Source organism: Rodentibacter genomosp. 1 (assembly GCF_001999285.1).
GTDB lineage: Bacteria > Pseudomonadota > Gammaproteobacteria > Enterobacterales > Pasteurellaceae > Rodentibacter.
On record NZ_MLHN01000010.1, the window covers coordinates 1 to 54,129 of the forward strand.

Here is a 54,129-nt window from a genome sequence, read left to right on the forward strand (position 1 = left end):
TCTTGATTTTGCTTTAGGTTATAAAATCGCAAAATATTTTGCATAAAATCTAATTTTATTTTGCACAAGCAATTTCTAACTTTTATGCAAAATAAATCCTCATTTTAAGGAAACAAAAACGCCCTTTAAATCATCATTAAAGGGCGTTTAAATTTTAAAGACTAAAACTTATAAACCAAATTGTCCTCATATTTGCCGTTGTGGCTCGTTCTTGTCTGTAACGTTATTCGTTCATAATCTTCAAATGCCTGCCAGTTTTGCCATTTATCCTCAATCATTGCATCAATAAATCGGGTAAACTCGCTTTTCGTTGAGCTAAAAAAGAGATACGGTGGGCGGGTCAGATGTATTAACCACAAGAAGTCAATCAAGTCAAAATAAGCCGCTTGCTTATAGCTTTCTTGCTTTGTGCAAAGATACGGTGGATCTAACACAAACAGAGCTTTCGGATTATCTGAATACTTAGGAAGTAGTGTATGAAATGATTCTCTAATCACCTCCACGCCGTCTAAATAACCGTCAGCCTTTGGATAATCACTTTGCCGAATGCTGTGCCAAAAGTCTTTACTAAATAGCTCATCCAGTGTGCTGACTTGATTGCCGCTAAACAACAACCAACTTGATAGGCTATTTAAGTCTTTATAGCCCTCAAAATCTTGAATGATTTTGATGCATTCTGCTTTCACTTCCTTAGGCATTCGCTTATTTTTAGGCGTAACATTATCAACTGTGTCGAAAAGTTGGGCGCGCAAGGCGTTGATGTCATCAATATGCGCTAATCTTTCTGCATAGCCATCAAAGTCATTGTAAATCACCCTCGCTTTAGGTTTGAGGCATTTTGCGGTATGGCTAAGTAAACCACTGCCGCCGAACGTATCAATAATTGTCCAACCTTCTCCATCATCGGAGATATTTTCATTTAGGATTTGTTCAACATGTTTCAAAAACATCCGTTTTTGACCGACAAACGGGAGAGGGGCTTGTTTAAATAATTTCTTTTGTGTCATTTGTACTGTCCTGTAAATATTGAATAATCTGTGGATAGATTTCTTTTAATAGGGCAAGAGGGATGTTAGAACGCTCGTTATAATCCCCTCTAAACATTTCCCATGTCACTTTAGAAGGAAATCCCTGACGGCTTAATCGCAATGAAATGTTGCTTTTAAACTTGGTTGGCTTTTTCACAATGTAGCCATAGTCGCTGTAATAAGTCAGGTTATCAAAGGGGATACCAAAGCCTAGAATATGCTCAATGTAATCCCATATTCGACCGAAAGCGGGATTTTCGATAATATAAATCTTGGGTTGATAACGCTTGATAATTTCAATGGTGTTATAAATACACAGTTCACCATTTATCCGATTTAAAAAAGAGCGGTCGTAATTAAATCGGGCTTTGGTGTAATCGGCACGCTTTCTGATGCGAAAATGACTTGGTGTAGGTTTTATCTGTCGCCAACAGGCATTACCGTTTTTCATTCCGCTGGCAAGTGACCAACTCTCACAAGGCGGACTAGCTAGAATGACATCCGGTTTTGGTAGCCGGTCTAATGTTTTAAATAAGGTATGATTGCCGAATAAACGGGAATAATCACCTAAGTTAAGCGAGATAAAATGCTGATTTTTTCGCTTAATATCAATGCCAATGGGATAAATTTGCATTTGAGGGAAGGCTTTAGCCGCTTGGGTATAACACCCGTTACCACTATCAAACAAAGCCCAAACAATTATTTTTTTCTTTGCCATAGTTTTCTCCTATGGCATTCCGGCACTCAAGGTGCTCCGATACTCAAATTAGTTAAAATTGGTTTAATGTTTTACAACGAACACATTTAATTTCTAGGCGTTGTACATTTTCTGCTCGTGCTAGTAGTTTTTTACAGCACTTGCACCGGATTTCTTTTAATTTTTGCATATCAGCATTTCCCACTTTTCATGGTTTTGTTAAAATCCGCACGCCTCGCGAGGCAGGCGGCAGATGGCTATATGCAAGCGTGGATTGCGTAGCCGGCACAATGGGTGTTGCTGCACCCACTGTGTCGCCGTCTTCACTTTTTGAAAATAATTGCTAAGTCATTTGGGCTAAACCTCCATCCATTGTTACTGTTTTTAATCGCATTAAAACACCATTCCGAGCAAAAATATTTTGAGCGTTTTTGTTTAATCCCAAACACAATCCCCAACACGCCCCACCAATCGTATTTCGCCCCTAAAGTGCGGTTAAAATAGGCGTTGATTTGGGTTTCGGTGACATTTTCAAGCGGGATTAAATCCCACTTGGTGCTGTCGGCTACATTGATTCGCTTGCAACGCACACCGCCGTCTCTTGGGCTTGAGGAATAGCAGTCATAAACAGGGCGATAGTCATATTGTCCCCATTGCTCTAATCGCTCAATCGCAATTTCACAGTGGGAATATTGTCCTTTGGTAAAGAGGCAAATAATCTTATCTTGCAGGCGTTCAAAGCGGCTTTTAGCCTTGCCTTTGTAAAGTGCCAAATAAAGCTTAGCCATTATTTACCTCCGCTAAATGTTGTTGATAGGTTGTCGACCAACCGATAGACCAGTCATAATCCTCGGGATTTTCGGCTTGATCTAACAAAATCTTGTGCATATAGGCATTTTCAAACATTTGTTCCTTGAGCGTTTTTACGGCATCCCAAACAGCTTTGAATTGTTCAAAATCAATGTGTTGAGCCGTATTATCCGCACAAATCAGCGTGTAATGCCCGTCTTTGCCGTTTAAGTCAAAATCGGCTTTAATTTCAACCAATGTTGCGCGACCTTTTTCGTCACTATCTACCCATTTGTCGATAAGGGCGACATAAGCCCCACCGTTTACACATTCATCCCGTTTAGCGTTGATTTTTTCACGTACTGCCGCCCGTTGTTCGGTTAAAAGTGCGGTCAGTTTTTCCTGCACTTCTGCCCCTGTCAGTTTTAGCCATTTTTTCTTGTCACTGTCCCATTTGTGGTTATCTGACGGACATCTGCCCGAATAACATAATTGGCCGTTTTCTTCCCAGACTTCACCGCCACCGGTGATACTGGCTGAAATAGCGTTAATTTCTTCTTGGGTTTCGACTGCGAACCAACCCTCACCCGATGTTATGTATTGTAACTTGCCAGCAGTCGCTGACGGCGGTGAAGATAAAATCGGTTCACCTTTGTCATCAACTAATAAAATCGGGTCATCAAAAGCACTTGTTTCTAAATGATATTGTTTTAGCATGATTGTTCCCTATACATTCTTAAACCCAATGACTAATACATTACAGTGTGTATCGCCTCTACCACCGATATTGATTCGGTTTCCGCCTAAAAATTGTCCTCTAGCAACACCAACACCACCGTTGCCCCTATCAACGGCAAAGACCACTCCAAAGCCGTCATAAGATTCCGGCAAAATAAGTTCACGGTTAGCAAAAGTGGTTTGCATAATCGTAATCATCAACCCCAAATGGCGGATTTTATACACTTCTGCCCCTGCGTAATGTTGAGGGTAGTAGGTGCGGATAAAATCGGTGCGTTTGATGAAAAACTCATGCAACAAGCCATAATAGTGGCTCCAAAGTGTTCCATCTTGATTGACTCTAAAACCCGTAATGCGACGGTCTTGATTTTTGTCGCCATCCGGTGTCACTAAAATACTTGCTGTTGCCCCACCATTTGCTGTTGCATTAATGTGGATTCCACCTTTGTTAATTTTATTGGCTTGGAAACAAGCATCATAATGCACTGCGGTACCAATACGGCTACCTTTATTAATCAGGGCAATGCCGGCATTGCCATGATGCCCATCAGCCTCATCTTCAATGATGAGTTTCCCCGTCATCGTATCGCCACTTTTGTTGACGTTATCCAAGCCATCTACCCGTTGCCATGCTGTCCAACCGTTTTGTGTTTTGTTACGCACATATTTTCGGTGGCGGTTGTGCTGATACAGGGTATATTCTTGTTGCACCCCATAAGCAGATTTTGTGACCAACAAACTCCCCGCGATAGGTTCCGGATAATGTCGTTCCGGGGTTGCATTGCTGTTACCATTTTGCCCGTATGCGCCCGGCGTGGTGATATTATTTAAATCTTCATGGGTCAATAACTTATTCTCCCAATGGGATTTCACCCACTCTTTCGCCGCATTGACTGTATTACTTACAAAACGGCGTACCCAAAAGGTGTTGGGTACTTGGTCGTTGTTGGCATTGTCTGCCGGTGCAGTGGCTTTGATGGTGCCGCTGACTTGGAGCAAATCACGTGTGTTATCGGTTCCGCTACCGATGACAACATTATTGGTAGCCGTAAATCCTTTTAAAAAATACTTATATTGTTGTGCCGAATTCCAAGCGCCAATTTCAAAAGTGATATTTTTGTCTGCAAGTAATATCGTCTTGAGCATTGACTTAGGTACACTGTCGCCCTCTCCCGCTCGGGAGATGATTTCTGCGATGCCTTTTTGTTGGACACTATCTGCCGCCATATCGACAGATTGATCTATCATGTGCATATACGGCGTAAAGCGTGCCTCGTTACGACGGATAACGACACGATAATTACTTTCGAGACTACGGGCAAAGACGGTATCACGGGGGACTTTTCCCTCCGCATTCAATTTAACCTCTTCATACCACGACAGAGGGAAGGTGTCCCGATTCCAATCGGCCCTTGCTGTAAAGGTGCGGTTGAGATAAATATAATGACAGTGGATAAGGGAATAAGCCCCCATGACAGCAATGTCTAATTGCACAGGGCTTTTGTCATTAAGCGGTAAATTTGTGATTGTACTTATTGCATTGTTATGAAGACCCAACTGATAATACCCCGTCCCCTTGTAAACACTGCCTATCTCCGCAATCCAGTGTGCTTTTATTGATAAATCAAAGGTCACCGCTACACCACCGGCTTTTACATTGACTTTGTAAAAATTCAGTGGCGTGACTTTATCATTGACGGCTTTTACCGCAGCGGAAGTCGCCACCGTATCGCTACTTGCACTGTCCACCGCATTGGATTTTTTGCTGTTGGGGATGTAGTTCGCAAGGTTTCGGGTGAGGCTGTCAATCAAGGCTTTTAAAGCTTTCCCGGCTTTTTGAGTCAACCCCAAGACTTCACTCTCACCATTGTAATTATTGGTCAGCTGCACTTCACCTTTTTGGCTAATACCGGCAGAAAGGCGATTATCCTCAATAATCTTCAAAATCGCTTGATATAACTGTGTTTGTGTTTCAGCTTTTGGCTTAAATCCGGCTCGTTGCAGCACATAATGGGCTTCCGCTTGTACGTCACGCACTCTGTCTTGCACATCATTCAGCCATGTATCTGTAACACGAGTGCCCTGTTCGCCGGTTGCCGGATTGCCATTATGAAAACGCTTGTCGGCAGAATTAATTTCAGGTAATAAAGTTTTCATTTTAATTATCTCTATAAGCAAAATAGCAATAAGTGTGAGCCGGTTTTAAATCCTTGAAAAATTCCTCAATAATCGGATCACCAAACTCCACTAAATGATTACCGGCAAAGGACTGACCGGCACGAAAATACACGATATTGTCATCACCGTTTAACACATCCACCCGCCACATAAAAATAAGATTTTCATTCGGCTCATTGCGGAACTGAACAATATCACCGGGGTTAGGTAAATCATTTTTTAACGGAGAAAACTCCTTAATTTCAATCCGATAACCAATACTTTCCGCAATACGTGTAAAATAAGGGATAGACAAACCGCCCACGGCGTTAAGCTGAATGATGACCCGTTTAACCCGCTCTTGATAGCTTTTAGAAAAATCCGTTTTAATGCCGCATAACCGTTCCCAATCTGCAAGCATTGAATTTGATGTTGCAGGCTCAATCACGCCCAACATTTCAACCGCACTTTGTTGCAGACGGTCAAATGCGTTTCCATCCACTTCACATTGTGCTAAAAAACGTTCACCATTGACGTTATAAGAAACCGGCGGATAGAGCTGTGAAAGCACGTTTTTATGCTCAATTTGCATTATTCCATCTCCGTTACTGTCACCGTCCCTAACCGAAACCACTCAATTTTATTGATAACATCTGCCTTACGGTTCGTTGTCGGGGCGGTAAATTTACGGTCAACCACACCGATAAGATTGTTTACCACGGCTTCGCATTGCGACACGATTAAATCGTCACCGGGGATAAGCGTGTTAAAGTAATCGGAAAGCGCAGTCTGAATAGCCGTCCGAATTTCGGTAAGCGTCACCCCACTGATTTTCACTTTTATCGTAAAATTGACCTTCGTGACATCGGGTTTCACTACTTTGCTTTCTCTTGCCGTGACCGGGCGAACATCATCAATATAGGCTTGGCAACGGCGTACCGTTTCATCACTAGGTACGTTATTATTAGACGTAATGGCAATATCTACCGTGCCTAAGCCTCGGCGCAAGGGATAAACATAAGCGGCATCCACGCCATCAACAGACAATGCCCAAGTTCGGTAATCATAACGATTTCCACCGGCAGGCGGTCGGCGAATAATCTCAAGCAAACGTTCAAGCAAAGATGAATCGCTTTCGGCATCTGTTGCCCCAATCACCTCATTTAACGTCAAATCCGTTTGAACTCCCACGGGAGCGGCCATAAAACTAGCCGGCGTTGTGCGGTTAATATTTTGAGTTGCTCCCGTGGCAAGGCTACGCACCGATACCACAACCGAACCTGTGGCAGAAATCACCGCACTTTCGGTGGTTTCATAAAAGCGGTTATCTTCCGTTTTGATTTGTAACCCGGCTTTAATCACCGCATCAGGCTGACCGATGATGGTTGCCGCACGTCCGCTTGCGTAAGTCGCATTTCTGCGGCGAATCCCACGTAGACCTGCGTGTTTTTCAAGAAATGCCGTGTCTGCGGTATCTGGAAAGAATTGTTTGATTATCCATTTTTGATGCGCATAAAGACCTTCAGCGACAGCCGAAAGACTACTTGCACGGGCATAATAATCGCTATCTACGCTAATATCGGCTTGCGGCTCAAGGGATTGCACATCACGCAAAATGGCTTGGCGGATGTCTTCTAAACTCGGCACAATAAACATTATTTAAACCCCATTTAAATCAAGTTTACGGGGTGTTTAAAATGATAAATATCGCCCCGATTATCACGAATAGATATATCAAGAATCACTTTGCCATTATGAGGCTGGGTATGGTTGACAGTAATTTCTTCTGCACGTCCATCATCAATGAGCGGTTGCAAGGCTTCTTCAGCGTATTGCTGGGCAATCAATCCCACCCGTGACAAATCTTTTTCTTTTGGAATGAGATGGAGCAGAGAGCCTACACGCCCATCTGCCCACCAAGAGCCTAAAGGTGTGGTTAATCTGATATACGCGGCATTGGTAAGCGTACTGATTGGTTTATTGGTATAGTCCCCGGTAAGCGGGCTGATCTCTCTGTCCATAGTGACAGAATAAAGAAAAGAGAAGGAAGAAAGGAGATGCAGGGCTTCAGCATCTCCTATTAGATAAAATTATTCAGGTTTGCCGGTTTTACCGCCGCTATCACCGCGGTGAGTATGATTAACAAGGGATTTACCACTAGCTGTCACATCACCGTCTGTTGTAAAGTCACCACCACTTTGATTGACATTACCGGCAAAACTTGCACCATTGCCGCCTTGCACTGCCATACCACCGTTGCCGTTGATTTGCCCTTGTGCGGTGAATACTTGATCGGTTTCGACTAGAGGGCTTGAAATCGCCACTTTTGTTGCGGCTTTAATCTTTAACACGTCACAATCAATTTCAATCAACCGCCCCTTTTTTAACACAATACTGGAGCCGCTTTCATCATAAACCGCCACTTCACCGCCTTGTAGATTTTTCACCCTAAAAGAGCCATTTTCGGTCGCAATGACAATACCATGACTGGTTTGCCCGCCAATCGGTAAAATCACGGCTTGCGTATCGGCAGGTGGTACAGACGTGAAACCAAAGTGCTGCATTAACTCCACGTCCTGAAGTGTTTCGTCCGCAAGCCCTGATGCCTGCACTTTCTGAATATTGTCCGCACTTTTCACCAAGTGCAGCACTCCGCGAAATGCTTGGCGGATTTCTTCCACTGCGACTTGCGCTTTTTGTTGAATAGCTTGGCTTAATCGTCTCATTTTGTCCAACCGCCTATACCGTTTGTTGCCATTAAATCGCCTTGTTTTTTCTTGCGCTTTTTGCCTTTACGTTTCCGCGCTTTTTCCGCTTTCGCAGTGTAAGCGTCCGGCGTCCACACACCGTCTTGCTTAAAGCGAAGTTCCGTTTGCGTGCCGCTATTGCGACTTAGTGTAAAACGTCGCCCCATCAAAAAGAAAATGGCATCAATATCATATTCTTCGCAGATAATATGCACCCGTTGCCCCGGTTGCCACAATGTCCCGTCTTGGGTTTTATGGTCAGGCACGATAATAGTCAGTGTAAAGCCCTCTAACTGACTGTCCGAAATGTATTTCTTCGCCCATTTTTGTAATGCCTCCAAATTATCCACATCTGACACGACAACAGTCTTTGGCTTGTAGGCAGTCATTTCAGGATCGTTGTAAACCCATTTCAAATCGTTTTTGTTATCTTGCCCTTGCTTGCCGTGACTTTGAGCCAAAAACGTTACCTCACTAAAACGATTCGACACATCAAAGGTCAACTCCGCCTGTTCAAAATTATTGTGCTTGCCGTCTTTCATACAACACAAGGTTGCCACAGGCGGTGTGCTATAATCCGCCCCGCCCACAATCAACACGCCACTTGGTTCAAACCACAAGTGCAACCCGGCTGAATTGGCACAACGCATTGCCGCATTCCACGCCGTTTCGCCCACATCGATATCCACTTTGTCTAAAGTAGGATTATTTTCAGCCCGTAATGCCACCTGTTTAATGCCTAACGGTTCAACAATTTTTTTCACTGCGTCCAGTACAGTTAAACCTTTTACGTTAGTGATAGGCGCAGAGCAATCCACCAAAATAGACGCACGGTCGCGCCCATTTAAGCGATAAGTGCGGTTATTTTTACTAATGGAATGTTGCGTGGTATCCACAATGCCCGTCATCACCAACTCACCATTAATTCGCACTTTCACTTCGCTCCCCGAAAAATCCGGCAATACCGTGCTATTTGACGGCATGCCCAAATCAAACCGAAAGGCATCCGCAGGGATCAAAAAGTCGCTATCAATATCATAGCTTTTCCAACTGTTATGGACTTTGCCATCTACTTCAACGACCACTTCATTTTTATAAGGGTAATTATTTGACATAACTATTCAGCCACTCCCCACGGGAAATATAATTCGGATAACGGATCTGCGGATTAAGCCGAAGCAATTCTCCGGCACGTTTATAGTCACCATAAAAGGCGTGTGCAATCTGTTGCACCGTGCCGCTAAACGGCACTTCGCGTACCATTAAAGGCGGTTTGCGATTAATTGCGGCAAGCGCAAGCCGGGTAAATTTATGCGCTTTATTGCGTAATTGTTCAGCCGTCTTATGCGCAGCCGCATAAAAGCCGGTGTTGGGCGTAGTTAATACTGTAATATTTGCTCCACTGTGTTCTTTATCGGTTTGCTCGCGTAACAACTGTAAATTATCGACAATTTGCGACCGCACTTTGGTAGTGATGTAATCTATATCCTGTGGCAGTAACGCCTCATCTTCCACCAGTTCTGTGGCAATGCGTAATAACGCCACACTGGCAGCGAGTTGCATCATCAAATGCACCGATTCAGTATCCTCCTTACTAAAAGACGTGGTTAACGATTTCAAGGTGGCTTGCTCTTTGGCGGATTTAATATTTTTGCCACTCACTAAATCTGCCGGCATAGTTTTAATCCGAATAATGGTGCGCAACACCTCATCGAATTTTGCACGAGTAGTTAAATCTTTCCGTGCAGCAATTTGACGCAAGCCTGAATCAATCATGGTCACCAAATCACGCACCGCCCGTCTGGATTTAGTTTTAAAGTTATCTTGTGTCACCGCCGGTGAGACGCCGTACTGCGTTTTGTCAAAATCAAATAAACTGCGTACTTGCTCAAAACAGCCAAATAGCGCACCATATACACTGAGTAAGCGTGATTTAACATTGGCGGCAAAGGCAACAATCTCCATAAACTCGCCATACAACGCCATCACATCATCAATAAAATCTTCCAGTTCGGACAGTAAAGCATCAATTTTTGCCAACAGGGAATAATTAAACACAAAAATCGGTTTGGCGGGTGTGGATTCAATAAAGGTTAAATCCAACGCCACATAATCAATCATATCCGCTTCGTGGTGAAAACTTGCACCGGAGCAAATCATATTTTGCAACCGCCCGCGAATTGGATGCACTAAAGTCGCTGCCCCTGATTTTTGCAGCACGCTTAAAAACTTTTTAAAGTCCGTGTAATAGCCTGCACCATAAAACACCGCTTGCATACGCACCGTTAAAGGATTTAACCCCAAATCTTCCACGTCTGCGCCATTTACAAAAGGGTAGGCGTGCTCAATAGTGGCGCGATATAAATCATCATCTACCGAAAGCACATCAAAACGCGCACCACGAAAACTCGCATGCTGCACCGGCATAGTCCAACCTGCCATTAGTTACCCCCTTTTCAAGTCTTGATATTGATATTGCGACGTTTGCTCCGCCACAATGCGCCCATCCAAATCCACTTTAATTTCATTTTGAATAATGAAGTTTTGGCTCTCAATGGCAGTTTTAAGCCCATCACTAATAGTTTTTCCAAAATGTTGAAAATCTGCCTGATAGTTTGCCAAGCCCGAAAGATTGCCGAGCGTGCGCGAAAGCGCAGAATCGGTATCATCAGCAGCTACGCGCAAACCGGAATAACCTTGCCCTTGATTGCGAATTTCCGCAATTTTGACTGCACTTTGGCGGGTTCGCTCGTTGTATTCTGCTTGCGTTAAAGTACCACGCTCAACACGCAATGCGGCAATTTCCTCTTTGCGTGCAAGTTCCGCCACTTCACCGGCACGTGATGCCGTTCCCCATACAGAGCTTTTGTTATAATCCGTGGTAGGCGGATTGTATTGAGAGGTTGGTTTTTTATCACCGCCATAGGCTTTGGCGTAAAATTGATTTTCTAAGGCTTTTTCTTGTGCGGTTTTCTTTTCGGCTTTTTCTTCAGCTTTTGCTTCTTCTGTGGTTCGTTGTTCTGCCGCAATCATCAAACCGGTTGCAACGGTGGCACCGGTTGAAATAAAATTTTTGGCGAGGTTTCCTAAAGCAGGTTTACCTCTTAAACCGCTCGTACCTTTCCGACTAATGCCTTTGCTTTTCCCGCCTTTACTCAAATCACCGGCAATATCCGCTACATCACCAAGCCCAAATCCACCACGTTTCATCCCTAATAATGCCAATGCGCCGCTCGCTGCAATCGCCGCCGTACTTAATGCGGTGATCACAGTTCCGGCAGTGGTCAAGGTTGCCGTTAAATCCGGGTAGGTTTTGGCATACTCGGCGATTTTAGTCGCCGCCTCTCCCAACGCATTGTTAAAGCCTTTCATGCTTTCCATTTGTGCAAACTCTAAGGCGTTTTTCGCGTTTTCTACTTTTGCGCTATTAGTATCTTGTACAACCGCATGGGATTTATCTACTGCGCCTTGTGCATTGCCAACTTCTTCCTTCACCTCTTTGCCAAGTTGTACGTTGTTGCGAATCCCAAGCAACGCCATTAGAGCTTGCCGGTCGGAAATAATTTGCCCAATCGCCGTACCTTCCACCAAGTTTGTCATTTGCTCCAATAAGGCTTGCTGTTCGTCTTTTTTTGCGGTTTTGAGCTTGGCTTTTAATTCTTTGTAACGATCATCTTCACCTACTACCATATCCATAATTGAACTAAAGGCTTCAATGGAGTTTTTGCCCTGTTTTTTCTCATTCTCCATGGATTTAATAAAATCAATGCCGTGGGTTTTACCGTCCTTACCTTTAATTTCTAGCTTTGCGAACCGTTCATTCGTTTCTTTTGAAGTAATTTTTGCAAGTAAATTAACGAGATTATTTCCCGCCTCGTCACTCGTTCCGGCAGTCACACGTGCTTGTTGGTTGGCAACCAGTAATGCCTCAAAACCCTCCATCCCCGAAAGTCCGGCAGATTTAGCCGCAGCCATTTGTTGTGGCAACCAACGCGCCATATCAGATAACTCAAAGTTACCGGCTTGTCCTGCCGCCACCGCTTTATCTAATACAGAACCAATTTGATCTTCGCTGATTCCGAACTGTTGCATAGAGGATATTGCGATTTTTGCCAAATCATTGGTATCTGCTCCGGTCGCTACGGCAGCTTTTTGCAACGTAGGCAAAAGTTTCATAGCGGTATCAGCTTTCACAGTACCGGAGGCAAGCATAGTATCTAATGCGCCAAGTGCTTCTTCTTTTGTACCGCCACCAGTTTCAACCGCACTTTTCACCGCTTCGTTCAGTTGTTTTTTGCCTGCGATACGTCCTGCAACATCACGATCCGAAAAGGCGGTATTGGATACCATTGCCAATCGGCGGTCGTAATCCATTTCCTTTTTCATCGGTTGTGCCATCACCATCGCACCAGCCATAGCACCCGCTCCGATACTTGCTATGCTGCGTCCAATATTGCCTAAGCGTTGTCCCGTAGTGGTTTTGCCCATCTCTGCATTTAATGACGCAATTTTGCGTTTGGTCGCTTCCGCTTCACGGGCAAGGGCTTGCGCTGAAAGCACACCACTGGCTTTAAGTTTGTGATAACTGGCAATGGTTTGTGCAATTTCCGCTTGAATCGCATTCTCGCTACGGATTCCTAATCGTTCGCGCATGCGCATGGCGTCTTGCACACTTTGATAACTTTTTTGAGTAACTTGCGCAGTGCGTTGGGCATGACGTTGTTGTTCATCTGCCACTTTACTCACGTTGCCGCGCATTTGATTAATTACACGGCTGGCATAATCCTGTGCCTTTAATGCCAACGCCAATGTCATTTGAGCCATGTTTAAACCCTTTTTAAACTTGTTTTAAATCCACAAAAAAGGGGGCTTATGCCCCCTTAGTTTTACGACGCATAAGGTTGTAATGCACCGTGTCGCCTTGTTCCGCTTGCGCTTTAATTCCTTGCGACTTCTGCCAACTAGCTACCCATGCGGCAACTTCCGCATGACACATAGCCCTAACATCGTGGGCGGTAAAACCCAATTTAGCCAACAAAACTACCGCACTTCGGTAATTACGCTCCGCTTCAAACACGCCATAGCGTTTTTTTATTCGGTTTCCGGATTGTGCAGGCTTTCCCCAGCGTCGATATGCTTTTTTCGTAACTCCGCAATGGCTTCGTTAATTAAGGTATAATCGTCCGTGGCAAGGTTATCAAGCAAAAATTCAGGTGTAATCTTGGCTTTGGCAATGCCTTTCACCTCAATTTGCTCGCACAAATATGCCAAATCAACCAACATACGCTCGGCGGTGTTTAAGGTCTCTTTCTCCGCCAAACCCAGCTCCGCAACAGTATCAAGGGCGGCACATTCACCGCCCAAGGTGAGCAAACGCACCTCCACATCAAAATAACGGTTGCCTAGGTAAGGGATACCTAACAATAAACGCATTATTCTTTCACCTCTTTAAGTGCATTCATCTGGATATCAATCACCGCTTCATTATCCACCGTGTATTCTTCGCCCGTTTCCACGGTAAAACACTCAAGGTAAGAGGTGCGCTTATCATCCTGATTAAGCGGATAAATGGTGATTTTGGCGTCATTAATCTCAGCCCAATCAATTTCCGAGCCGTCTATCGGCATTGCCGCAGTAAGCGAAATTTCCCACGTCGCAATACCTTTGGCAAAACCACGCGCACGCCCTTCGGAGTTCATAGTTTTCACCAATTTGCGCCCGGTAAGCTTTTTCACGCTTATTTTGGTAATTTCGACTTCTACGCCGTCCACTTCCAACACGGCAGAGCCTGCATATTTTTCAGCCATCTAAGCCCCCTATAAAATTAAATCAATACGGTTTGCCACTACGTGCAAGCCATTTACTACATCAGCCGGAATCGCCGTATCTAAACGATTCGGGTCTTGATCATCACGCACCACTATCAATTTGTCTTTATTCGCGTCCACGTTTTCTAAAATCTCTTGGCTTTCTAAGCGATAAAGCACATCTAGAATTTCTGACCGCACTCTTGGTGGGGTACGCTTTGATAACTTCGCACGAGGGAAACGCAATGCAATGCGCTGCTCAATCGCTTTGCGCGTAAAATCAAGTGTTCGGATAGTGGTTAAGTCCAACCAAGCCGGATCATCCACATTCGCAGGAGATTTTGTGTAAGTGGTAATCGCCCGTACAATTTGCACCCGGTTATTAACAACCATAATCGGCGTTAAACCGTGAAACAATGCCTGATTTACCTCGGTTTTTAATGGTGTTTCGGTCGCATCCACCGGGGTTAAACCCTTAACTTCAAGGGTATTGAGCGGTTTTGCCGGGTCTTCTTCGCCTGCAATAATCGCACCGTAACCGGCGGCAATTAACGCATTAGACTCTACCGCGCCCTTATACCAACCTACCGTCACACGTTCGTGGTTAATTTTTCCGGTATAAGTTGTCCCGCTTGCCATTGACCCACGCCAACCTAATACGCCCACCCCCGGCTTTTTCTCCATTGGGCTTGCCACCGATTCCAAATGCTCGCGCAAGGCTTTGGCATTTTTGTCATCGGCAAACGGCGAAATAATCACGTGATAATGTTCCCCTGCAACGCTTGCAAGGGCGGCGGATAAATCCGCATTTTTTGCCCCATTAGCAAGGGTCGTCACATTCACATTCATATCAGAGGCGGTTATTTCTGCACTGACCTCAATTTCATTACCGATTTCCCCTTTGCATTTTGCCGTCAGATTGACTGTTCCTATGTTCACCACAGCCGTTACCGGGCAATATTCCCCGGCATTTATCACCGCATTCAAACGCGTTGCAATATTGGCTGCCGTTTCTGCTTTCGCAATCGCTACGGAATAATCCACACCACTAATCATCACTTTTAGCACACCGGCAGAGGTTGCCGTACCGCTTAATGAGATAGAACCGGTTGCAGCAACCCCGGCTGCATTATCCTTCAAACCGATTGCCGTCAAACGAATCATCGCATTGTTTTGAATAGCGACACGTGCCATTAAATGCACCCAAGACCCGGCACCAAAGGCATTTTTTGCGTCTAAATCCGAATAAATAGGGACGGGTTGACTAAAGGCGATATTTCCTCCTTGCATCGGTGCAACAATCAACACATTTTGCTCGTTAGTAGGTAATGTGCTCACGGCATTGCGCGAGTTATATTCCGTATAAACACCCGGCTGACGAATACTAGACGGGATATTGTCAAATTCAATATTAGTTTCAGCCATTGTTTCTCTCCTGTTTACGTGGGCGAGATTCACTCACCACAATTAAATCACCATCCTGAATGCGACGTTGGTAATACACCGTCGGCTCAACTTCAACGACCGCCTGTTCAATATAGACATAGGGTTGATTTTCCATCGGCACTTTAATGCCGGTTTTTGCTTTAACTTTCATTTTTACTCCTTGCTCACATCAAGGGCTAACCAAGTATTGTCATAAAAGGGGAGCAACGTGATGCGATGTACTTTGTTGTACCCCTGTGCCTTGGCAAATTCTTCCGGGCTTACCGATACATCTTTGTAGCGCGGAAACCAACCATCATTGAGTACTCTCTTTTGACAGAGTCCGCCTTTTACCCATACACAACGGATAATCACGTGTCCGCTACCTGCCTCAACAGTTAATCCTCCTTGTTGTGCAATCTGCGTCACTACTTGCGCTTGCTGTTCAGTGTGTTTTCTTGTTTCAGCCTGCTTCCGAGCATTGTTATTGGCTGCTATTCCGGCGGTTGTAGCGGCAGTGGTTGCTGCAATAGGGACAACCGCCGTATTTGCAGAGATTGCAACAGCAGCACATAAAATTGCAGTTAAATAATGTTTTTTCATTCTTTTGTCTCCACTTCAAACGACACACTTGCGCCATTTGTCGGATCATAAATATTGCCACCAATGCGTTCTAACATCAGGGCGGGTTCTGAATGTTCCCCTTGATAACGGGTAAATACATAATCAGGATTTTCAACATCACGGGTTTCTTCCGGAAATAAGCCGTCTTCAAGTGGGGCTAAATCGTCATACACCGCATCATATTCAATGGCATAAGCCGTAATCGCGCCCCCTTTAAAGGTGGCATTGTTGAAAATCGTCCGCACCTTGGTTGGCTTTAACGGCTTCACTAATCGCCCTAAAGTTTGCGAATCCAGCAAACGGCGCACTGCGGTAATTAACTGATTAACGCCCACCTCACGCTTATCCACGCCCCCTTGACGGGCGGCGAGGTTACTTCGCAAGGAATTGACGGCAACGATAATCACAAAATTCGCCGTAGATTGATGTCGCTTAGCATTCGTCCCCATTCGTTCAATATGTGACCCGCCAAAGGTGACTAAACAAATGGGTAAACGCGAGGTGCTAAGACTTTCATCGTCCAGTTCACCCCCGTAGCTTTTTACCGTATTGACTAAGCGTCCCAATCCCCGCTGTAAACGCTCAACCAAGGCTTGCTCAATTTGTGTTATCACGGCTAAAAATCCTGTTTTTCGGATTCGTAAAAATCACGCCATTGTCTTGACTGTCCGCCCCTTCGTCTGCCAATGGCAAACCGAGAGAAACTTTGCCTGCACTAATATCCTGCAGCTCTTTCAGACTTAATTTATAGCGTTCAATAATCTCATCGGTAATGGCCACACCGGACATGCTGGCTAAACGATAACGCGCTAAATCACAACAAAGTCGCACAAGATTTTGTGGCACACTTGCAAGGGGCAAGGTATAACGCGCTGCAAGATAACCATCAATTTGACTGGCACTATCGGACAACGCAATATTCAACACGCTTTCATTCACTGTGCCTTCTAAATCACGGTCAGTCAATTCAATGGTTTGTACCTCACCGACTCGTAACACAAAGTCTGTCACACTGGCGTAATTCACGTTTTATTCCTCACAAATCGGCACGAGTTCCAGCCAAGGATCCTCTGCCAATAAAATCACGTCATCAGGTTCAATTTCCGTCACCTGAATTACGGTTTCTTCTGTCTTCGTAAAACGGAAACCGGCACGTCCGTAACTGGCTTGAGGATGAATCGCACGCAATTTCACCGCATAGGCGACAGGCTCAATAACATGCCCTTCAGGTTTTGGCGGTGCAGTATCGTTTTCTTCAGCCGGTTCTGCCACTTCATCCGATTCTGCCTCTTTGTGAGAGGTTTCATCCGTTAAAGTGCGGTCGGATTCTTCCTTATTTTGCAACGTCTCATCCTTTACCGAATCGACGGCTTTCACCTCACCTGTTTTATTTTTTTGGTTTTGTCTAGCCATATTTACTCCTAAAGGGCGGAATCCCGCCCGATGTCGTTATGTTTAAATGATTTGTGGTGAAACCAACACTTTCAAACGACCTTTTAAGATATTGGTCGTACCGTCAATCATCTCACCCTCACAAATCTGACGGGCTTTAAACTCAAGAGCAGGCGGCACTAAAATCACATTCGGACGAATGTTTAGTAATTTACCGCCATCACCTTTTAAGGATTGCATTTGAGCAATTACCGCCATAATGTTCTCCGCAGTTAGTTCGGTTTGCTCGACACAGTGAGCCAACTGCCAAAAACCAAAACCTGCCGCACCACGGGCACGCACACCCCATTCATAAATATCTTCATTGAAGACCGTATCGGATTTTGACGGATCAAATTTGGTCTCAATTTCCGGGGCGGTACGTTCTTGCCAAATTAATGGCTTAACCGCATTCGTGGTGTCAAAAATATAAAAGGTTGGCGCATCGGCTTTAGAGCCGGTGGTAATATTGCTTTGTTGTTTACTATTGCCCGTGCCGTCCACATTTTCATAGACAGGATGGTCGGTGTCAAAGTAGTTTTGCCCATCATAACAAAGGGTTGTTTTCCCTTCTTTTAACAAACCAAATACCAAATCATCCGGCAATTCTGCCGCACTTTGTGCCGCTTGTTGCACCATCGGGCGGAATAAGCCCACTTGGTCATCTTCAATATCCACACGAGGCACGCCCACCGTGCTTTCAAACAATTTATTTTCAATGCTGGTACCTTGAGCTTGCATTGCTTTACGCTGACGTTTTCCCACCCATTCCTGCATTTTCGGGAATTGCCCTAAAAAGCCGTAGGTATTGACTTTAGTGTTAGATGAAATTTTCATCGCCACCATATCCCATTGTGGTTTAATTAACGCCAAACCCGCCACAAATTCTTTTTTAAACTGGCTTTCAATCGCCCTTAAAACCTCGGATTTTTTAAAGCTCATTATTTTTGCTCCTTATGCTCTTTCATAAATTCCGCTTCGGTCATACCGAGCGCACGTGCCGCCGCTTGCTCTGCTGCACTTAACGCCACCACTTTCTGATTCGGATCTTCTTTCGCTTGACTTTCACCGCCTAAAGCCTGATTAGGTGTCGCAATGGTGAGATAATCGGATAATGCCGTCACATCCGCTTTACCTAACTTTTCTGCCCAATCTTTTTGTGACGGCAATAAACGTCCGTCCGAAAGTGCGGTTTGAATTAAATCTTCCACCTTGTCGTGTTGTACTTGTGCAGTTAATGCAGCTAATTTGTCTTGCACGTCTTTCATCATAGACAATGGCACATATTTAGTCGGGTCAGGTTCTGCCCCCACTTTTGCACTTAATGCTACGACTTCGTTGTCTTTTTCTTTTAACTTTTCATACACATCACTTAATGCCACCAGGCTATCGCCTTTTGCTGCAGAAAGTGCGGTCAGTTTTTGTTTCATTTCGTCTTCGGTTGCTTGTGGCGTACCGAATAATTGACGTAATAACTCCAACATAGAATTATCCTTTTTTTGCTGTTGATGAAATTGGGATGAAAAGGCAATCGCTTCTGCCAAATCGTGACAAGCCGGACGATTGGTGAGGGCGGCATTTAGCACCTTTGTGACTTTGCCGTCTTTAGCACTAAAGAACATCGGTGAAATGTAACGATATTCCCCGTCTTGAATTTGTTGATGGGCTTTTTTTGTCCAATCGACATCGACAAAAATCCCTTCGCCGGAAATATATTCCGCCTTTTCCATCCACCCTGCGGCAGGATTGGGTTTGCCGTTTGTTTCGATAAAGAGTGTTTGATGTTCGTAGTCAATCATCAGCTTAATCTTTAACTGATTAATTTGTTCAGCCAAAGCATAGCCGTTACTGTCATCTACATACCAACCTCCTGCACCTTCGGTGCGTCCATCTTGCGAATAAAAACGACCAAAGGGGAACAACTGAATACGCCCATTTGTTTTTTTATCTAGCTCGAAACTTAATGCAATCGGCTTAATATTCATCGTTTGTTATCCTCGTTCTTTGATAGCGGATAACAGAATAACGGAAAGGATAAAATGAAAAGAGAGGAGGGACTTCAGCACACCCTCACAATTTCAAAATGTTTGAGAGGTAGGTTTAAGCCCCATTGAGATTTTAAACAAGCTATTATAAAAAATAACTTAAACCCATTTTAAAACGTTTTAAAACCGCTTTAAATTGTTTTAAAAATTTAAACCCGAAAAATGATACCCATAAAAAAGAAAATCGCCCTGTGTGCGATTGAGGGCGATTTTTCAATTTATTTCATCAGGCTTTGAAAATAGCGTTGTACATCATCTAAAATATCTTCCTCATCTTGTGGGGTTAAAACAAGGAACGGACGAGCCTGAATTTGACTTCCGGGGTGATTCACCGACTTACGCACAATACCGCCAAATGCCAAGGCTTTTTTGGTGACCGGTTTGATTTTGTGTGGTTTGGTTTTACCGCCAAAATGATGAATAGTGGCATAGACTAAATTTGTGCCAACTTGTGCTTCATCATTATCCCAACTCGCATGAATACTATTACGCAATGCACCGCTATCAATCAACGGCGAACCACCGGGACGGCTTTTCACCCCCAACCATTTCGGGCGACCGCCTGCCTCAAAATTCTGCTCGACCGCACTTTGCATGGTACCGGCAATCGTGCGCATTAGCGGCACATTATAACGAATGCCTTCTGCCACCCGTTCTAACAGTTCTACCACTTCTTTTTCATTGTTGATTTTTATTTCAATCATCGTTATATTGTCCCTTGCCACTAGAAAAGCGATGAATCTCGAGGATCGCGGACGATAGGTTGAAAGAGTACCTTGGATTGTGTGTAGGTGTTTCGAGCCCTACCTAGTGGCATTATTTAAATGCTTTTTTCCATTGTTTTTCACTTACAAAACGAACTGATTGCATAAATATTTCGTTTTCTTTTCTAAGCACTTTCAATACCGCAACTATTTTTTTACCCTCAATTTGTTTATAAAACTGATACCCAAATTCATCCGGTATGACTTTGTCAGGTTTATTAATAACATCAGGCAATAGCGCATATTCTTCAAAACCAAATCCCTGTCCATCACGGCTATTAAATTGTTTAATAAGCGTATCATCCGACAGCCACACCGTTGCCGTTTCACTCATTAATGTCGTTTTATCCGCCGCATTTAACACACCAGCTGTAAACTTATATTCACGACGTAGTTGATTGCGCACCGTCGTTAAATCATCAGAAGTGAGTTTTGCATTTAAATTGAGCCGCTGTTTAGCTTGTTTAAATTCATCTTCAAGCTGTTTAAAATCAAATTTAAACCCCTCGCCCCCCATTTCACGTTTGGCAAATTGATGTGCCAAGCTTTCCGGATAATGATCCAAATTCGGCTTATACGTGGTGCGCCCCACGTTATAATCAAACCCTCGGTCGGTCACCACCCATTTGTCATCAGAAACCTTAAATGCGGTGGTTTTTTCTGTTTGGGTCGCATTGATTTTACGGTTGTATTCAATCAAGCGTTCTTGACTTTCCCCCACAACCAAGTTCCGTCGTTCAATATCCCGTTCAGCCAAAGCAATCACCGAGCAACGACAATTAAAGCCATTGGGCGGATAAAACACGTTCCAAAAAGGATCATCATAGCGATAAACCAACCCATTCATGGCGGAATGACTTGGGCGTGTCCGATCATCATTGACTGCCGAATATTGCCAATAAGGACGACTGTCCGCATTATCCCGCATTTGTTGATAACGCTCGCTTGAATAAGCCGCCTGCATATTGGTGCGATAAATGGTCTTTAACCGTCGTGGCGTACCAAAATATTCACCGGTTTTTGGATCAGCCAATAAATAGCCTTTATCGTAACCGGCAATCCAGCCTTTCTTTTTAAAATGCTCAAAAATCCCTTTTTTCCACTCGCCGAAAGATTGTCCCTGTTGCTGTGCCTCAATGAGCGACTGATAAATATCTTTTGTCATCTCAAGGCTGGAAAGGTTAGCAATACGTGCCGCTTTCGCCCTTGCGCTGTCCATCAACCCTTTTTCGTCAATATGATCTAAAAAGGCTTTTTTACTTTTTAAAAATTCAATGGCTTTTTTCGGTGGCAAGCCTAACGCAAAACTAAGGTTTGGCATGGCTTGCTCCTAGAAGTTCTGACAAAAACATCGCACGGGTTAAATACTCATGGTGGGCTTTTGTCGTCAGTTCCGGATAAAGCGTGGCGAGTTTTTCTTGCGCCTCTTCATAAGAATGGCAAGATAACATCACCTGCACCGCTTTCTGCACCATGGGACCAAGTTGTTGATTAAAATCCACCTGTTCTAATGCCTCATCTAAGGTTTCATCTAACAACGCCTGCTCATCTTTTTTCTCTGATGTTTTTGACAATGCCACAACCTTTCCCAAGCACCCATCACACTGACACCCTATGACATGGGCAGAAAGTGCGGTTGTTTTTTTCGCGGTTTTATCCTCGTTTAAATCCGTTTTAAATTCGCTTTGAAGGGGTTTTAACAACTCGTCATCTTCTTGGGCTTCCGGAATCCCTAACTTATCTCTTGCCCATGATTCCGGCACTTTCACCCCAATTTCGACCAGTTTCGGCAGTGCCTCGGCAAAAATGGATAAATCTTCGTATTCCTTGGTGTCAAATTCAAAATACGGCACACGATGGGGCGCAATATTCGGATCAACATTAATTTGTAAATACGGCAAAATAATTTGCTTGGTGATAGTTTGTGCAATCTGCTTGGCATCACTTATCATCAAATCACGACGCACTTCATTATGCACATTACCGAGTGCATTGGTGGAACTTTTCCCATCTGCACCACTGGTTAAAGTTTGCCCTAAAATCAAACGGGCGATAGATTTCTCACACCAATCGACCATCTTAAGAAAAGGGTTGCTGCCCGATGCAGCACCGGCATTGGCGACATTATGCAGTTCAATTTGCATCGATTCCGGCATAATCCCTGCCGCATTATGACCGATTTCGGCAAGGGCACGAAGTAAGGTGCGTTTTTCCATAGGTGTTGCCCCCGCACCATATTTCCCGATGCGAATCGGCATCCCGTAAAGCTCTAAAAACTCCGCAAAATCCCGCACGGAGTAGTGCTTATACATATAAAGCCACGCCAACGTGCGGTATAAACCATCACGTGCTAATTGGGTCGAGCGGGATTTATGACGATGTACCACCCAACCGAATGGGCGCAAGGGTTCACCCATCGGATTATCCGGTGTGCGGAGTAAAAGATTATCGTGCTTATCAAGGTTAAACCAAGATTGCGGGCAAGGTTTAAACCCTTTCGGCACCCACTTGCCGTCCACTTGCGCCCATTGAATTTCAAGGGCAGCAAAGCCATGTCCTACGGCATCCATTAAATCCACAAACAAATCTTCAAGGTTTGGATATTGATAAAATAACTCATCAATTTCCGCCTGCAGTTTTTCTTCTGCCGGTGTCGCATTACGCGGTTCAACAATACGCCAATCAAGCGTAAGAACAGACCGCTTACGGGTCATCATATTGGCGGCAATACTTGAATCTTGCTCCTCAATATCCATAAAGAGTTGATGTTGCGCCTGAATATCCCCGTTTTCCGCCTCTTCTAAAATACTTTTCAGTTTACCCGGTGTAATCTTGGCGGAAGGATGATCATCAAGTACCCGTCCTGTTGCCGTCACATTCGCTTCATCGGTTTGCGTATCCTCGGTATTGTCTATTTTAAACAACCCTTTCACTTTATCTAAAAATCCCATTTATCCCACCTTAACTGCGCCAAATGTTATATAAATCCTCGTCTTCCCCATCCAACGCTTCATCATACTGATCTAACTCACTCAAACTCATCCATTCAATCGGTGCAGAGTTAGTCACCGCATTACGCCATAACATCTCCAAGGCATCCGGGCCATCATCATGGTCGGCTTTGGGAAAATGCCGTAACTGGGCAATGAGCGTGGCTTGCGAGGCGTGCAACAAAATCAACCCGTTTGCCATATGTGGTTGTAGGCTTTCAATGCGTAACATTTTGTCCGTGTTGGGTTTTGTTGCCGTAGCTGGCACAGGACAACCCCGTTGCGCAGAACGCTTAACTAATTCGTCTTTTAAAAATTCCTGAAACTGTACAGTTTCCACAAACCAACGCTGACAGCGATATTGCCGTTGCAAACGGATCACATCTTCAATAATTAAATCCGGCAAACGCTTTTTCACCTGCGCTTCGACCACATATAATTTGCCCGTGGAGCGTTGATACCCACCCACTAAAATCGCTGAAGGGTCACGACTTGCCCCGGCTTTTCCAAGTGATGGATCAAGTGCGCCAAAATAAATCAAGTCTTTCGGCAAGTCCGTCCAGTAAACAAGACTATTGGCAAACATTGCATCATCACTGCTTAACGGGTCGTTTTGATATTCGGAGTCAAAAGTGGCGTGTCCGTCACGCGCCCGAATTTTCATCAAGGTTAAAATTGGACGAGCTGCCCAACTGACTACCGCGCCTTTATCCATCTCTGCTTGATGTTGCTGATAAAAGGCATCGGCAACCGCTTCACCTTCGTTTAAGTAAAAATCTTCCCACTTATCCCAAAGGCTCATATCATCCGGCTGTTTAATTAAGGCTTTAAATTTCGCAGTTTTCCACGCCTTACTTGCTAAAGTGCGGTTTAATACGCTGTCGTAATGCAAGATTGTGCCGATATACACGACATCTAACTTATCACCTGCTGCCCCAAGTGGGAGCACGGTTTTCTTTAACCAGTTATGCAATTTATCCCGCTGTTCCGGACTTCTAACTTGTTCGTCATTTTCAATATCGTCCAACACCACAAGATCAGGACGATATGCGCCATGGCGTAATCCCCGTAATTTTTTACCGGAACCTGCCACTTGCACTTTCTGATTGGCTTTGGTGACAATGGTTGCCGCTTGCCACACCCGTCCTTGCCCGGCAATTTCCGGAAAGTCAATTTTGAGCCGTTGATTAAATTCCAACTCTACTTTGATTGCTTCAAGCATTGGGTAGGCTTGGTCGATACTGTCCATCACAATTAAGGCATAGCGTTTTTGTTGGGTGACGAGGCAATAAAGGGTAAATAACTGCGATACTAAAGTGGATTTAGCCTCACCACGGGGCGCAGCTATCGCTAAATGCACTGATGTGGGTTGCTGAAGAGTAAGGGGTAATTGCTCAAAAAGATAATTGTGCAACTGCGAACGACTACTTGAGCGCACATAATGCGGAAAATAATTCGACACAAAAAAGTCATAGCCCGAAACCGGATCAAAGACTTTTTTGCGCCGCTCAACCACCGCTTCCGGTGTATCATTCCAACCGTCAAATTGCGCTTCGACTTTTTGACGCAGGCTGTCCGCATAGGCTGCCAATTCTTTTAAAAAATCTTTGCTTTTCATTTTAGTCACTCGCTAACATTGCAAAAAATACCCACCAGCCCCAATCCCCACCATCACGGGCAGAAAGACAGGCAGCGATGATAAAAATAAAGGACACTAAATTCATACTTTAAACGCCTTATCAAGGACAGAGGCAAACCCCTTTAACAAATCCGCAAACGTGGCTCGCACCTGTTTATCTTGAGTATGTGCTTCTAGATAATCACCAAATAATTTTATTGTCTTAATTGCCGTAGCAAGTTCTGATACTTCCGGCAATAACCGCTTACTGCTTGCAATCATTTTTGAATACGAATCACCAAGTCCCTGCATTAATTTGGCTTTTTCGCTCACGGGTAAATCTTCCGTCTTGCGTAGCTCGTCTAGCGTATTTTCAAAATAAAGCACAAACGAGGTAAGCATACCGCGTGCCACATCTTCCACTTTACCGCTTGCCATGGTGTTTGCATCGCGCACTTTATCCCAGTTATCGCCACGTCCTTCCGCTTCACGCTTCCAACGGCGAGCCGTGTTATAAGAGACTTTGGCTTTCTCTGCGGCGGTTTCTAGGGTTAAGCAATCAAACACGTAATAACGGCGTACATCCGCTTTCGTTTTCTCATCGTGTGCCATCTTAGCCCCCAAACTTGGCTTTAATTAATTCAAACCCCACCGATACCACCAACCCGCCTAAACCGCCCATAATGGCAGCACGCACGCCAAGTTTCGCAAGGTTTTGTTCGACTTTTGCCAAACGGACATCAATATCATCGACACGCCCGTCTAAACGGTCGATTTTATGGTTGACTTGCCGTGTAAGACTCAAGATTTCATCTAGCTTGGCATTGGTTTGTTCTTTTTCTGCTAATTGTTCCAAGCGTTTTCGTTCTCTTGCCAACATCATTTATCCGCCTTTCTATCTAGCTTGTGATTAATTTCTTTTAACTGGTCACGGACTTCCTTCAAAATGCTTTCCATGTGTTTATCTTTTACTTCCGCCATCTCTTTGCGCTGATAATCACGTTCAACGGATTTTTCCAACTCACGAATTGCTTTTTCATTATTTGCGACCTTGTCATTGACCGATTTCCACACCCAACCCACAAGGCTGATAATTAGGGTCGTGCCAATCCCAATAAACACTTTATCGTCAATCATTCTGCCCCCTTGTTATCAGTACAAATTGCCCGATAGGTGTCGTTATGCACTTTAATCTGGCGTAGAGTTTCGGTGGTATCTTGCCGGCTTGCCGAAATGGTTGAAAAGCCGGCACAACTTGGATTAATCACGGAGGTCACCGGACTTGTGCAAGCTGTCAATAAGAGAAGTGCGGTCAGCATGGCGACTGTTTTCTTCATGATTTTTCCTTGTTTCATAATGTTTGACTTTCGTCTCGGAGACGGCTTTTTCTTGTTCAAGTGTTGCATTGGTTTTTAATAAGCGGTCAATTTCACGGCTTGCCCGGTGAAATTTATGCCAAATATAGCCAACTACCATCAGTCCCCCGATAATGGCTAATAACATCATCTGTAAATTCATCAAATCCCCCTTGGCTTCTCTTCAAATTCGGCTTGAGGTGTCGTGTCTGCCTTTGCCCGTTCACGTGCCTGATAAGCCGTCACTGCGCCTTTCGTTGCGGCAGAACCGCCACAAAAACAGGCAAAATAAAAATACAAATCCGTGGTGATGGCTCGATCTAAATACACCGAATAAACCAACACGCCCGCCATCACTAAAAAACCAAAGAACTGGATAAAACCCGTGGTACTGGCTCGCCCGTCGTTATTGGTGAATAGCTCAACAAACTTGTTGGTCATTGGCTCAATCTCCACATAATCACTTCCGCCGGCGTAGGTTTACCTCGGCGGACATAGCTCCACGCATTTTTGCTGAAAAAGTGCGGTCGATAAGCCAAAGTTTTTTGATGACGACGTTGAAAAAATCGGTTAAAAACCCGTTTAAATATACCCAGAAATCTAAACTTCATTGTCCATTGCTCCATATTTCAAATTGCCTGCTACACGACGTACCCAACCTTTTCCAAAGGTTGCAAAAGTAGATAATTTGCAATAAAACTCCAAACGCTCCGCATTCAAACGCATAATCACATCAGAGACTGCCATTTTCTTAATGGCTGCAAGGGTGAAAGCGCCAATCACACCGTCATCCGCCACATTGACCGCCCGTTGCAACATCCGGCTTGCATTGCCTAAACCGTGATTGACGGCCGCATCGAAAAATTGATACGCCACCGCAGACGGCATTTTTTCGCACTGATAGCGCACCCAAAATGCAGAATGATAAATTTTAAAGGCTTGTTCACGGGTCATTGCACGCATAGCACCTACATAGCCATTTTCCCGTGCTGTGTGTTTTGTGATCCCCCAGTTCGTTTCACCACCGGGGTCGCGTGGATCATTGACATAACCGCCCTCGTGTCCGATAAGGCGGTCAAAAATTTGCTGAAAAGTTAAAGACATAAAAAATACCCTCATTCATTGATAGATTGAGGGTATTGTGTAAAAAAGAGAGCAAAGGGAAGAGTCAACCGACTTCAGCACTAAAACAAAGCCAGATTGCTTATTGCCTCGGGATGACGCACTTTTGCTAAAATCTCCCAACCTTTGCGATCAGAAATCTGATATTTCGGGCAGAGTTCCAACATTGCCATACGCCCCGATGTTTTTTTCGTTTGTGTAAGATGGTCATAGTCTGCTTTAAAATGATAATTACGCAACACCCGAAGAGCCGTCTGACAACGGGGAATATAAAGCCATTCCCCACGAAATACTTCACGTAATTTCATTGCATTTTCTAGTCCAATCAGCTCTTTCAGTTTTGGAAAATAGTGTACGCCATCAGTAAACCGAAACGTTGCGCCACCAAAATGCGTAATAATTTTTTCAACCGTAGGAAATCCCACCAAATCAACCATTTGCTGTACTGATTCAGGTAACAATTCCGCCACATCTTCTAATTTCATTACCATCACGACCTCCGCATTATTTTTATATATTTTCACACGGGATTTTTAAAAATTAGGAATTTTGGGAAGAAAAAATGAAAAAAAATCCCGCACGAGGCGGGACTTAGTGACTTTCTATTCTTTATCTACTGCGCTTTTTAAAATCTTATAAAGAGAATTTATGGATGCCAATGCTTCCGCTGGTGTTGGCGTTTGGTTCATTGTGCTTGCATAATGGGTTAAAATATAGTCACAATCTACACCGTCTGGTGCTTGTCTCTTTAATGTTCCCAAAGCTTCAACAATTTCAACCGGCGTAACATAATAACCGTTTTTAACAAGAGCTTCGTGTATTGCAACAGATTTATCTACAACCTTGTTCAAATTGTCCGAGCATAATCCATTTACATTATCTAACGCTCTTGCTGCTCTTTTTTCTTCAACAGATCCTATTTTATAAAAATCAGTATTAGGAAAACTTAAAATAGCTAAGGCTTGAGAGGGAGTTGGCTTTTCTTCAGCAAACACAGAGGCGGATAACAACGCAACTACTAGAATGGCAAGTTTTTTCATATATGCTCCAATAAAAAAGGCTCCAAAGAGCCTTTAATTTACACCGACTAACCATTTCTTACAACGCCTTTTTATTCCGATCATACACCGCCAACATCTGTACCACTTTTTTCAACTGCCACGGTGTAAGCCAATGCACAACATCCACTTTAAAAGAGCGTTTCGCGATACCGTCTGCATATTCCTTCGGGAGGTTGTGTTTGGCTAAAAGTGCGGTAATTTTTGCCAGATAAATTTTCTTATCATCTCTCGGGGCGGCACGGTTGCCCCAAAATGCCGACCGCACGTTAAAGCCTTTTTTCACCATCTCACCCAATACCTTGTGCAATTCCTCTTCCGTCATTGCCGCACAACTGGTTTTGCCGGTGAGATTGGCAAGGAATTGACGATAGGTTTCCTCATCCAGCCCCAACTGTTTTTTACCGATATGGATTTTAGTGATTAATCTTTTCCGATTATCCATTGATTTTGACCCCCGTTAAGATTTCTCGTAATTTTTGACACATTTCACCGGTACGTTTGCGCTCTTCTTCAGTAATTTTTCGCTCAATCATTAATGTTTCAGGGTAATCTCTCGGTAAGCGGTCAATCAACATTTTCGGGTTGGGGAATCTGTCACACTCCGCATAAAGTCGCATAAAGGCTTTCTCAATGCGAGGTTTATCCCGCTCTTTTTCCCATTTAGTGCCTAGTCCCTTGGTGAGAGCCAATACCCACACTTGAGCCGTTTTTACAATGATTTCTTCCGGTGGCGTATTGGGTAATCTTAATGTCACAAGCCCCATTAACCCTTTTGCAATGACGGCATTCAACCAATCATCTTTTTCCATTTGCAAACTCCGCTAAATTTGCCAATGCTTGACCGGTTTTACTGTTTAATGGCGGGTACTGATGAGTTTTTACCGTCATGTTTGTTGCCGGCTCAAGGGATTGCCCTTGCCATTTACTCATCACTTCCAACAAATAACCATGCCCGACTAATGGGCGTTTAATATTATGGCGACCATTGAGCACTGTGTTAAACCCATAAATCCACGCCTCTAGAGGTGCAGCATAAATCTGTCCATTACGGGAAAATTCGCCCTGTTGGACTAAAGTCATTAATTCCCCCAATAACTTTGCGACACGATTCATCGCAAGGGCTGACGTTCCCGGACGAAATAGTGCCAAATACTGCACAGCTAACCGCCCAAACTCCCCATTAAATTGCATTGCCGTCATCACTGCCTGTGTTGCTTGTTCATGCTGTAGCAACACATCAAGCGATAGCACCGCACCACAAGCAGGGCATTTACACTTCATTTTTAAACCTCGTTTAAATCGTATTTAAAACACATTATCCAGCCCACTTTACGTGGAAAATGGGCTGTAAATGGGTTTTACATATAACTCGGGTACTCTTTTCTCAAAATTTGATAAAAACCCTGCGAAAGAGCAAATAAATCCAATCCCTCCGCCGGTATTGTTTTACAACTCTTAATATAACCTTCACCTTCATATCCAAAAGGTAAGCCTGCTTCTTGCCATAATTTAACAGCCTTCAACACAGCTGGTGCTAAGTGAATAGAGTTAATAACAAAACTACGCCCGTCATAACCCAACCTTGGTAATAAATCACCTTGAGAAATCAGTTTTTTTATGCGGGTTCTAAATCGACTTTGGCTTAAGGGTGCCCCTGCATAAAGATTAATTCGGTGTAAAACTGCAAATCCGCTAGGTTCACTCGTCGCAACGTCCAAAGAGTAAGTGCCTAATTCGTTCCCAATATAACGGACGAACGTGTTTCTTACTATGGCAGAGAGTGTTTCATCCCAAATATAATCCAGTAGTTGTTGATCGGTAATTTTCATTTTTTCTCCTGTCGTAAAACTCATTATTCAGCCCACTTTACGTGACAAAATGAGCTGTAAATAGGTTTTAATCTTTCTTTGATTTTTGCAGATCGATTGTGATAATTCCCACCCCAACCGCATTGTCGTCTTTCCAACGAATGAAATCTGCAAGCGTTATATGAATCCCGCTCTTTTTCAGCTCCTCTACCTCTGCTCTGGCTTGTTTTTGGAATTTAAACCATTCTTTAAAATCTTCTAAAAATCGGTCAAATTGTTCATCATTAAGAACTAAAATATCCGTTACTTGCTTAAATTCATAAACTTGGTCAGCCATTTTCTCGCCCTTCTTGTCTAGCCCATCTCCATCTACTTTTCGGCATTAATTCCGTGACATCTTCTTTCGCCCATTTCAAAAATTTTTGTGCAGTGATTTTGGGATAATTCCTTCCGTTTCTTACTGATGGGCTGTCATACCGCACAAAGATGGTTAATTCTCCCTTTTCATCATAACCTGTGCCAATCCATTTAATTTGTCTATCGCCTAATAATGGTGGAAAACCATATTCTTTAGGTCGTTTTGCCGAATAAACCCGTCCGACTTCTAAATCATCAATGGTAAGTTCTGTTTTCATATTCATTCCCCCAACACCGGCACTATTCGCCACGCCACTGTTTTCATCTCCCGACTTGCCTGATGCAATAATTTCAACGCATCATCATTTTTCTCTTCCAACACATTATCTTTGGCGATTTCCAATAAAGTCTGAATATCGACAATTTGCTGGGCGACATCTGTTTTTGTCATACTTCCTCCACCTCAACCACATCATCAATTTCAACAATCTTGTGTGGTAAATTGTTTATATCAAAAGTGTTCAAATCACATTTTTCTAACACTTGTTCATTGCTTTCAGCCTCGACCACAGCCTCAACTAAGCAATAAAAACGGGCTATATATTTCGCCATTATTTCCTCCTAATTCGGCACATCATTGTTATTACAGGTGTAGGGATAAAAATCCGCATTCACTTTTGGCGTAATTCCCCCTTTGCTATAATCTTTGTAAACCAAATATACAACGCCACTAATACAAGTTTCGTGTATGCTTGCTTCAATCGAAGCTTGTGTGATTTGTTGTTGTGTTGGTCTATCACAGGCAGTTAATGCACAAAGTGCGGTTAAAATAAAGAGTGCTTTTTTCATTCTTCACTCCCGAAATCATCTTCATTTTCTATTACGTAATTAATTCTAAATTTAAAATCAACGCCGTATTGTTCTGCCATTTCGTTTAATATTTCGATGGCGTAGGCTTTGGCGTCTTCTTCACTTTCTGCCTCTGTATCAAAGTCACAAATGGCATTAATATTCACGTTGTAGATCATCATTTTCTCCTATGGGTTAAAACACTTTATAAACGCCCCTTAAAACGGGTTTAAAGAGCGTTGAAAAGGGTTTTAATGTTTAATTAAGGTCACGATGACCCACGCTAAACACACATAAAATACGCAAAGCGGAATTATTGCCCAATCCATCCCTATACCCCCGCCACATCTAACGCAATCGGCACATACTGTTCGCTTTCACCCACGCGTTCATAAAGTCGCACATAGGCTTTGGAACTTACCACTTGCACACTCTCGCTAATCGCCTGCATAGCGTTTTGCCAGCGTTCGTCTTGAATATCCACCCGTCGTAAGCCTAAAATGCGGGAGGTATTCAAATTGCCTTCTTTATCCACATTAAACGCCCGTTCAATTAAGGCTTTTAATTCAGGGCGAGAGCCTTCCGACCATTCACTCAAACATTCATCAATCAGCACTTTTGCCGCTTGAATACGCTCATCAAATTGCAGATGGTCGTTAATGGCACGTTGAATTTTGTATTTGCCGTCATAACTAAATAACGTGATATTGCCTTTTTTGCCGCCCACTTTGGCTTGATATTTTTCCGCAGAGAGTTCAATAAACGCCTGAATATCATCAAAAACCCCGCCTTTAAACTCGCCAATGGCTTGACTGACTTTTTTGCCTTTTTCAATCCATTCCTGTACCAAGGCATCACGCTCTTTATCAATCTCTTTTACTAATTCATCCGGGGTTAAATTGCCCTTGGCATCACGCCAATAGGTTTTGCCCTCAATCACGACTTTTGCCATTTTTACACCTCTTCTTTACCTAATTTGATTACAATTAATCGTTTATTTGATTTCTCTCGCCACGCACCTTTTTGTGCGCTCATGCTTTGTATCGTTTTTGGGCATTTGCCCAGTTTTTTTGCTAATTCATCTGCCGTGCCGTCGCCCAAGTTCTCTTCCCCTCGATAGACGGCATAGATTTGACGACGTGCCATTGTTCCCCTCCTTATTGCAGATACTTACGCCAAATAACACGGATACCTTCCACGCTAAATTGCGCTTCTTGGTATCGCCCGTTATCCCGTCCAACGTGGTAAACATAGGCTTTTTGTTCGCGTTCAAGACGGTCGGTAATCGAATTCGTCATCACACGCACGGTGGGCTTAATCTTTTCAAAATGCACATTAATCACCGTCAACCCCATTTCGTTTAAGCGTTTCACCGCTTTTTCTACTTGTTCAAGATAACGCAACATCAAATAGTTATTTTTGTTAAGCGGTTTGGCTTGGTTTGTTTGTGTCATTGTTACCTCCCTAACTAATCAACATTTTGCTGTATTGTTCAATCATTGCTGCGCTGATTTGGGTGTCGTTTATTTCTGCCGACCGCACCACTCCGCGCATTAATTTGCTTAATCGGCGTGCATTGCCCTTACAGGCTTTAATCAGAGGTTCATTAAACTCACTGGTGTTTAATGCACTTTCCGCTAACATCGCTAAATCTTCATCGGGTAGGGCGTTACCTAAATCACAGGCAAATCCCACTCGGCTATAAAGTTGTGCCAGTTCGTTGTTTTTCCCTTTTAAATTCACTAAGAGGCGTGGCATTCCGGCTAAAATCACGCCACATTGGGTCAAGTCGTGAATGCGACGGATAAACTCCAAAGCTCGGGTAGAAAGCAATTCTGCTTCATCAATCATTAGCAAACGCTCTGAGCCTTTCAGTTTTTCCACAATGCTGGAGAGTACATCATTATTAATTCCCCGACTGTTTGCCCCCACTGCTTCGGCAATCTTGCGGAGCAATACTTTCGGATTGCAACTTGGATCGGTTTCAATCAATACTGCAGAGCTGTGTTCTTTGGCATATTGTTTCAACATCTGCGTTTTGCCTAAGCCTGCCGCACCATAAATCACGTTAATTTCACCTTCTGCTTGAGCAAACTGCATGATTTCCATTCCTTGTTTTGCCGTCATCGTTGGGACAAAAGCGTTGTTGTATTTCGCTTCTACCACTTTTGCTTTTTGGCGGGCTAAAAGCTCATCAACTTTTTCATCCAGCCACTTTGTATCAGTTGGATATTTGTCGTTCAGGTATTGGCTTATCGTGGTACCTGATGTATCAAACAAGGTTGCCACCTGTTTTTGGGTCATTTTGTTTGCCTTCATAAAGGCGTGTAATTCTTGGTTTTTCATTGTCTCCCCCTTACTCATTCACTAACTTTTTTCTTGCTTCCCACGCCTCTTTTTGTACTCGGGTTAAGAAAATCGGCGTAGGCTCTTCTTTCGGTTTGGCTTTGGTGCGTAGCAACTCAAAGCTAGGTTGATGTTCAATGGTGATAACAGGGTTCAATTCTGCCTCTGCCAGAGCGATTTTGTTTGCCGCCCGTTTTTTCATTCCCTCGGCACGTTGCTGTTGTTTTTGTTCAACAAACGGAATCGGGAACGCATTGCGTTTATGGGCTTCAAATTCGGCATTACAGATAAAACTGCCTTCTTTCGTGCGCACCTGTACCCAATTAGGGTTATGAATATCGACACAAACCATCACTTCTTGTCCTTGGTAATTCAACAAATCAAGATGGAAATATTTGTGCTTATTCCATTCAATTAAGCCTCGTTGTGTGGTACGAATAAAGGCTGGGCGTTGAATGTCCCGAAGTTCGTTTTCACTTAAATAAATCATCAAATCAGGATTGCACACCCGTTGATATTTTTCTGCCGGCGTACAGCCGATTTTGCGGTGAATATGTTCGTGGTTATACCAATGGATCACTTCTGCAATCACCGCTTTTAGCTCCTCCCAAGTGGGTAATTCCCGTCGGGCTTTTTGCTGTTTCGCGGTAAGCTGTGTACCTTTCCCGTTGCTGTATGCCAATTGGCGGGCAAGCATTTTACGGGTTGCTTCAGGATCGGCATTTTTGCCATAATAGGTTTCAAATTGTTCCGCAATGCGTAATCCCACGGTTTTATTAAGTCTTTCAATAATGCCTCGTCCTTGTGGATTTCCGGCAATCCCCGTGGCGTGATGAATCGAAAAGCGGGGCAAAATACCCGTGATTTCAGCATCTAATAGCTTGTTCTTTTCCCCACCACCGTTATCAGAGTAATAAATGGCGGGTACGCCGTGTGTCTGAATGCTGTGTCGTAAGGCATCAAGGACAGCAAAACCATTTTCCGCTAAGGCAAGCGACCAACCGACTATCTTACGACTCGCCCCATCCACAATCATGGTAAGCTCCGGTGTAAACGGTCTCCCATGTATCGGATGTGCCACTTTCATTTTCAGACTATGCCCGTCACCAATCCAAATATCATTGGCAGCAAAAGGTGACCAATCACGCTCAACATAAGGCAATAACTGCTTATATTTTGAGCCGCTCAAACGTCCTTTTTGTAAAATATGCTTAGGCAATTTATTCAATGCATGCCGCACTTGGTCTAAACTGGGTAAGGCATCCAACATATCGGGCTGCTCGTGATAGCGTTCCTGCCACTCTGCACAAAAATAACGGTAGCTTTCAGCCACACTTAAGGCATTTTTCTGCCTAAAAATCCCCAAGAACCAAGACAGATACCACACATCTTCTGCCTTTTTCGCCATCCTTTTCATCGGGGCAAGGGCTTTCAAACGTGCTTCCGGCGTATCCGCTTTCTCATAATCCAACACCCACTGATTTAAAGTGCGGTCGGAAAGCGTTCTGTTTTTCCCTTTCTTGTTATTGGCAAGCTCCACCAACCTCATCAATTCTGCGGAAACCTCACCATGCTTAATTTGTTCACATAAAAACTTAACGGCTTTGTAACGGGGCTGTGCTTGTTCAAGTTCTAACACTTTCACCACCAACGCCATCCTTGCGTCTGCGGCATCACGCTGTTTTGCCGTCAAGGTTTTTAGATCAACTTGGCGGAGAGCGAGTGGGGCTTTGGGTTTGGATTTCACAACTGTCACTGCAAATTTGCGGTAAATTTCATCTTGTACCGCCTGTGGCAGGGACGATAGAGCATATTCAACACCACCGCCTTTAACCCCCTTTAATGGTTGAGATTGCCATTTTTCTTTTCTAGCTTGTCTATTTACATTGCTTGGATGTTTAGATAATCCTCCAATGCCAACTAATTCTTTTGCACTAAACCATAATTTCATAACAGCTCATCCTTATTTAATCTAGATATCTGCTAGGCCATATATCTTTTGGTTCTTTTCCTAGTGCATCAGCAATAATTTTCTCGCCTTTTGGATAACGTTTATCAAAAGCATTTCTCAATGTTGTTTTTGCTAATCCATGCTTAATCCCTAATTGAGCTAATGAAATCCCTTTTTTAATCAATTCAGCTCTAATGTCTGCTCTATGCATATCATTAGATCTTCCTTTTTCTTTCATTTTGTGCGATCCTTAAAAACTAGTCGTTTAACTACTTGATTAAGTACTTAATCACCTACGATTTGAAATATATATCAAATCATTTTCTTAATCAATAGGTGATTTAATAAATTTTTTCAAAATCTTTTTAGTGATTATTTAAATCATTGATTTTGCTTAACTTAATCATTTGAATATTTTAATCCCATTTTGATTAAGAAAGGTGCTTTATGAAATCATCTGATAAAGTCTGGTTTACTGCCAAAGAATTAGAGGGGCTAAATGGTCTTCCTTCTCATGCGACAAACATTACAAGGAAAGCTAAAAATGAAAATTGGATAACTAGGGAGGCTAAAGGTGTAAAAGGGGGAGGGTTTGAATATCATATATCAAGTCTACCAAAGCTGACCCAAATGTCTTTAGGATTTAGAGATGGAATACAAGCGATAATAAGTAATTTACATGATTCAGCCGAAAAACATGCAATAAAAGAAAATGGCTTTGCTGATTTCAATCAAGTTAATCCCGATTATTATGAACCTATTGATGACTTTAGAGACGTTAGAGTTTCTGCTGGGTTGGGTTCTGAAAACGAAGAACAATATGAACCCGCTTACATAATGGTTGAAAGCTCTTGGTTTCAAAGAACTGGGATTAAATCTAAAGACTGTGCAATGTTTACAGTCAAGGGTGAAAGCATGGAACCAACTTTAAGGGATGGCGAAGAGATTATTGTAGACCGCTCAAAACGCCAATTACAAGAGGGTAAAATTTTTGTCCTAAATCACGGTGGTGCAATGTTAGTGAAAAAAGTGCAATTTACCTATGAGGGGATTGAGTTGTTAAGTGATAACACCGCATACCGCCCCATAAAAATTACCAATGAAGAAGCCGACAGATTACGTGTTATCGGACAACTTGTGAGAGGATATCGTAATTTTTAGCTATTACAGCAATTTAAAACCAATAAAAAAGGCTGGATAACCCAGCCTGCCATTCATAATTTAAAGCCCCTTAAAACGCATTTTAAAAACTGTTTAAAAACCACCTAAACACCGCCAATTTTTATGCAAATAAAAACCCAATTTTCGCCCATTTTCAACCAATTCCCACCATTTTTATTTTTTGCATAAAATTCCCCACCAAAACCGCCCAAGCCCCACCACACAAGCCTCAAGCCAATTTTTTCGACCCAAATTTTTTCTTTTTCTCTATGCAAATATTGTCACTACCCCATAAGGTGTTCTTGTTTATTTATGGACAAGCAACGCAACTGAGGAAATTGGTAAACTTATGGGAATAGCCAGAAACCTTGCCTGCCATTACAAGTAATTGATTGAATTTTATAGCTTTTTTAGCATTAGTTTATTAATGCCAATAACTAGTAAATATCTTTTTCAGTTTTGGTGATCCGATTATAAAAGAAACTTGATCTATTAAAACAAGTACACCGAATTCTCTTCCCTATAAGGCTTTAACCCTATTTTGATCAACTATCTCTACTACACCAGATTTTTTTATCCTTCTAACAATATAGGAAATATTCTACAAGATGAGCTCATCTTGTCTGTGTAAAAATTTCTTCTTTGTGAGACTAGAATAAATTTAATAAATCCTAAAGGCTCGCAGAATAAATTGAACTTTTAGTCTATTTCAGTCTTTGTCAGGGCTTTCTGGTGTGTTTTAATCAAATTTATAAAAGGTTGGGCAAATCGTTCTAATTTTATTGTGCCCACGCCGTTAATTTGCAGCATTTCAATATTAGAGGTCGGCATATATTGTGCCATTTCTTGTAGTGTTGCATCATTGAACACGATATAAGGGGGGATATTTTCCTTGTCGGCAATTTGTTTACGTAAAAAACGCAGGCGGGAAAAGAGATCTTTGTCGTAATTAACTATCGTGCTTCGTTGTGGGCTGTGAGCAATTTTACTGATTGCGGAAATACGTGGCATGGCAAGCTCCAGAGGTACTTCTCCTTTTAGCACAGGTTTGGCATTTTCTGTGAGTTGTAGGGTGGTATTAAACTCTCCGATCACCTGCTGTATAAAGCCTAAGTGAATCAATTGGCGAATCACCGATTGCCAATGTTCCTTACTTTTATCTTTCCCAATACCATAAACGCTCAGTTTATCGTGTTGACGTTCGAGGAGTTTTTGATTTTGCATTCCTCGTAATACGCCAATCACATATTGTGCCCCGAAACATTGCCCTACTCGGTAAATAGTGGACATCACTTTTTGCGCATCCACTAAACCGTCATATTTTTTCGGTGGATCTAAACAAATATCGCAGTTATTGCAGGGTGTTTGGCGATGTTCACCGAAATAATTAAGTAACACCAAACGACGGCAAGTTTGGCTTTCGGCAAATTCGCCGATGGCTTCTAGTTTGTGCTGTTCGATTTTCCGTTGAGATGTTTCCGGTTTCTCCAGTAAGATCTTTTGTAACCAAGCATAATCTGCCGGTTCATAAAATAATACAGCTTCGGCAGGTAAGTCATCCCGTCCCGCACGACCGGTTTCTTGATAGTAAGATTCAATGCTGCGCGGTAAATCAAAATGTGCCACGAAACGGACATTGGATTTATTGATTCCCATACCAAAAGCAATGGTTGCGACTACCACTTGCACATTATCGCGTTGAAAATCCTGCTGTACACGTTCACGTTGTGCCGCTTCCATGCCTGCATGGTAAGCCGCAGCGGATATACCTTTATTACGTAAACTTTCCGCTATCCGTTCGACCTTATTACGGCTGTTACAATAAACAATGCCACTTTTGCCTTTTTGAGCCAACACGAAACGGGCAAGTTGCTCCATGGGTTTAAATTTTTCTTCCAGTGTATAGCGAATATTCGGGCGATCGAAGCTACCCACATATTTATACGGATTTTGCAGTTTAAGGTGGGTAAGAATATCTTGCTGTGTTGTGTAATCTGCCGTTGCTGTGAGCGCCATAATAGGAGCATTCGGAAAGCTGGATTTTAACCCGCCGAGTTGGGTATATTCGGGGCGAAAATCATGTCCCCATTGGGAAATGCAATGTGCCTCATCAATGGCGATAAAACTGACTTGGCAATAGGAAATCAGCTGGAAAAAGCTGTTCGTCATCACCTTTTCCGGTGAGATATAAAGGAGTTTAAGCGTCCCAGAAATCAGCTTATTCTGTACTTGTTGCTGCTGTTCTAATGTTTGGCTGGAATTGAGAAAATCGGCCTCAATACCATTGGCCTGTAACTGATCTACCTGATCTTTCATTAAGGATATGAGAGGGGAGATCACCAGCGTAATCCCATTAAAACAGAGTGCCGGAATTTGATAACAGAGCGATTTACCATTCCCCGTTGCCATCACTACCAGTGAATCTTGTCCATTCAATGCAGCATTGATCACTTCTTCCTGCCCTTTGCGGAAAGATTGATAACCAAATACCGAATTTAGCACGGAAAGTGCGGTCGGTTTTTCCTGTGTTTTTGGGGAAGGGCGCGCGTGGGACATATTAGAATTGGATAGCTTCACCGTGTGCAGCACAAGCTTCCGTTAAACTCACCCAAAAATTTTTACCGTCATTGGAGATCCATTCACCATTTTTGCAGGCAAAATGAAAACCACCTAGTTTGCTGGCAAGCCAAAGTTCAAACAAAGGCTCTTGTTTGTTGATAACAATTTGTGTGCGATTACCAAAGGTCATAGTAAACACAGCACCTTGAGTTTCACAATCCACATCGGCACCTTGCTCTTCTAATTCTTCTTCAATTTTTTGCCAAATTTGTTCAATGTTTTGATGAAATTCTGCAACATTCATAAAGTTTTTCCTTTCAAATCTGATAGAATGCGGCAGATTATAAAGCCTTTTGCCCCCTTGTGAAAGGCGGATTTAACGATGAGTGGGAGAGAAAAAATGAAACAATTATTGTCAATTTTAGTATTAAGTGCAGTTTGTACCTTAGCGACAGGTTGTGGTGTAAAAGGCCCATTGTATTTTCCGGAAAAAGAGCAAACCCAACAAAATCCATAATTGGTGAGACATAATATGAATTTTTTTCAATATCAAAATAATCAACTCTATGCCGAGCAACTGCCGGTACAACAACTTGCCGAACAGTTCGGTACGCCCCTTTATATCTATTCCCGTGCGACCCTGGAACGTCATTGGCATGCGTTTAATGAGGCGTTAGGCTCACATCCCCATTTAATTTGTTTTGCCGTGAAATCTTGCTCTAACATTGGGGTATTAAGTGTTATGGCAAAATTAGGTTCAGGTTTTGATATTGTTTCGCAAGGTGAATTGGAACGCGTATTGGTGGCTGGGGGGGATGCTTCGAAGGTCGTTTTTTCCGGTGTCGCAAAATCCCGAGAAGAGATTATGCGTGCTTTAGAAGTGGGGATTCGTTGTTTCAATGTGGAATCAGTGTCTGAACTTCACCACATCAACCTCATTGCCGGCGAAATGGGAAAAATTGCACCGATTTCTTTGCGTGTAAACCCTGATGTAGATGCGCACACGCACCCCTATATTTCCACAGGTTTAAAAGAAAATAAATTTGGTGTCAGCGTGGACGAAGCCCGTGAAGTCTATAAGCTGGCAGCAAGCCTACCGAATGTGAAGATCACGGGGATGGATTGTCATATCGGATCGCAACTCACAGAATTACAACCCTTTTTAGATGCGACAGATCGTCTAATTGTGTTAATGGAACAACTCAAACAAGATGGCATTGCCTTGAAACATTTAGACTTAGGCGGCGGTTTAGGGGTGACTTATACCAATGAAACCCCACCTCATCCCAGCGAGTATGCCAAAGCCTTGTTGGAAAAATTAAAAGATTATCCGGATCTTGAAATTATTCTTGAACCGGGACGGGCAATCACCGCCAATGCAGGCATTTTGGTGGCAAAAGTCCAATATTTGAAAAGTAACGAAAGCCGAAATTTTGCCATCACAGATACCGGTATGAACGATATGATTCGCCCTGCATTGTATGAGGCTTATATGGATATTGTGGAAATTGACCGCACTTTAGTACGTGAAAAAGCAGTTTACGATGTGGTCGGGCCGGTGTGCGAAACCTCGGATTTTTTAGGCAAACAGCGTGAACTTGCCATTGCCGAGGGGGATTATATCGCACTATGTTCTGCTGGCGCTTATGGGGCGAGTATGTCCTCCAACTACAATTCCCGTCCACGTACAGCCGAAGTGTTAGTGGATGGAGACAAAGCGCATTTAATCCGCCGCCGTGAAAGTTTGCAAGAACTTTGGGCGTTGGAATCCATCATTTAATATTCTCTTAAAAAAGAAAGTACGGTTGAAAAATAACTAGATTTTCAACCGCACTTTTTTATACCTGATGCTTAAACTTCAACAAATCCCGACGCTCTTTTTTATTCGGGCGGCGGTCGGGGTGGGGCATTGAAAGGGCGTTATTTTTTCTTGCCCATGTCATTTCTTCCCGTTTTTTCAAACTTTGATCCGTTTCACGATAAAGCCGCTGTGCTTCGGGCGCGCCACGGCGTTGGTCGCTTAATGCCAGTATCTCTACTTCTTTCTCTTCATTGCCTTGGCGTAATTTTAAGATTGCCCCGATTTCCACAATTTTGCTCACTTTTGCGCGTTGTCCGTTGTAATGTACCTTGCCTCCCTCAATCATTGCTTTGGCAATACTGCGGGTTTTATAGAAACGGGCTGCCCATAACCATTTATCGAGGCGAACGTCTTTTTCTTCCATTTACGATCTCTCTTTGCTTAATTTGTGATACAGTTTGCGCCCATGGTATCACAAAATAAAGGAAAACCTATGATGTCGGATGATCAAACATCGTTGCCGAAAATTTTATCTGCGCATACAGTGGCGAAATCCCGTTTATTTGAAATTCAGGCGGTTGATTTAGAATTTAGTAACGGTGAAAAGCGAACCTACGAACGTTTTAAACCCGGGTCACATCAGGCTGTGATGATTGTGCCGATTGATGGAAATGATCTTTTACTGATTAGAGAATACGCCGTAGGGACGGAACGTTACGAGCTTGGTTTTCCCAAAGGTGGCGTAGATATGGGGGAAATCCCGCAAGAGGCGGCAAATCGTGAGCTAAAAGAAGAAATTGGCTTGGGTGCAAAACAATTTCATTTTTTGCGTACAGTCATAACCAGTCCGAGTTATATGCGTAATCCAATGCATATTTTTGTCGCGCAGGATTTTTACCCCTGTAAACTTGAAGGGGATGAGCCCGAACCGTTGGAATTGGTTCGTTTTCCGCTCTCTAACTTAGATGAATTGATTCGCGATCCTAATTTTAATGAAGCCCGAAATTTGACCGCACTTTATACTTTAAGAGATTATTTGAACTGCCGAGGAGAATAAATATTAATAATTTTTCTGATAAAGATATAATTTATTAAATATTTTCTACTTTAATTGAGGAAATATTAAAATAATTCTTGAGTTTTTTAGCATTTCTTGGGAAAGTGAACGCCTTGTTATTTAACCCAAGGAAACATTATGCCTCATTCAAATTTAAAAGAACTCACGTTTCGTGGGATGATTCTCGGGGCGTTAATTACGGTGATTTTCACTGCATCTAACGTCTATTTAGGATTAAAAGTCGGGATGACTTTTGCTTCTTCCATTCCTGCCGCAGTTATTTCTATGGCGGTGTTAAAATTCTTTAAAGATTCCAGTATTTTAGAAAATAACATGGTTCAAACTCAGGCTTCCGCAGCCGGTACTTTATCTTCCGTTATTTTCGTTTTGCCGGGTTTATTAATGATGGGATACTGGAACGATTTTCCATTTTGGCAAACCATGTTGATTTGTGCTTCCGGCGGAACATTAGGAGTATTGTTTACTATTCCATTACGCCGTGCGATGGTGGTGAATAGTGATTTACCTTATCCGGAAGGGGTTGCCGCCGCTGAGATTTTAAAGGCGGGAAATCATGATAAAGGTGATACAGGGGTAAAAGACATTGCGTATGGCGGTGTATTAGCCGGTGTAGTGGCATTTTTAACAAATGGCTTACGTGTGATGGCGGATGGTGCGAGTGCATGGATTCAAACCGGTAAAGCCGCTTTCCAATTACCAATGGGCTTCTCTCTTGCGTTGTTAGGTGCCGGTTATTTAATTGGTATCGTCGGCGGGATTGCCATGTTAGTCGGGTTGGTGCTGACTTGGGGCGTTGCTGTTCCATTCTTTACCATGTCCGGTGATATGCCGACAGATATGAGCTTAATCGATTTTGCCATGAGTACATGGAAAACCAAAGTTCGCTTTATTGGTGTGGGCACGATCGGGATTGCCGCAATCTGGACATTATTAGTTTTAATGAAACCTATGGTAGAAGGCATGGCGCATTCATTCCGTATGCTGAAAAATGGTCAATCGGAATCGGCTCATCGCATTGATATTGATCTCTCACCAAGAACCATGATTTATATCCTTATTGCAACCGTTGCGTTGATCGTGATTTCACTCCATCACTTTATTGCAGCTGCGCCTATTTCACCGGAACTTTCTATTTTATTAGTGGTAGTTTGTACCTTCTTAGCGGTATTTATCGGCTTTTTTGTGGCAGCGGCTTCCGGTTATATGGCGGGATTAGTGGGTTCATCATCTAGTCCGATTTCCGGCATCGGGATTATTTCGGTGATTGTGATTTCTCTCGTATTGGTTTCTATCGGTAATGCTACGGGGCTATTTGAAACGACAGATGGTCAGAAATTTTTAACCGCACTTACGTTGTTTACTGCGTCCATTGTATTAACCACCGCAACGATTTCTAACGATAACTTACAAGATTTAAAAACAGGTCTATTGGTTGAAGCCACACCGTGGCGTCAGCAAGTGGCTTTGATTATCGGTTGTTTTGTCGGCGCACTGGTGATTGCACCGGTATTGGAAATTTTATATCACGCTTATGGTTTCAGCGGTGCGTTGCCACGTCCGGATATGGATCCAACTCAAGCACTTTCCGCACCGCAAGCCACGATTATGACGACCATCTCGCAAGGTATCTTTACTAACCAATTAGAATGGACATACATTTTAACCGGCGTAGGTTTAGGTGCGGTATTAATTATTATTGATGCCTTCTTGAAAAAGGTGAGTAATAAAACCTTTGCATTACCGGTATTAGCGGTGGGGATTGGTATTTATTTACCGCCGTCTATTAATACACCGGTTGTGGTGGGCGCTTTCTTAGCTTGGTTGATTAACCGCCATATTACAAATTATGCGGCACGTACCGGCAATAAACAAATCTCAGCTAAAGCGGAACGTTTTGGTACGCTTTTCTCTGCAGGATTAATTGTGGGGGAAAGTTTAATGGGGGTGATTCTTGCCTTTATTATTGCGGCTTCCGTTACATCCGGCGGTTCTGAAGCTCCACTGGCACTGAACCTTGAAAATTGGGGAAGTATCGGTGAATTGTTAGGCTTAACCGTATTTATTGCCGGAATCATCATTTTTGCTTCTCGTGTATTACGTGCGAAAAAATCTGATTAATCCCTAAAATTCCTTTAAAATAGGCTATCTCTTCCGATAGCCTATTTTTTTATGAAACCTTATCTTAAAGCATTAATTTTATTTCCTCTTATCTTGCAAGGGTTAGCGACCGCTCTTGTAGAGTTTTTGAATGCGAATGCGGATCCATATTACCAAACGCCTTTTATCCAAAATTTTCTTGTCGTTTTTATTCTCGTGGCGATTCCCGCTTTTTTGATTAGCCTGATCACCACTAAATTCCGTTATATGCGCTATAACATTGCCGCTATTGTACTATGCTCAGCATTAGTGAGTTTTTTTTATTATCTCACCATCATCTCTCTTATTGAGTTTACTATTTCATTCTGGGGAGCTTTATTGGGTATGTGCTTTATGACATTTTGCACTTTATTTATACTGCCTTGGCTTTTGCCAAAAACAAAATCGTTGTAACGGGATTTATTCAAAATGTTGGAGATTTTATGAAACCTTATCGCAAAGCATTAATTTTGTTTCCTCTCATTTCACAAGGATTGGTGACTGCGCTGTTTTGGTTGTTAGGTACGGATTTAGAGCCGACACCATTTAGTCGATATTTTACGGTTGCGTTTTTCCTTGCGACTATTCCAGCTTTTCTGATTGCCCTAGTTGCCGCAAGGTTTCGCTATATTCGTCATAATATTGCAGCTATCGTGTTATGTTCATCATTGATTAGCTTTTTTTATTGTAATATCGCCTCCTATTTCTATTCATTGTTTATGAGCGAGCAGGTCGTTTCATTTTGGCAATGGATTACTGACGGTGGTTTAACATTAGGGATATTAAGTGCTTGCGGTATGGTATTTTATGCCTTATTTGTATTGCCATGGCTATTGCCTAAAACAAAATCATCATGATGATAACCAAAAACTTTGTAGGGGGATTTTATGTTGCCACTCAACGAACATTTACTGAATCAAGTTCTACTGATTGCTTATCAAGCAGGGAATCATCTGCAAGGTTTTTATCAACAGCATATTGATGTAAAAATTAAGGAAGATAATACGCCGGTCACCGAAGCGGATCTTTTCGTCAGTCAATTTTTAACTGAAAAATTGACCGCACTTTTTCCTCAAACGCCGGTACTTTCTGAAGAAAATTGCCATGTTCCTCTTGAAGAACGACAAGCATGGAAAGAATATTGGCTCATCGATCCCCTTGATGGTACGCAACAATTTATTAATCACACTGATCAATTTTCCGTTCTAATCACCCTCGTACGTAAAAATAAACCGGTGTTAAGCGTTATCCATGCACCGATTTTATCTCTCACTTATTATGCGATGGAGGATTTTGGTGCGTTTAAAAAACAGGGTGAACAAGTCAAAAAATTGGCTAAAAACACCACAGATTTTAACCGCACTTCTTGTTCCCCAATATTACGCATTGCAGTGGGAGCAACGACCTCGCAGGAAAAAGTGCGGTCAATTTTACCGAAAGATTTGCCTTGTGAATTTGTTGTGATGGGGTCGAGCAGTTTAAAAAGTGGTTTAGTGGCAGAGGGCATTGTAGATTGCTATATCCGTTTGGGGCAAACCGGCGAATGGGATACGGCAGGGGCGGAAGTGTTATTGGGGGAAACGAACGGGCAAATTTTTGATCCGCAATTTGCACCGTTGACATACAACCAACGTGAAACCTTAATTAATCCCGCTTTTGTGATGGTGGCGGATAAATCTATAGATTGGACATCTATCTTTCGATTTAATTGATTGGTTAGAGGAGGAATTTTCGTTAGAATAGCCCGTCATTTCACTCGGTATTTTTATAAGGATAATTATGCAAACTGAGAACAGCTGTATCGTCATTTTTGGCGCATCCGGTGATTTAACCCACCGAAAACTCATTCCGGCTCTTTATAATCTTTTCAAAATCGGAAGATTGGGTGAGAACTTTTCTGTGCTTGGGGTGGCGCGTTCGGAACTTAATGATGAAACTTTCCGTACAAAAATGCGTGAAGCTTTAATCAAGAATGAAGATACCACACCTGAAACCCTTGATGAATTTTGCCATCATCTTTATTACCAAGCCGTCAATACGGCAGATGCCGATGATTATGGCAAATTAGTCCCTCGTTTGGACGAATTACACGATAAATATCAAACCTGTGGCAACACTCTCTATTATATGTCCACGCCGCCAAGTCTTTATGGTGTGATTCCCGAATGTTTGGCGGCACATGGCTTAAATACAGAAGAATATGGCTGGAAACGTATTATCGTAGAAAAGCCTTTTGGTTACGATGAAAAAACCGCACAAGTGTTAGATGTGCAAATTCACCGTTTCTTTGAAGAACATCAAATCTATCGTATTGATCACTATCTTGGTAAAGAAACCGTGCAAAACTTGCTCGTGTTGCGTTTTTCTAACGGTTGGTTTGAACCCCTTTGGAATCGTAATTTTATTGATTACGTGGAAATCACGGGTGCCGAATCCATTGGTGTTGAAGAGCGTGGTGGCTATTATGATGGTTCCGGTGCAATGCGGGATATGTTCCAAAATCACTTATTGCAAGTGCTTGCGATGGTGGCAATGGAACCGCCGGCAATCATTAATGCGGACTCAATGCGTGATGAAGTGGCAAAGGTAATGCACTGTTTACGCCCACTCACACAAGAAGATGTGGAGCATAATTTAGTGCTTGGGCAATATTCTGCCGGTGAAGTGAATGGCAACATAGTGAAAGGGTATTTAGAAGAAAAAGGTGTACCGGCAGATTCACACACGGAAACTTATATGGCACTGCGTTGTGAAATCGAAAACTGGCGTTGGGCCGGTGTGCCTTTCTATGTGCGTACGGGTAAACGTTTACCTGCTCGTGTGACTGAAATTGTGATTCATTTTAAAACGACACCACATCCGGTATTCAGTCAAAATGCACCGGAAAATAAACTCATTATCCGTATTCAACCGGATGAAGGCATTTCAATGCGTTTTGGTTTGAAAAAACCGGGTGCAGGCTTTGAAGCCAAAGAAGTGTCAATGGATTTCCGCTATGCGGATCTTGCCGGCGCACAAGTCTTGACTGCCTATGAGCGTTTATTGCTAGATGCGATGAAAGGTGATGCAACCCTATTCGCCCGTACGGATGCCGTTCATGCCGCATGGAAATTCGTTCAACCAATTTTGGATTACAAAGCCAACGGTGGACGGATTCATGAATACGAAGCCGGTACTTGGGGTCCGGTGGCGGCGGATAAACTCATTGCGAGACAAGGCAAAGTATGGCGTAAACCGAGCGGATTAATGAAGAAGAAAATTTAAATGATATTGGGGGACGTGAAATCCAAGTTTCACGTCCTTTGCTGTTTTAATCTTATATTAATTTAAGATAACTTATACTTATTTATAATAAAAATCCTGCTTTTCTTTAGATGAATAACCTTTACCCTCCATCCTATATTTAAAATATATATCATATAAATAATTGATCTTATACAGTCCTATTTCTCTATAGTAATTTGAATATTAGTTAAATTACATAAGGAGAATAAAAATGGCATTTTTTTCAGACACTTTTCTTCATTGGTTAGAAAATAACGCAAATGAATTAGATCAAAAATCGTCAGCATTATCGGAAGGTTTACTAAAACGCATTGCGGATGATGGTGCATTCAAAATCGGTATCCCACAAGCATTCGGTGGCCTAGATGGTGAAGCTAAGGATGTTGTTGAAATATTGCAAGAGTTGGCATCGCATTCACTGACGGCCAGTTTTATTGCATGGGGACATTATACCTTTATTAAACAAATTTTAATTAGCTCAAATCCCTATTTTAGAGAACATTATTTAAATGACCTCATTAATGCCAATATTGCTGGGGCGACAGGGCTTTCCAACACGGTGAAATATTTGGCGAACTTGGAGGAATTAAACGTAAAAATTATACAAAAAGACGGTAAATATTATTTAAATGGCAAGTTACCTTGGGTAACCAATGTGAGAAAAGATCGGTTTCTTGCTGTATTTTGTGCGGGTTTAGAAAATCAGGCTCCTTGGGTTATTGCGATTCCATCAGATACTATAGGGTTAGTTCGTTCGGCTGATTTAGAGTTTATCGCATTACAAGGCGCAAACACTGCGAGTCTAACGTTTAATGAGGTGGAACTAAAGCCGGAATGGGTTTTATCTGATAATGCTCCCGATTTTTTAGCTCAAACTCGCCCTTATTTTTTAGGTTACCAATTTGGCTTGGCACTAGGATTATCAAAACGTTCATTGCAAGAAGTAGAACAACGTTTAACTTATCGTGAGTCATTAGTGGTAGATTGGCAACAAATAAGCGAGCATTTTGCTTCTCTCAAACAGCGTTTGTACCATGGATTGACGGAAGAACAATATTTTATTGAGCGTCCAAAAGAACTACTGGCACTACGTTTAGAGGTGGTTGATCTCGTGGCTAAAAGTTTATTGTTGGAGTTAGAAGCAAGTGGCGGTGCGGCTTATTTGAAAAACTCATCATTGAGCTTTGTTCGGCGTTGGAATGAAGGGGCATTTTTGCCGGTTGTCTCGCCAAGTGCAGCACAATTAAAACAACTTTTGCGATAACGTTAATTTAATTAATAATTTCTTATTTCAAATGGATAACTTAACCTCTTTGCTATGATAGAATACCTGCAATTTTATCATCGGTTTGGTTATCCGTTTTTCTTTTCCCTAAAAAAATACTGGAAAATCTGACCGCACTTTTATAGGAATAAAATGAATACGATCACGTTCTCTACGGCACAGCAAGCGGTTGAAAAAATTGCACAAGAATTTGTGATTTATAGCCAATCAGCCCATCCCGTGCATATCTCCCTTTCCGGTGGCTCTACACCAAAATTATTATTTAAAACCTTATCACAGCTCCCATACCAAACCGCAATTAACTGGCAAAACCTCCATTTCTGGTGGGGCGATGAGCGAATGGTTGCGGCACAAGATCCGGAAAGTAATTATGGCGAAGTGCAAAAATTGTTATTTGATCATATTCAAATTCCCGCAGAGAATATTCATCGAATTCGTGGCGAAAATGAACCGAAGGTTGAACTAAAACGTTTCCAAGAAGAACTAAGTGCGGTCATTTCTGATGGTGTTTTTGATTGGATTATTTTAGGAATGGGAACAGACGGGCATACCGCTTCGTTATTTCCTCACCAAACTAATTTTGATGATGAAAATCTTGCGGTGATTGCAAAACACCCTGAAAGTGGGCAAATCCGCATTTCCAAAACGGCAAAATTGATCAAGCAAGCAAAACGCATCACCTATCTTGTGACAGGGGAAGGAAAAGCGGAGATTTTGAAAGAAATCCAAACCACATCGGCTGAAAATTTGCCTTATCCGGCAGCGAAAATTAAAGCACAAAATGGCATAACGGAGTGGTACTTGGATAAAGCAGCGGCGAAGTTATTATAGTGGAGATTTTAGCCCATATTTTGACCGCACTTGTGGCACTCGAACATTTCTATATTCTTTATTTAGAAATGTTTGCCATTGAAGGAAAAACAGCCAAACGTATTTTTGGTTTAACGGATGAGTTTGTTGCCCAACAGAAAGTGAAAGTGATGTTTGCCAATCAAGGTTTATACAACGGCTTTCTGGCTGCCGGGATTATTTTTGGTTATGTCATTCAACAAATTTCAGTGATTTATTTCTTTTTAGTTTGTGTGGTAATTGCTGCAATTTTTGGCTCAATCACCGCTAATAAGGGTATTTTGGTAAAGCAAGGGTTGCCGGCGGTATTGGCAATGATTTTACAAGTTGTTCCACAGAATTGACCATTTGGGGGGAGTGTGTGTTTTAGGCACGCAAATACGCTATGTTCATGCTTGACCTACATGGTGGGGATCAGTGGGGAGGTAAAAGAATAATGAGTACAACAAACAAAGATTATGAGTTCTTAAAAGAGATATTTACTGAATTTTTCAAACAAAAACATATTGTGAATAGATTGAATGAAATTGATGATCATGAGATATATGGTTGGGAGATTTGGTTGCAAGTTGAACTTTTTTTATTTTTCCATAAATTTTCAGATAAGCTTGACATAGCAGAAGTATATAGAGAAGAACCTTGTTTGATGGATCGTAGGAAGGGAGTTGCAATAAAATGTTCAATAGATTTCATTATAAGGCAAAAAAGAGCACATAGTTTTATTCCTATTGAAATTAAACAATCTGTCTATGCTCCACGTTGTATCAATCATATGATGAGAGATATTGATAAATATTCTAAAATCAGAATGCGTGATTTACCCACTGATCGTGTAGTTTGGTGCCTGGGAGTGCATCAAAAGCCAAGAAACCAGGGAGAATTTGATAAAAAATTGGAAGATTATTCACCAAAGATTTCTTGTCAACCAATTAAAAATACAAATTATATGTTTACATTATTTTAAATATGATGGGATTTGTCCCACTATTAAAATTAATTATGTCATCGGTGGGATAAATCCCACCCCACGAACAGGAGAAAAAAATGTCACAAAAAGGCGATATCGGCGTGATTGGACTCGCCGTGATGGGTCAAAATCTTATTTTAAATATGAACGACCACGGATTTAAAGTGGTGGCGTATAACCGTACCACTTCTAAAGTGGATGAGTTTTTACAAGGGGCGGCGAAAGGAACGAACATTATTGGGGCGTATTCCTTGGAAGATTTAGCCGCTAAATTGGAAAAACCGCGTAAAGTGATGTTAATGGTGCGTGCCGGTGAGGTGGTGGATCAATTTATTGACGCATTACTACCGCACTTAGAAGAAGGCGATATTATTATTGATGGGGGTAACTCCAACTATCCGGATACCAATCGTCGTGTAGAAGCATTGCGTGAAAAAGGGATTCGTTTCCTTGGTACGGGGGTTTCCGGTGGTGAAGAAGGGGCAAGACACGGGCCTTCCATTATGCCGGGCGGTAACGAAGAAGCGTGGCAATTCGTGAAACCGATTTTACAAGGCATTGCAGCTAAAACCGAACAAGGTGAGCCTTGCTGTGATTGGGTGGGCAAAGACGGTGCAGGCCATTTTGTCAAAATGGTGCATAACGGCATTGAATACGGCGATATGCAATTAATTTGTGAAGCCTACCAATTCTTAAAAGAGGGCGTGGGATTATCCGATGATGAATTGGAAGCCACTTTTAACGAATGGCGTAAGACTGAATTAGATAGTTACTTAATTGATATTACAGCGGATATTTTAGGCTATAAAGATACTGATGGCACACGTTTAGTGGATAAAATTTTGGATACCGCAGGGCAAAAAGGCACGGGAAAATGGACGGGGATTAATGCCCTTGATTTTGGTATTCCATTAACCTTAATTACCGAATCTGTTTTTGCCCGTTGCGTTTCTTCTTTCAAAGATCAACGTGTGGCGGCAAGTAAACTGTTCAGTAAAACCATCGGCAAAGTAGAAGGCGATAAAAAAGTCTGGATTGAAGCGGTGCGTAAAGCATTATTGGCGTCTAAAATTATTTCTTACGCACAAGGTTTTATGTTAATTCGCGAAGCCTCAGAAAACTTTAATTGGAATATCAACTACGGCAATACCGCACTGTTATGGCGTGAAGGCTGTATTATCCGCAGCCGTTTCTTAGGCAACATTCGTGATGCGTATGAAACCAATCCGGATTTGATTTTCTTAGGCTCTGATGCGTATTTCAAAGGTATTTTAGAAAATGCAATGGGCGATTGGCGCAAAGTGGTGGCAAAATCTATTGAGGTAGGGATTCCAATGCCGTGTATGGCGTCAGCGATTACCTTCCTAGATGGTTACACTTCCGCCCGTTTACCGGCTAATTTATTACAAGCTCAGCGTGATTACTTTGGGGCACATACTTACGAACGTACAGATAAACCACGTGGTGAGTTTTTCCATACTAACTGGACAGGGCGTGGCGGTAACACGGCCTCCACCACCTATGATGTATAGTTGATAGCAATTTTCCCGGTTCAGCCGTACTTTTAATCAAAAAGTGCGGTTGATTTTTTAGGGGATTTTGTCACGTTATACCTCCCTTATAAGTGTGATTTTTGAGCGATTTTTACGGAGGGACGATATCGGTTTTTGCCCTCTCTTTCTCTTGTGTATTTGATATATCAAAATTTTGGAGGAAATGATGTTACCCAAAGAGCGTTTAGCCCAAATAGCAGAAATGGAAAATCTTTTAGATGAATCAACCGACTTTCTGGCAGAAATCGGTGATTTTCTTGAGAAATGGCAGGCTTTTTTACCGAAAATTAAAAAATTAGAACAATATTATTTTGCGGGTGATTGGCGTGATGATTATGAGGCCTACGAGCAAGGTGAAATTCCAAAAGAGATGCCCTGTGGTGTCCTTTCTCAAGATCTTGTATTTAATGCGAGTGCAGAGCATCAAGACCTTGCCATTGAATATCTAAAAGTGATTACGATGATTTTAGATCGACAAAATTATTCATGATATTCATTGGTTATTGCACCGTGTTTTTTATAAAAAATGTGCTAAGTGCGGTCATTTTTTCTCAAGTTTTTTGTAAATAATCAGGGCAATTTTTACGCTCACGTAGTAAACTAGGGCGACAATAATCTTTCAGGAGATCACAATGAAACCTTACCTTATTGCCCCTTCTATTCTTTCTGCCGATCTTGCCCGCCTAGGTGATGATGTTCAAACTGTGCTTAATGCCGGTGCGGATCTGATTCATTTTGATGTGATGGATAATCACTATGTACCAAATTTAACTTTTGGTCCGGTAGTTTGCCAAGCTTTACGTGATTATGGGATTACCGCACCGATTGATGTGCATTTGATGGTGAAACCGGTGGATCGGATTATTCCTGATTTCGCTAAGGCCGGTGCGAATTATATTACTTTCCATCCGGAAAGTTCCGAGCATATTGACCGCACTTTGCAGTTGATTCGTGACCATGGCTGTAAATCCGGTTTAGTGTTTAATCCTGCGACCCCATTGAGCTATCTCGATTATGTGTTGGATAAAATTGACATCATTTTGTTAATGTCGGTGAATCCGGGATTTGGTGGGCAATCTTTCCTGCCTTCGACTTTGAAAAAATTGCAGCAAGTTCGTCAAATCATTGATAACAGTGGTTTTGATATTCGTTTAGAAGTTGATGGCGGTGTAAAAGTGAATAATATTGCAGACATTGCGGCTGCCGGTGCGGATACATTTGTGGCGGGCTCGGCAATTTTTGATCAACCTGATTATAAACAAGTGATTGATCAAATGAGACATCAGCTCGCAGGTATCCAAGGATAAATTGCTCATTATTGTAGTATAAAGACGAGAACGTTAATGAAGACACAATTTAAACTCATTGGTTTTGATTTAGATGGCACGTTAGTCAATAGCTTGCCGGATTTAGCTTTATCGGTAAATTCAGCCTTAGCAGAATTTAATTTGCCACAAGCCCCGGAGGCACTTGTTTTAACTTGGATTGGTAATGGTGCACCGGTATTGATTGCACGCGCATTAGATTGGGTAAAAGATCAAACCGGCAAAACGTTAAGTGAAGCAGATGTAGAAAAAGTAAAAGTGCGTTTTAACCACTATTATGGCGAAAATCTTTGTAATGTGAGTCGGTTATATCCAAATGTAAAGGAAACCTTGGAAGCATTAAAACAGAAAGGTTATACATTAGCTGTTGTAACCAATAAACCGACCAAACATGTTCAACCTGTGTTAGCGGCATTTGGCA

Annotated in this window: 74 protein-coding genes (1 of these 74 only partly in view); 17 read left to right on the forward strand and 57 right to left on the reverse strand. The window is 42.6% G+C overall.

Annotated elements, in window-relative coordinates; translation table 11 throughout:
* Positions 1-161: 161 nt before the first annotated feature.
* The 54 genes from BKK54_RS06390 to BKK54_RS06635 all read right to left on the reverse strand — a co-directional run bounded on the left by BKK54_RS06390 (position 162) and on the right by BKK54_RS06635 (position 35,947).
* On the reverse strand, positions 162-1,007 hold the full coding sequence (locus tag BKK54_RS06390) for a hypothetical protein (protein WP_077542291.1): 846 nt from the start codon (positions 1,005-1,007) through the stop codon (positions 162-164).
* Complete coding sequence (locus tag BKK54_RS06395) at positions 985-1,746, reverse strand: DNA methyltransferase (protein WP_208605816.1); 762 nt, start codon at positions 1,744-1,746, stop codon at positions 985-987. Before BKK54_RS06395 ends, BKK54_RS06390 begins: the two co-directional genes overlap by 23 nt.
* 52 nt (positions 1,747-1,798) lie before the next feature.
* Positions 1,799-1,915: a Com family DNA-binding transcriptional regulator gene (locus tag BKK54_RS12265; protein ID WP_077542292.1), complete on the reverse strand. Its 117-nt coding sequence runs from the start codon at positions 1,913-1,915 to the stop codon at positions 1,799-1,801.
* A gap of 133 nt (positions 1,916-2,048) precedes the next feature.
* Positions 2,049-2,513, reverse strand: coding sequence for an enoyl-CoA hydratase (locus tag BKK54_RS06405; protein WP_077542293.1), 465 nt, complete (start codon positions 2,511-2,513; stop codon positions 2,049-2,051).
* Positions 2,506-3,231, reverse strand: a complete 726-nt coding sequence (locus BKK54_RS06410; protein WP_077542294.1) for a DUF4376 domain-containing protein — start codon at positions 3,229-3,231, stop codon at positions 2,506-2,508. Before BKK54_RS06410 ends, BKK54_RS06405 begins: the two co-directional genes overlap by 8 nt.
* A 9-nt stretch (positions 3,232-3,240) precedes the next feature.
* The gene (locus BKK54_RS11920) at positions 3,241-5,409 is read right to left on the reverse strand and encodes a tail fiber protein (RefSeq protein WP_077542295.1); all 2,169 of its coding nucleotides are present in this window, start codon (positions 5,407-5,409) and stop codon (positions 3,241-3,243) included.
* 1 nt (position 5,410) lies between these two features.
* On the reverse strand, positions 5,411-6,001 hold the full coding sequence (locus BKK54_RS06420; RefSeq protein WP_077542296.1) for a YmfQ family protein: 591 nt from the start codon (positions 5,999-6,001) through the stop codon (positions 5,411-5,413).
* Entirely contained in the window at positions 6,001-7,065 is a 1,065-nt protein-coding gene (locus BKK54_RS06425) for a baseplate J/gp47 family protein (RefSeq protein ID WP_077542297.1), read from the reverse strand. The genes BKK54_RS06420 and BKK54_RS06425 overlap by 1 nt, the downstream gene beginning before the upstream one ends.
* A gap of 14 nt (positions 7,066-7,079) precedes the next feature.
* Positions 7,080-7,430, reverse strand: a complete 351-nt coding sequence (locus tag BKK54_RS06430; protein ID WP_077542298.1) for a phage GP46 family protein — start codon at positions 7,428-7,430, stop codon at positions 7,080-7,082.
* A gap of 69 nt (positions 7,431-7,499) precedes the next feature.
* On the reverse strand, positions 7,500-8,135 hold the full coding sequence (locus tag BKK54_RS06435) for a phage baseplate assembly protein V (RefSeq protein ID WP_077542299.1): 636 nt from the start codon (positions 8,133-8,135) through the stop codon (positions 7,500-7,502).
* On the reverse strand, positions 8,132-9,271 hold the full coding sequence (locus BKK54_RS06440; protein ID WP_077542300.1) for a phage baseplate assembly protein: 1,140 nt from the start codon (positions 9,269-9,271) through the stop codon (positions 8,132-8,134). Before BKK54_RS06440 ends, BKK54_RS06435 begins: the two co-directional genes overlap by 4 nt.
* Positions 9,261-10,598 carry a DNA circularization protein gene (locus tag BKK54_RS06445; protein ID WP_077542301.1) on the reverse strand — a complete coding sequence of 446 codons (1,338 nt, stop codon included), beginning with the start codon at positions 10,596-10,598 and terminating at the stop codon, positions 9,261-9,263. Before BKK54_RS06445 ends, BKK54_RS06440 begins: the two co-directional genes overlap by 11 nt.
* 3 nt (positions 10,599-10,601) lie before the next feature.
* On the reverse strand, positions 10,602-12,980 hold the full coding sequence (locus BKK54_RS06450) for a phage tail tape measure protein (RefSeq protein WP_077542302.1): 2,379 nt from the start codon (positions 12,978-12,980) through the stop codon (positions 10,602-10,604).
* 46 nt (positions 12,981-13,026) lie between these two features.
* On the reverse strand, positions 13,027-13,191 hold the full coding sequence (locus BKK54_RS06455; RefSeq protein ID WP_244153117.1) for a hypothetical protein: 165 nt from the start codon (positions 13,189-13,191) through the stop codon (positions 13,027-13,029).
* A 56-nt stretch (positions 13,192-13,247) separates the two neighbouring features.
* Positions 13,248-13,589 (reverse strand): hypothetical protein, encoded by a 342-nt coding sequence (locus tag BKK54_RS06460; RefSeq protein WP_077542304.1) that lies wholly within the window; start codon positions 13,587-13,589, stop codon positions 13,248-13,250.
* The gene (locus tag BKK54_RS06465; RefSeq protein ID WP_077542305.1) at positions 13,589-13,963 is read right to left on the reverse strand and encodes a phage tail protein; all 375 of its coding nucleotides are present in this window, start codon (positions 13,961-13,963) and stop codon (positions 13,589-13,591) included. The genes BKK54_RS06460 and BKK54_RS06465 overlap by 1 nt, the downstream gene beginning before the upstream one ends.
* 9 nt (positions 13,964-13,972) lie before the next feature.
* The gene (locus BKK54_RS06470) at positions 13,973-15,388 is read right to left on the reverse strand and encodes a phage tail sheath subtilisin-like domain-containing protein (protein WP_077542306.1); all 1,416 of its coding nucleotides are present in this window, start codon (positions 15,386-15,388) and stop codon (positions 13,973-13,975) included.
* Positions 15,381-15,560 carry a DUF2635 domain-containing protein gene (locus BKK54_RS06475; protein ID WP_077542307.1) on the reverse strand — a complete coding sequence of 60 codons (180 nt, stop codon included), beginning with the start codon at positions 15,558-15,560 and terminating at the stop codon, positions 15,381-15,383. Before BKK54_RS06475 ends, BKK54_RS06470 begins: the two co-directional genes overlap by 8 nt.
* A gap of 2 nt (positions 15,561-15,562) precedes the next feature.
* Positions 15,563-15,991 carry a hypothetical protein gene (locus BKK54_RS06480; RefSeq protein WP_077542308.1) on the reverse strand — a complete coding sequence of 143 codons (429 nt, stop codon included), beginning with the start codon at positions 15,989-15,991 and terminating at the stop codon, positions 15,563-15,565.
* A complete protein-coding gene (locus BKK54_RS06485; protein WP_077542309.1) occupies positions 15,988-16,626 on the reverse strand; it encodes a DUF1834 family protein in 639 nt (212 codons plus the stop codon). The genes BKK54_RS06480 and BKK54_RS06485 overlap by 4 nt, the downstream gene beginning before the upstream one ends.
* Entirely contained in the window at positions 16,610-17,038 is a 429-nt protein-coding gene (locus tag BKK54_RS06490) for a gp436 family protein (protein ID WP_077542310.1), read from the reverse strand. The genes BKK54_RS06485 and BKK54_RS06490 overlap by 17 nt, the downstream gene beginning before the upstream one ends.
* Before the next feature lie 3 nt (positions 17,039-17,041).
* Positions 17,042-17,425 (reverse strand): hypothetical protein, encoded by a 384-nt coding sequence (locus BKK54_RS06495; protein WP_077542311.1) that lies wholly within the window; start codon positions 17,423-17,425, stop codon positions 17,042-17,044.
* Between the two features lie 42 nt (positions 17,426-17,467).
* Positions 17,468-18,385 (reverse strand): Mu-like prophage major head subunit gpT family protein, encoded by a 918-nt coding sequence (locus BKK54_RS06500; RefSeq protein ID WP_077542312.1) that lies wholly within the window; start codon positions 18,383-18,385, stop codon positions 17,468-17,470.
* Positions 18,385-19,428 carry a phage protease gene (locus BKK54_RS06505; protein WP_077542313.1) on the reverse strand — a complete coding sequence of 348 codons (1,044 nt, stop codon included), beginning with the start codon at positions 19,426-19,428 and terminating at the stop codon, positions 18,385-18,387. The genes BKK54_RS06500 and BKK54_RS06505 overlap by 1 nt, the downstream gene beginning before the upstream one ends.
* Positions 19,429-19,706: 278 nt before the next feature.
* Positions 19,707-20,192, reverse strand: a complete 486-nt coding sequence (locus BKK54_RS06510; RefSeq protein ID WP_077542314.1) for a phage virion morphogenesis protein — start codon at positions 20,190-20,192, stop codon at positions 19,707-19,709.
* A gap of 112 nt (positions 20,193-20,304) precedes the next feature.
* Positions 20,305-21,573 carry a phage minor head protein gene (locus BKK54_RS06515; protein ID WP_077542315.1) on the reverse strand — a complete coding sequence of 423 codons (1,269 nt, stop codon included), beginning with the start codon at positions 21,571-21,573 and terminating at the stop codon, positions 20,305-20,307.
* Positions 21,560-23,203 carry a DUF935 domain-containing protein gene (locus BKK54_RS06520; RefSeq protein WP_077542316.1) on the reverse strand — a complete coding sequence of 548 codons (1,644 nt, stop codon included), beginning with the start codon at positions 23,201-23,203 and terminating at the stop codon, positions 21,560-21,562. The genes BKK54_RS06515 and BKK54_RS06520 overlap by 14 nt, the downstream gene beginning before the upstream one ends.
* A 10-nt stretch (positions 23,204-23,213) precedes the next feature.
* Complete coding sequence (gene terL, locus BKK54_RS06525) at positions 23,214-24,860, reverse strand: phage terminase large subunit (RefSeq protein WP_077542317.1); 1,647 nt, start codon at positions 24,858-24,860, stop codon at positions 23,214-23,216.
* Between the two features lie 102 nt (positions 24,861-24,962).
* Entirely contained in the window at positions 24,963-25,472 is a 510-nt protein-coding gene (locus BKK54_RS06530; protein ID WP_077542318.1) for a DUF1804 family protein, read from the reverse strand.
* A 1-nt stretch (position 25,473) separates the two neighbouring features.
* Positions 25,474-25,740, reverse strand: coding sequence for a hypothetical protein (locus tag BKK54_RS06535; protein WP_077542398.1), 267 nt, complete (start codon positions 25,738-25,740; stop codon positions 25,474-25,476).
* Positions 25,740-25,997: a hypothetical protein gene (locus BKK54_RS06540; RefSeq protein ID WP_077542319.1), complete on the reverse strand. Its 258-nt coding sequence runs from the start codon at positions 25,995-25,997 to the stop codon at positions 25,740-25,742. Before BKK54_RS06540 ends, BKK54_RS06535 begins: the two co-directional genes overlap by 1 nt.
* Complete coding sequence (locus tag BKK54_RS12160; protein ID WP_272948306.1) at positions 25,994-26,128, reverse strand: hypothetical protein; 135 nt, start codon at positions 26,126-26,128, stop codon at positions 25,994-25,996. Before BKK54_RS12160 ends, BKK54_RS06540 begins: the two co-directional genes overlap by 4 nt.
* A complete protein-coding gene (locus BKK54_RS06545; protein ID WP_077542320.1) occupies positions 26,121-26,378 on the reverse strand; it encodes a DUF2681 domain-containing protein in 258 nt (85 codons plus the stop codon). The genes BKK54_RS12160 and BKK54_RS06545 overlap by 8 nt, the downstream gene beginning before the upstream one ends.
* Complete coding sequence (locus tag BKK54_RS06550; RefSeq protein ID WP_077542321.1) at positions 26,378-26,656, reverse strand: DUF2644 domain-containing protein; 279 nt, start codon at positions 26,654-26,656, stop codon at positions 26,378-26,380. Before BKK54_RS06550 ends, BKK54_RS06545 begins: the two co-directional genes overlap by 1 nt.
* Positions 26,653-26,826 carry a hypothetical protein gene (locus BKK54_RS11840; RefSeq protein ID WP_167366619.1) on the reverse strand — a complete coding sequence of 58 codons (174 nt, stop codon included), beginning with the start codon at positions 26,824-26,826 and terminating at the stop codon, positions 26,653-26,655. The genes BKK54_RS06550 and BKK54_RS11840 overlap by 4 nt, the downstream gene beginning before the upstream one ends.
* Positions 26,816-27,319: a glycoside hydrolase family 108 protein gene (locus BKK54_RS06555; protein WP_077542322.1), complete on the reverse strand. Its 504-nt coding sequence runs from the start codon at positions 27,317-27,319 to the stop codon at positions 26,816-26,818. The genes BKK54_RS11840 and BKK54_RS06555 overlap by 11 nt, the downstream gene beginning before the upstream one ends.
* An 80-nt stretch (positions 27,320-27,399) precedes the next feature.
* Positions 27,400-27,828, reverse strand: a complete 429-nt coding sequence (locus BKK54_RS06560) for a Mor transcription activator family protein (RefSeq protein WP_077542323.1) — start codon at positions 27,826-27,828, stop codon at positions 27,400-27,402.
* A gap of 111 nt (positions 27,829-27,939) precedes the next feature.
* Positions 27,940-28,377 (reverse strand): hypothetical protein, encoded by a 438-nt coding sequence (locus tag BKK54_RS06565; protein WP_077542324.1) that lies wholly within the window; start codon positions 28,375-28,377, stop codon positions 27,940-27,942.
* A gap of 58 nt (positions 28,378-28,435) precedes the next feature.
* Entirely contained in the window at positions 28,436-28,840 is a 405-nt protein-coding gene (locus BKK54_RS06570; protein WP_077542325.1) for a gp16 family protein, read from the reverse strand.
* A complete protein-coding gene (locus tag BKK54_RS06575; protein ID WP_077542326.1) occupies positions 28,833-29,207 on the reverse strand; it encodes a hypothetical protein in 375 nt (124 codons plus the stop codon). Before BKK54_RS06575 ends, BKK54_RS06570 begins: the two co-directional genes overlap by 8 nt.
* On the reverse strand, positions 29,194-29,679 hold the full coding sequence (locus BKK54_RS06580; RefSeq protein ID WP_077542327.1) for a hypothetical protein: 486 nt from the start codon (positions 29,677-29,679) through the stop codon (positions 29,194-29,196). The genes BKK54_RS06575 and BKK54_RS06580 overlap by 14 nt, the downstream gene beginning before the upstream one ends.
* 77 nt (positions 29,680-29,756) lie before the next feature.
* Positions 29,757-30,227, reverse strand: coding sequence for a hypothetical protein (locus BKK54_RS06585; protein ID WP_077542328.1), 471 nt, complete (start codon positions 30,225-30,227; stop codon positions 29,757-29,759).
* 67 nt (positions 30,228-30,294) lie between these two features.
* Positions 30,295-30,543 carry a hypothetical protein gene (locus tag BKK54_RS06590; RefSeq protein ID WP_077542329.1) on the reverse strand — a complete coding sequence of 83 codons (249 nt, stop codon included), beginning with the start codon at positions 30,541-30,543 and terminating at the stop codon, positions 30,295-30,297.
* The gene (locus BKK54_RS06595; RefSeq protein WP_077542330.1) at positions 30,536-30,841 is read right to left on the reverse strand and encodes a hypothetical protein; all 306 of its coding nucleotides are present in this window, start codon (positions 30,839-30,841) and stop codon (positions 30,536-30,538) included. Before BKK54_RS06595 ends, BKK54_RS06590 begins: the two co-directional genes overlap by 8 nt.
* Before the next feature lie 2 nt (positions 30,842-30,843).
* A complete protein-coding gene (locus tag BKK54_RS11645; protein WP_143541436.1) occupies positions 30,844-31,014 on the reverse strand; it encodes an FMN-dependent NADH-azoreductase in 171 nt (56 codons plus the stop codon).
* The gene (locus BKK54_RS11845; RefSeq protein ID WP_167366620.1) at positions 31,011-31,175 is read right to left on the reverse strand and encodes a hypothetical protein; all 165 of its coding nucleotides are present in this window, start codon (positions 31,173-31,175) and stop codon (positions 31,011-31,013) included. Before BKK54_RS11845 ends, BKK54_RS11645 begins: the two co-directional genes overlap by 4 nt.
* Before the next feature lie 9 nt (positions 31,176-31,184).
* Positions 31,185-31,412, reverse strand: a complete 228-nt coding sequence (locus BKK54_RS06600; protein WP_077542331.1) for a hypothetical protein — start codon at positions 31,410-31,412, stop codon at positions 31,185-31,187.
* Positions 31,409-31,594, reverse strand: a complete 186-nt coding sequence (locus BKK54_RS06605; protein WP_143541437.1) for a hypothetical protein — start codon at positions 31,592-31,594, stop codon at positions 31,409-31,411. Before BKK54_RS06605 ends, BKK54_RS06600 begins: the two co-directional genes overlap by 4 nt.
* 149 nt (positions 31,595-31,743) lie before the next feature.
* On the reverse strand, positions 31,744-32,364 hold the full coding sequence (locus BKK54_RS06610; protein ID WP_077542333.1) for a DUF3164 family protein: 621 nt from the start codon (positions 32,362-32,364) through the stop codon (positions 31,744-31,746).
* 2 nt (positions 32,365-32,366) lie between these two features.
* Entirely contained in the window at positions 32,367-32,558 is a 192-nt protein-coding gene (locus BKK54_RS06615; RefSeq protein ID WP_077542334.1) for a hypothetical protein, read from the reverse strand.
* Positions 32,559-32,569: 11 nt separating this feature from the next.
* The gene (locus BKK54_RS06620) at positions 32,570-32,866 is read right to left on the reverse strand and encodes a hypothetical protein (RefSeq protein WP_077542335.1); all 297 of its coding nucleotides are present in this window, start codon (positions 32,864-32,866) and stop codon (positions 32,570-32,572) included.
* A gap of 10 nt (positions 32,867-32,876) precedes the next feature.
* Positions 32,877-33,758: an AAA family ATPase gene (locus tag BKK54_RS06625; RefSeq protein ID WP_077542336.1), complete on the reverse strand. Its 882-nt coding sequence runs from the start codon at positions 33,756-33,758 to the stop codon at positions 32,877-32,879.
* A 10-nt stretch (positions 33,759-33,768) separates the two neighbouring features.
* Entirely contained in the window at positions 33,769-35,709 is a 1,941-nt protein-coding gene (locus BKK54_RS06630) for a Mu transposase C-terminal domain-containing protein (RefSeq protein WP_077542337.1), read from the reverse strand.
* Positions 35,710-35,725: 16 nt separating this feature from the next.
* Positions 35,726-35,947: a helix-turn-helix domain-containing protein gene (locus BKK54_RS06635; protein ID WP_077542338.1), complete on the reverse strand. Its 222-nt coding sequence runs from the start codon at positions 35,945-35,947 to the stop codon at positions 35,726-35,728.
* A gap of 209 nt (positions 35,948-36,156) precedes the next feature.
* On the opposite strand from BKK54_RS06635, the gene BKK54_RS06640 reads away from it, so the two are divergent.
* A complete protein-coding gene (locus tag BKK54_RS06640; protein ID WP_077542339.1) occupies positions 36,157-36,870 on the forward strand; it encodes a helix-turn-helix domain-containing protein in 714 nt (237 codons plus the stop codon).
* A 699-nt stretch (positions 36,871-37,569) separates the two neighbouring features.
* On the opposite strand, the gene recQ is transcribed toward BKK54_RS06640, so the two are convergent.
* Entirely contained in the window at positions 37,570-39,426 is a 1,857-nt protein-coding gene (gene recQ / locus BKK54_RS06645; protein ID WP_077542340.1) for a DNA helicase RecQ, read from the reverse strand.
* Between the two features lies 1 nt (position 39,427).
* A complete protein-coding gene (gene cyaY / locus BKK54_RS06650; protein WP_077542341.1) occupies positions 39,428-39,733 on the reverse strand; it encodes an iron donor protein CyaY in 306 nt (101 codons plus the stop codon).
* 96 nt (positions 39,734-39,829) lie between these two features.
* On the opposite strand from cyaY, the gene lptM reads away from it, so the two are divergent.
* A complete protein-coding gene (lptM, locus tag BKK54_RS12020; protein ID WP_077542342.1) occupies positions 39,830-39,946 on the forward strand; it encodes an LPS translocon maturation chaperone LptM in 117 nt (38 codons plus the stop codon).
* 15 nt (positions 39,947-39,961) lie between these two features.
* On the forward strand, positions 39,962-41,209 hold the full coding sequence (gene lysA, locus BKK54_RS06660) for a diaminopimelate decarboxylase (protein ID WP_077542343.1): 1,248 nt from the start codon (positions 39,962-39,964) through the stop codon (positions 41,207-41,209).
* 58 nt (positions 41,210-41,267) lie between these two features.
* Here lysA and hslR read toward each other — a convergent pair whose 3' ends face one another.
* Positions 41,268-41,654, reverse strand: coding sequence for a ribosome-associated heat shock protein Hsp15 (gene hslR, locus BKK54_RS06665; RefSeq protein ID WP_077542344.1), 387 nt, complete (start codon positions 41,652-41,654; stop codon positions 41,268-41,270).
* A 72-nt stretch (positions 41,655-41,726) separates the two neighbouring features.
* Between hslR and nudE the strand changes: the two genes are divergently transcribed.
* The 14 genes from nudE to BKK54_RS06735 form a co-directional block, all read left to right on the forward strand.
* Positions 41,727-42,287: an ADP compounds hydrolase NudE gene (nudE, locus tag BKK54_RS06670; RefSeq protein ID WP_432213697.1), complete on the forward strand. Its 561-nt coding sequence runs from the start codon at positions 41,727-41,729 to the stop codon at positions 42,285-42,287.
* A gap of 138 nt (positions 42,288-42,425) precedes the next feature.
* Entirely contained in the window at positions 42,426-44,426 is a 2,001-nt protein-coding gene (locus tag BKK54_RS06675) for an OPT family oligopeptide transporter (protein WP_077542346.1), read from the forward strand.
* A 51-nt stretch (positions 44,427-44,477) separates the two neighbouring features.
* Positions 44,478-44,858: a hypothetical protein gene (locus BKK54_RS06680; protein WP_077497476.1), complete on the forward strand. Its 381-nt coding sequence runs from the start codon at positions 44,478-44,480 to the stop codon at positions 44,856-44,858.
* A gap of 29 nt (positions 44,859-44,887) precedes the next feature.
* Positions 44,888-45,301, forward strand: a complete 414-nt coding sequence (locus BKK54_RS06685; protein WP_077542347.1) for a hypothetical protein — start codon at positions 44,888-44,890, stop codon at positions 45,299-45,301.
* Between the two features lie 30 nt (positions 45,302-45,331).
* Positions 45,332-46,156 (forward strand): 3'(2'),5'-bisphosphate nucleotidase CysQ, encoded by an 825-nt coding sequence (gene cysQ, locus BKK54_RS06690; RefSeq protein WP_077542348.1) that lies wholly within the window; start codon positions 45,332-45,334, stop codon positions 46,154-46,156.
* Positions 46,157-46,223: 67 nt separating this feature from the next.
* Positions 46,224-47,708 (forward strand): glucose-6-phosphate dehydrogenase, encoded by a 1,485-nt coding sequence (gene zwf, locus BKK54_RS06695; RefSeq protein ID WP_077542349.1) that lies wholly within the window; start codon positions 46,224-46,226, stop codon positions 47,706-47,708.
* Between the two features lie 232 nt (positions 47,709-47,940).
* Positions 47,941-48,993 carry an acyl-CoA dehydrogenase family protein gene (locus tag BKK54_RS06700; protein WP_077542350.1) on the forward strand — a complete coding sequence of 351 codons (1,053 nt, stop codon included), beginning with the start codon at positions 47,941-47,943 and terminating at the stop codon, positions 48,991-48,993.
* Between the two features lie 153 nt (positions 48,994-49,146).
* The gene (pgl, locus tag BKK54_RS06705) at positions 49,147-49,845 is read left to right on the forward strand and encodes a 6-phosphogluconolactonase (protein ID WP_077542351.1); all 699 of its coding nucleotides are present in this window, start codon (positions 49,147-49,149) and stop codon (positions 49,843-49,845) included.
* Positions 49,845-50,207 (forward strand): DUF1304 domain-containing protein, encoded by a 363-nt coding sequence (locus tag BKK54_RS06710; RefSeq protein ID WP_077542352.1) that lies wholly within the window; start codon positions 49,845-49,847, stop codon positions 50,205-50,207. Before pgl ends, BKK54_RS06710 begins: the two co-directional genes overlap by 1 nt.
* Positions 50,208-50,299: 92 nt before the next feature.
* Positions 50,300-50,827, forward strand: a complete 528-nt coding sequence (locus tag BKK54_RS06715) for a hypothetical protein (protein ID WP_143541438.1) — start codon at positions 50,300-50,302, stop codon at positions 50,825-50,827.
* Between the two features lie 80 nt (positions 50,828-50,907).
* Positions 50,908-52,362, forward strand: coding sequence for a decarboxylating NADP(+)-dependent phosphogluconate dehydrogenase (gene gnd / locus BKK54_RS06720; protein WP_077542354.1), 1,455 nt, complete (start codon positions 50,908-50,910; stop codon positions 52,360-52,362).
* 187 nt (positions 52,363-52,549) lie between these two features.
* Complete coding sequence (locus tag BKK54_RS06725) at positions 52,550-52,873, forward strand: DUF4298 domain-containing protein (protein WP_077542355.1); 324 nt, start codon at positions 52,550-52,552, stop codon at positions 52,871-52,873.
* A gap of 142 nt (positions 52,874-53,015) precedes the next feature.
* Positions 53,016-53,690: a ribulose-phosphate 3-epimerase gene (gene rpe / locus BKK54_RS06730; RefSeq protein WP_077542356.1), complete on the forward strand. Its 675-nt coding sequence runs from the start codon at positions 53,016-53,018 to the stop codon at positions 53,688-53,690.
* Between the two features lie 36 nt (positions 53,691-53,726).
* Positions 53,727-54,129: the 5' portion of a phosphoglycolate phosphatase gene (locus BKK54_RS06735; protein ID WP_077542357.1), read on the forward strand. The gene runs 272 nt beyond the window's last position; only the first 403 of its 675 coding nucleotides appear in the window; its start codon is at positions 53,727-53,729; its stop codon lies off the right edge, out of view.

What these genes read in the sequence shown, in the direction of transcription:
- BKK54_RS06390 (WP_077542291.1), bottom strand. Translation starts at nt 1,007, where the DNA reads ATGACACAAAAGAAATTATTTAAACAAGCCCCTCTCCCGTTTGTCGGT.
- BKK54_RS06395 (WP_208605816.1), bottom strand. Translation starts at nt 1,746, where the DNA reads ATGGCAAAGAAAAAAATAATTGTTTGGGCTTTGTTTGATAGTGGTAAC.
- BKK54_RS12265 (WP_077542292.1), bottom strand. Translation starts at nt 1,915, where the DNA reads ATGCAAAAATTAAAAGAAATCCGGTGCAAGTGCTGTAAAAAACTACTA.
- BKK54_RS06405 (WP_077542293.1), bottom strand. Translation starts at nt 2,513, where the DNA reads ATGGCTAAGCTTTATTTGGCACTTTACAAAGGCAAGGCTAAAAGCCGC.
- BKK54_RS06410 (WP_077542294.1), bottom strand. Translation starts at nt 3,231, where the DNA reads ATGCTAAAACAATATCATTTAGAAACAAGTGCTTTTGATGACCCGATT.
- BKK54_RS11920 (WP_077542295.1), bottom strand. Translation starts at nt 5,409, where the DNA reads ATGAAAACTTTATTACCTGAAATTAATTCTGCCGACAAGCGTTTTCAT.
- BKK54_RS06420 (WP_077542296.1), bottom strand. Translation starts at nt 6,001, where the DNA reads ATGCAAATTGAGCATAAAAACGTGCTTTCACAGCTCTATCCGCCGGTT.
- BKK54_RS06425 (WP_077542297.1), bottom strand. Translation starts at nt 7,065, where the DNA reads ATGTTTATTGTGCCGAGTTTAGAAGACATCCGCCAAGCCATTTTGCGT.
- BKK54_RS06430 (WP_077542298.1), bottom strand. Translation starts at nt 7,430, where the DNA reads ATGGACAGAGAGATCAGCCCGCTTACCGGGGACTATACCAATAAACCA.
- BKK54_RS06435 (WP_077542299.1), bottom strand. Translation starts at nt 8,135, where the DNA reads ATGAGACGATTAAGCCAAGCTATTCAACAAAAAGCGCAAGTCGCAGTG.
- BKK54_RS06440 (WP_077542300.1), bottom strand. Translation starts at nt 9,271, where the DNA reads ATGTCAAATAATTACCCTTATAAAAATGAAGTGGTCGTTGAAGTAGAT.
- BKK54_RS06445 (WP_077542301.1), bottom strand. Translation starts at nt 10,598, where the DNA reads ATGGCAGGTTGGACTATGCCGGTGCAGCATGCGAGTTTTCGTGGTGCG.
- BKK54_RS06450 (WP_077542302.1), bottom strand. Translation starts at nt 12,980, where the DNA reads ATGGCTCAAATGACATTGGCGTTGGCATTAAAGGCACAGGATTATGCC.
- BKK54_RS06460 (WP_077542304.1), bottom strand. Translation starts at nt 13,589, where the DNA reads ATGCGTTTATTGTTAGGTATCCCTTACCTAGGCAACCGTTATTTTGAT.
- BKK54_RS06465 (WP_077542305.1), bottom strand. Translation starts at nt 13,963, where the DNA reads ATGGCTGAAAAATATGCAGGCTCTGCCGTGTTGGAAGTGGACGGCGTA.
- BKK54_RS06470 (WP_077542306.1), bottom strand. Translation starts at nt 15,388, where the DNA reads ATGGCTGAAACTAATATTGAATTTGACAATATCCCGTCTAGTATTCGT.
- BKK54_RS06475 (WP_077542307.1), bottom strand. Translation starts at nt 15,560, where the DNA reads ATGAAAGTTAAAGCAAAAACCGGCATTAAAGTGCCGATGGAAAATCAA.
- BKK54_RS06480 (WP_077542308.1), bottom strand. Translation starts at nt 15,991, where the DNA reads ATGAAAAAACATTATTTAACTGCAATTTTATGTGCTGCTGTTGCAATC.
- BKK54_RS06495 (WP_077542311.1), bottom strand. Translation starts at nt 17,425, where the DNA reads ATGGCTAGACAAAACCAAAAAAATAAAACAGGTGAGGTGAAAGCCGTC.
- BKK54_RS06500 (WP_077542312.1), bottom strand. Translation starts at nt 18,385, where the DNA reads ATGAGCTTTAAAAAATCCGAGGTTTTAAGGGCGATTGAAAGCCAGTTT.
- BKK54_RS06505 (WP_077542313.1), bottom strand. Translation starts at nt 19,428, where the DNA reads ATGAATATTAAGCCGATTGCATTAAGTTTCGAGCTAGATAAAAAAACA.
- BKK54_RS06510 (WP_077542314.1), bottom strand. Translation starts at nt 20,192, where the DNA reads ATGATTGAAATAAAAATCAACAATGAAAAAGAAGTGGTAGAACTGTTA.
- BKK54_RS06515 (WP_077542315.1), bottom strand. Translation starts at nt 21,573, where the DNA reads ATGCCAAACCTTAGTTTTGCGTTAGGCTTGCCACCGAAAAAAGCCATT.
- BKK54_RS06520 (WP_077542316.1), bottom strand. Translation starts at nt 23,203, where the DNA reads ATGGGATTTTTAGATAAAGTGAAAGGGTTGTTTAAAATAGACAATACC.
- terL (WP_077542317.1), bottom strand. Translation starts at nt 24,860, where the DNA reads ATGAAAAGCAAAGATTTTTTAAAAGAATTGGCAGCCTATGCGGACAGC.
- BKK54_RS06530 (WP_077542318.1), bottom strand. Translation starts at nt 25,472, where the DNA reads ATGGCACACGATGAGAAAACGAAAGCGGATGTACGCCGTTATTACGTG.
- BKK54_RS06535 (WP_077542398.1), bottom strand. Translation starts at nt 25,740, where the DNA reads ATGTTGGCAAGAGAACGAAAACGCTTGGAACAATTAGCAGAAAAAGAA.
- BKK54_RS06540 (WP_077542319.1), bottom strand. Translation starts at nt 25,997, where the DNA reads ATGATTGACGATAAAGTGTTTATTGGGATTGGCACGACCCTAATTATC.
- BKK54_RS06545 (WP_077542320.1), bottom strand. Translation starts at nt 26,378, where the DNA reads ATGAATTTACAGATGATGTTATTAGCCATTATCGGGGGACTGATGGTA.
- BKK54_RS06550 (WP_077542321.1), bottom strand. Translation starts at nt 26,656, where the DNA reads ATGACCAACAAGTTTGTTGAGCTATTCACCAATAACGACGGGCGAGCC.
- BKK54_RS11840 (WP_167366619.1), bottom strand. Translation starts at nt 26,826, where the DNA reads ATGAAGTTTAGATTTCTGGGTATATTTAAACGGGTTTTTAACCGATTT.
- BKK54_RS06555 (WP_077542322.1), bottom strand. Translation starts at nt 27,319, where the DNA reads ATGTCTTTAACTTTTCAGCAAATTTTTGACCGCCTTATCGGACACGAG.
- BKK54_RS06560 (WP_077542323.1), bottom strand. Translation starts at nt 27,828, where the DNA reads ATGGTAATGAAATTAGAAGATGTGGCGGAATTGTTACCTGAATCAGTA.
- BKK54_RS06565 (WP_077542324.1), bottom strand. Translation starts at nt 28,377, where the DNA reads ATGAAAAAACTTGCCATTCTAGTAGTTGCGTTGTTATCCGCCTCTGTG.
- BKK54_RS06570 (WP_077542325.1), bottom strand. Translation starts at nt 28,840, where the DNA reads ATGGATAATCGGAAAAGATTAATCACTAAAATCCATATCGGTAAAAAA.
- BKK54_RS06575 (WP_077542326.1), bottom strand. Translation starts at nt 29,207, where the DNA reads ATGGAAAAAGATGATTGGTTGAATGCCGTCATTGCAAAAGGGTTAATG.
- BKK54_RS06580 (WP_077542327.1), bottom strand. Translation starts at nt 29,679, where the DNA reads ATGAAGTGTAAATGCCCTGCTTGTGGTGCGGTGCTATCGCTTGATGTG.
- BKK54_RS06585 (WP_077542328.1), bottom strand. Translation starts at nt 30,227, where the DNA reads ATGAAAATTACCGATCAACAACTACTGGATTATATTTGGGATGAAACA.
- BKK54_RS06590 (WP_077542329.1), bottom strand. Translation starts at nt 30,543, where the DNA reads ATGGCTGACCAAGTTTATGAATTTAAGCAAGTAACGGATATTTTAGTT.
- BKK54_RS06595 (WP_077542330.1), bottom strand. Translation starts at nt 30,841, where the DNA reads ATGAAAACAGAACTTACCATTGATGATTTAGAAGTCGGACGGGTTTAT.
- BKK54_RS11645 (WP_143541436.1), bottom strand. Translation starts at nt 31,014, where the DNA reads ATGACAAAAACAGATGTCGCCCAGCAAATTGTCGATATTCAGACTTTA.
- BKK54_RS11845 (WP_167366620.1), bottom strand. Translation starts at nt 31,175, where the DNA reads ATGGCGAAATATATAGCCCGTTTTTATTGCTTAGTTGAGGCTGTGGTC.
- BKK54_RS06600 (WP_077542331.1), bottom strand. Translation starts at nt 31,412, where the DNA reads ATGAAAAAAGCACTCTTTATTTTAACCGCACTTTGTGCATTAACTGCC.
- BKK54_RS06605 (WP_143541437.1), bottom strand. Translation starts at nt 31,594, where the DNA reads ATGATGATCTACAACGTGAATATTAATGCCATTTGTGACTTTGATACA.
- BKK54_RS06610 (WP_077542333.1), bottom strand. Translation starts at nt 32,364, where the DNA reads ATGGCAAAAGTCGTGATTGAGGGCAAAACCTATTGGCGTGATGCCAAG.
- BKK54_RS06615 (WP_077542334.1), bottom strand. Translation starts at nt 32,558, where the DNA reads ATGGCACGTCGTCAAATCTATGCCGTCTATCGAGGGGAAGAGAACTTG.
- BKK54_RS06620 (WP_077542335.1), bottom strand. Translation starts at nt 32,866, where the DNA reads ATGACACAAACAAACCAAGCCAAACCGCTTAACAAAAATAACTATTTG.
- BKK54_RS06625 (WP_077542336.1), bottom strand. Translation starts at nt 33,758, where the DNA reads ATGAAAAACCAAGAATTACACGCCTTTATGAAGGCAAACAAAATGACC.
- BKK54_RS06630 (WP_077542337.1), bottom strand. Translation starts at nt 35,709, where the DNA reads ATGAAATTATGGTTTAGTGCAAAAGAATTAGTTGGCATTGGAGGATTA.
- BKK54_RS06635 (WP_077542338.1), bottom strand. Translation starts at nt 35,947, where the DNA reads ATGAAAGAAAAAGGAAGATCTAATGATATGCATAGAGCAGACATTAGA.
- BKK54_RS06640 (WP_077542339.1), top strand. Translation starts at nt 36,157, where the DNA reads ATGAAATCATCTGATAAAGTCTGGTTTACTGCCAAAGAATTAGAGGGG.
- recQ (WP_077542340.1), bottom strand. Translation starts at nt 39,426, where the DNA reads ATGTCCCACGCGCGCCCTTCCCCAAAAACACAGGAAAAACCGACCGCA.
- cyaY (WP_077542341.1), bottom strand. Translation starts at nt 39,733, where the DNA reads ATGAATGTTGCAGAATTTCATCAAAACATTGAACAAATTTGGCAAAAA.
- lptM (WP_077542342.1), top strand. Translation starts at nt 39,830, where the DNA reads ATGAAACAATTATTGTCAATTTTAGTATTAAGTGCAGTTTGTACCTTA.
- lysA (WP_077542343.1), top strand. Translation starts at nt 39,962, where the DNA reads ATGAATTTTTTTCAATATCAAAATAATCAACTCTATGCCGAGCAACTG.
- hslR (WP_077542344.1), bottom strand. Translation starts at nt 41,654, where the DNA reads ATGGAAGAAAAAGACGTTCGCCTCGATAAATGGTTATGGGCAGCCCGT.
- nudE (WP_432213697.1), top strand. Translation starts at nt 41,727, where the DNA reads ATGTCGGATGATCAAACATCGTTGCCGAAAATTTTATCTGCGCATACA.
- BKK54_RS06675 (WP_077542346.1), top strand. Translation starts at nt 42,426, where the DNA reads ATGCCTCATTCAAATTTAAAAGAACTCACGTTTCGTGGGATGATTCTC.
- BKK54_RS06680 (WP_077497476.1), top strand. Translation starts at nt 44,478, where the DNA reads ATGAAACCTTATCTTAAAGCATTAATTTTATTTCCTCTTATCTTGCAA.
- BKK54_RS06685 (WP_077542347.1), top strand. Translation starts at nt 44,888, where the DNA reads ATGAAACCTTATCGCAAAGCATTAATTTTGTTTCCTCTCATTTCACAA.
- cysQ (WP_077542348.1), top strand. Translation starts at nt 45,332, where the DNA reads ATGTTGCCACTCAACGAACATTTACTGAATCAAGTTCTACTGATTGCT.
- zwf (WP_077542349.1), top strand. Translation starts at nt 46,224, where the DNA reads ATGCAAACTGAGAACAGCTGTATCGTCATTTTTGGCGCATCCGGTGAT.
- BKK54_RS06700 (WP_077542350.1), top strand. Translation starts at nt 47,941, where the DNA reads ATGGCATTTTTTTCAGACACTTTTCTTCATTGGTTAGAAAATAACGCA.
- pgl (WP_077542351.1), top strand. Translation starts at nt 49,147, where the DNA reads ATGAATACGATCACGTTCTCTACGGCACAGCAAGCGGTTGAAAAAATT.
- BKK54_RS06715 (WP_143541438.1), top strand. Translation starts at nt 50,300, where the DNA reads ATGAGTACAACAAACAAAGATTATGAGTTCTTAAAAGAGATATTTACT.
- gnd (WP_077542354.1), top strand. Translation starts at nt 50,908, where the DNA reads ATGTCACAAAAAGGCGATATCGGCGTGATTGGACTCGCCGTGATGGGT.
- BKK54_RS06725 (WP_077542355.1), top strand. Translation starts at nt 52,550, where the DNA reads ATGTTACCCAAAGAGCGTTTAGCCCAAATAGCAGAAATGGAAAATCTT.
- rpe (WP_077542356.1), top strand. Translation starts at nt 53,016, where the DNA reads ATGAAACCTTACCTTATTGCCCCTTCTATTCTTTCTGCCGATCTTGCC.